The following is a 57,671-nucleotide window of genomic DNA, read 5'->3' on the forward strand; positions in this document are numbered from 1 at the left end:
GCATAGTCGCCATAGGGCATTGGGAGACTTTAAACGGACATGGAGGGACGATAAGACCACTTGTGGCGTGTTCCAGCGAAGTGTCAAGGAATCCTCGCTTCTTTAGGACGAGGAGGTATGTCAATAATCAATTTTCATCCTGAGAAGTTGATCCAGGTCTGAGTCTCTCTCTCCATGAAGGTTGGGGCTTTGCAGAAGGAGAAGTCTGGGGAGTTTTGTTGGTCGGCGGAGGAGTTGATTCTACTCTTCTGCGCTGTCTGCGAGGAGGAGATACATTAGTCCGTCGTTGTGGGGTTTGTGGTTGTGAGGGTCTTCTGGAACGGGAAGAGGAGCGCCTCACGTTGCGTTGTGGGGGAGTTGGCTCATCTGTCTCAGAAGAGAGAGAACGATGCTGTATTGATTTCGGTTTGATAGGTTCGGCCTTAATGCTACCTACACGCCCTTGTAGTTTAGGTCGTTCGGGAAACTTTTCTACAGGCATTCCCTCTACTGCTTTTTGCATAAATGTCTTCCAGGTAACAGCAGCGCTACCACTTGCTCCGTCAGTGGGGTGGTTGTTATCATTACCGAGCCAAACACCTGTAACTATTTGGGGAATGTAACCAATAAACCATAAATCTCGTGATTCATCGGAGGTTCCGGTTTTACCCGCAACAGGTCGATTTTTTAATTGGGCTGGGCTACCTGTACCAGCTTCTACTACCTGACGTAGCATCCAGGTCATAATGCCAGCTGTGGTCGGATCAAGGACTCGCTGATTTGAAAAATTACTTGACCAAACTACTTTTCCTTGACGATTAAGGATACGGCGAATGCCATGAGATTCTATGTATAATCCCTGGGTTGCAAAGCTGCCATAAGCATTAGTTAATTCCAGTAAATTTACTTCATGGGAGCCAAGAGCTAAAGAATATGTAGGCTGGAGTGGTGATTTAATCCCCAAATTATGGGCGGTATTAATAATTGGCTGAAATCCTACATCCAGCAATACTTTGACGGCAATTACATTAATGGAACGGGTGAGAGCATCCCGCATGGTCATGGAGCCGCGAAATCTTCTATTATAGTTTTTTGGTTCGTAGCCATCGACGACAAGGGGTGCATCTAAATACCTTTTGTAGGGACTTTTACCTGTGGCGATCGCGGCGGCGTAAACAAATCCTTTAAATGTCGATCCTGGCTGACGTTTTGCCTGGGTAACTCGATTAAACTGGTTTTTACTAAAGTCTTTTCCTCCCACCATCGCCTTAATTTCACCGTTGCGGGGGTCAATGGCTACTAAAGCTGCTTGACTAAAGTTCTGCCACCGTCCTTGGTTTTTTAAGGTTTTGGCTACTGCTAATTCTGCGGCTTCCTGCCAATTAGGATTAAGGGTAGTTTCTATTACTAGTCCCCCTTGTGCTAGCAAATCAGGGGAGACATATTTTGGTAATTCTTGGAGGATGTAACTGCTAAAGTAGGGAAATTCTACTTCTAGCCGTTTGGGAAAGCTGCTGTTGAGGTTTAGGGATTCTTCCGCAGCTGTTTGTTCGGCGGTGGCTGTAATGAATTGATTTTCATACATCCGTTGCAATACTATATTCCGCCTTTGAATGGCAAGTGTGGGATTTTCTATGGGGGAATATAAACTGGGTGCGGGAGCTAATCCGGCAATCATGGCGGCTTCGCCTAGTGTCAGTTGATCTACTGGTTTGCTGAAGTAAACCCAGGCAGCATCTGCTACACCATAAGCGCCAGATCCTAAATATACTAAATTCAGGTAACGTTCGAGAATTTGATTTTTAGTTAATTCTTGTTCGATTTTTTGAGCTAGACGAACTTCTTTAAGTTTGCGCCAAATTGTTTTCTCTTGGGTGAGGAAAAGAATCCGCACTAGCTGTTGGGTAATGGTGCTACCACCTTCTCTTATAGTTTGCGATCGCACATTATTCACAGCTGCTCTGAGAATTCCTTGCGGATCAATACCATGATGACTTTCAAACCTACTATCTTCTGAAGCGATAAAAGCTTGTTGCAGTTGTTCTGGTATTTCTTCGAGCCTCAACCGTTCTCTGGTGGCTTCCCCTTGTTGTTGTAATATTGTGCCATCAACAGCTTTAATAGTTAAGGTTTCCGCCCGGCTGACTACTTTCAGTTCCGATCTATCGGGCAAACTTTGATCTATTCTGCTAATAAAATAGTGAGAAGCGAATATACTACCACCAATGCTAGTAGTTATACCCAAACTTGCCCAAAACCATATCTGACGATAAAAGGGGCGATCGCGGCTGCTCAGTATACTAGTGATACTAGAAGAAACACTATTGATTTGCCTCCACAATTGCCTTGTACTCATAAATTTTATCGGTGGTAATCTCTTATTCGTGATTTCCTTCCTCTTGTCATCATTACTACGGATAAATGCGGCTTTCTCTCTGATGAAAGAGTTGCTGAAATTGCTTGATATTTCGTGGAACTAGGAGGTGAGCTTTCCTGCATAAATGGCGATCATCAGAGTAGCTGAAACCTAACTAATATATAGAATTTTGCAGTTATCACACCATGCTTGTGTTAGTATATTACCCCATATATAATTAACTGAAATCATTAATACAAAAACTTCATTAAATCAATCTGGTCAAGCTGGCGCAGTTGCAACTTGTGCTATTGCTCTCGGTGGTAATATTGGCGATTCATATCAGATTTTAGAAGCCGCTATAAAAACCTTAGCCCACACACCAGGGATTAAATTGCAAGGTAAATCTAGTTGGTATCGTACTAAACCTGTAGGACCTCCCCAGCCTGATTATTTAAATGGTTGTGCGATTTTGCAGGTAGAAATGTCACCAGATTTATTATTAGAGACCTTATTAGCCACAGAACAAAAATTTGGGCGGGTGCGTCAACAGCGCTGGGGTGAGCGATCGCTTGACTTAGATTTGTTGTTATATGATGACTTAATTATAGATACCCCTCACCTGCAAATTCCTCATCCCCGAATGGTAGAACGAGCCTTTGTTTTAATACCATTGGCAGAAATTGCCCCGGCTTGGGTAGAACCAGTCTCTGGATGTCTGATTCAAGATTTAGTCAAAAATGTGGACTGTTCTGATGTACTCTTATCAAAGAGCAATTAAATTTACCAGAAATAAATTGAAAAAATACTGATTTCACGCACTACCAAGTGTTTGTATCTGTATGTACCTGTAATATAAATTGACCATGCCATTAGGTAGAGAATTACCACAGCTACTCAAACAATGCTTATTTTACAAAGGTCGCAAATTTGATTTTGAAGTCAATCGCCTGCGATTACCCAATAAAGCCGAGGGAGATTGGGAATGTATTCGTCACCCTGGAGGAGCCTTAGCAGTACCCATCACACCAGAAGGTAAACTTGTCCTCGTCCGCCAATATCGTTTTGCGATTCAGGGAAGGATCTTAGAATTTCCCGCCGGGACTCTGGAACTCAACGAAGATCCCCTAGAGACAATACAGCGTGAAATTGCCGAAGAAACGGGTTATACCGCTAATAAATGGGATAAACTAGGTGAGTTTTTCCTCGCTCCAGGCTATTCGGACGAAATTATTTATGCTTTTCTCGCACGAGATTTAGTTAAGTTAGAAACCCCGCCTCAACAAGATGCAGATGAAGACATCGAAACCGTCTTGATGACTCCTGATGAATTGCACACAGCTATTATTCAAGGTGTGGCGGTAGATGCTAAATCCATATCTAGTTTCATGTTAGCCCGTCCATTCTTGCAGTAATTGGCTAAAAATCCCCCCTCTCCACAGTGACGAGAGGGGTTAAATATTTTATAGTAACCGTCAAATAGGTGAGGGAAATTAGCGAGTTTTTATCCCTACTCCCTACTCCCTACTTATATCTGGCGATTAATCCAAATACCTCTCAAACCGGCTGCTCTAGCTCCTTGATAGTCCTCTAAAATGCTGTCGCCAATGTGCCACGCGGCTGACCGTGGACAATCATGTTTCTCTAATGCGATCGCAAAAATTCGAGGATCAGGTTTAGCAACACAAGCTTGAGTAGCAATAGTGACAGAGGTAAAATAATCAGTTAATTCTAAACTTTCTAGCACTGAGAAAATTCGAGAATCAAAATTAGATACTATTCCTAATTCAATATCCTTTTGTCGCCAGTCCTTCAAAGATGACAGAACATCGGGATAAATAAACCAGGGTTGAGCAGTACCAAAGTGAATATAAAGTTCACTAAAAAAACTAGAAAAATCGGAAAATTGCGGTAACACACCCGCGTTTTTAAAAGTATTAAAAGCTATTTTTCGCCACCAATCAAATTCTTTTTGGGGAATATCGTATGAATCCACATCGGGAAATATCGGCGGTGATGCAGCTTTAAAGCTTTCCGAAAATTTTGCATTCAGTATTTCTGGTGCAACTACTACATCAAAGTCTTTGGCTATTTGACTATAAACTTCGCCCACACTACCTTTTACGTTAAAGATTGTGCCGACAGCATCTAAAAAAATAACTTTCGGTCGTTCCATGAAACTTTGTATAATTAATTCTAAATTTGTGATTTGAGTTTCTAGTGAAGATACTTAATTCTACTGTGAAAGTGTATCTATAATCGGACGAACTAACCAATTAAAACCAACTTTGAGTTGATGGTCTAAAGTCGGCATCCGATAGAGGTAAGCTAGACGACGAGCCAGGTGTGCAAAGGAACCATCTAATTTCACCCCTAAACCGGTTAAAGTGGCGTTATCTTTCCCTAATGCCATCATTTCCCCTAATTGCTGGTAACGGAACGGTAATAAAGGGCGATCGCTCAGAGAAGCCCAAACATTCCATGCAGTATAATCAGCTTGTTGAAAAGCTACTTGAGCTGTAGCGGGGACTTGTTGACCCTCAGCATCACAACAGTCTGCTAAATCTCCTAAAGCAAAGATTTCTGGATGTTCTAAAACTTGTAGCGTCGGTGTAGTGGTAATTTGACCACGTTGATTATGCTGGAAATCCAGGGTTTCAACTACAGGTGCAACTTTGGTTCCCACAGTCCAAATTACTAAATCTACAGGAATTTTATCAACCTGATTTTTGTATTCTAAAGAAATTGTATCCGCCTCGATAGATTCAACCTTGGTTTCTAAATCTAGAAATACCCCTTTTGCTGCTAATGCTTTTTGGGCGGCTTCGCGGTTGAAATCTGGAGAGTTGCGTAGGATTTGGTTACCGATTTCAATCAGGCGCAAACGTCCCTGTTCTCCTAATCTGTCTGCTAATTTACAGGCTAATTCCACACCACTGTAACCAGCACCCACAATGGCGACGCGAATTTTCTCCGCTTCTGATTCTTCGAGAACTCGCAGACGTTCTTCTAAACGGTAAGCATCAGTAATGTTACGGAATGGGTAAGCGTGAGATTTCGCACCGGGAACCATATCTAATGGTGTTTCTCCACCCAAAGCCAATACTAGGCGGTCATAGGCGATTTCTGTGCCTTTTTGTAACAATACTCGTTTTTTCTCGGTGTCAATTCCCGAAACAATAGCTTGACAAAAACGTACACCTGTGTTTTGCAGAAGTTCTACAAAAGGTGGCGCAATTTCCCAAGTTTGCAATTCTCCGGTGAGTAACTCGTAGAGTAAGGGAGAAAATATAAAGCGATCGCTCTGATCGACTAAGATAATTTCGGGCTTCTCGTCATTTTTCCAGGGTAACTGGCTTAAGCGCAGGGCTGTGTATAAACCACCAAAGCCTCCACCCAGGATACATATTCTCGCAGTTTGTTCAGTCATCAATTTTATAGGAAAGTCAATTCCAGTATGGGAACTACCTTCAGTGTAATGAATTTCTTTGCTTGTATTGCCATGAGTCGATCATCTCTGGATGTATTTTAGGCGCTTGCGGTGTGATCGCATCTTCTTTGCGTCTTTGCGATTCTCACTTTTCACATCATCTGGAAAAACCAAACCGAAACCAAACCCCCTAGCCCCCTTTCCTACCAGGGAAGGGTGAAAATTCAAAGCCCCCTCCTCGCTTGCGGGGAGGGGGTTGGGGGTGGGGTTCTTTAACTGATAAACGCTATAAATGCTGTATCAAATAGCCTATGATTAAATTATTACCGTCAAACCAAAATTAATTTTTATCCCTTCCATATCAATTAGTTTAATTATGTCCAGACTTTTAGTTAGTCAATACCAAGCGGAAGTCCAGAAAATTATCCAGTTTGGTGGTTCTCGCAAAGAAACTTCTATTCGTGTGGCTTTTCAGAATCTCTTGAATGAATATTGCAAACCTAGAGATTTTTTACTAATTCCTGAGTTGGATTATAAGTTACCCAACGGTAAACTTGTTTATCCTGATGGGACAGTTAAAGACGCTTTGCGTTTAGATTGGGGTTATTGGGAAAGTAAAGATCAATATGATAATTTAGATCAAGAAATTGAAAAGAAATTAAATAAAGGTTATCCCGATAGTAATATTTTATTTGAAGATTCCCAAACCGCCGTTTTAATTCAAGCAGGTACAGAAAATCAGCGCGTCTCTATGGGAGATGCTGACGCTTTAGATGGAATTATTACCAATTTTATTAATTATGTCAGACCGGAAGTTAAAGATTTTCGGTCAGCTATAGAAACTTTTAAAGAAGATTTACCCACCGTCTTAAATTCTCTCAGAGATTTGATAGATAGTCAAGGTGAAAATAACGTTTCTTTTGCAGCAGCTAGAAATAAGTTTTGGGATATTTGCAAAGAATCAATTAACCCAGAAATCAGTTTATTTGATATTCGGGAAATGATGATTCAGCATATTCTCACTGAGGATATTTTTCTGAATATTTTTAACGAGTCGCAGTTTCACAGAGAAAACAATGTCGCGCGGGAGTTACAAGGTGTAATTTCTACCTTTTTTACCGGAAATCTCAAGCGCAACACTTTAGGAACCATTGATAGATATTATGCAGTAATTCGACGCACTGCGGCAAATATTTATAATCACCAAGAAAAGCAGAAATTTCTCAAAGCGTTATATGAGAACTTTTATAAAGCATATAATCCGAAAGCTGCGGATAGGTTGGGAATAGTCTATACTCCTAACGAAATTGTCCGGTTTATGATTGAAAGTGTAGACTTTTTAGTACATCAGCATTTTGGTAAGTTGTTAGCTGATAAAGATGTAGAAATTTTAGACCCAGCGACAGGAACCGGGACTTTTATTACCGAATTGATTGATTATTTACCTCCTCAGAGTTTGGAGTACAAGTATAAACATGAAATTCATTGTAATGAGGTGGCGATTTTACCTTATTATATTGCGAACTTGAATATTGAATACACCTATAAGCAGAAAATGGGGGTGTATGAGGAGTTTGAAAATATTTGTTTTGTGGATACTTTAGATCATACATCTTTTGCAGGTAAGCAAATGGATTTGTTTGCTATGAGTGTGGAGAATACCGCCAGGATAAAACGCCAGAATGATAGAACTATTTCTGTGATTATTGGTAATCCTCCTTATAATGCCAAGCAGGAAAATTTTAATGATAATAACGCTAATCGGGCTTATGGTGCAATAGATAAGTTAATTAAACAAAGTTACGTTAAATATAGCAAGGCTCAGAATAATATTGTACTTTATGATATGTACACTCGGTTTATTCGCTGGGCTTCTGATAGACTCGGAAAAAATGGAATCATTGCATTTGTTTCTAACAGTTCTTTTATTGATTCGATTACTTATGATGGTTTCAGAAAAGTTGTCGCTAAAGAATTTAGTGAAATTTATGTGATTGATACTAAAGGTAATGCGAGAACAAGCGGTGAAAGAAGACGCAAAGAGGGTGGTAATGTCTTTAGTGATGAAATTAGGGTAGGTATAGCTGTTTACTTTTTAGTCAGAAATGAACACGCGGAAGGTTTTAAGGTTTATTATAATTCAATACAAGATTATACCGATGCAGAGGACAAGAAAAAATATTTTAGTTCTCAGAAATTTAGAGATTTAGGTTTTACTCATTTTAAACCAGATAATAACGGTAACTGGATAAATCAAGCTGATAATGATTTTGATAGTCTTTTACCTTTGGTTGATAAGGATGTGAAAGCAGGTAAGGGAGAAGAAGCTGTATTTAAGTTGTTTTCTAGAGGTGTAGCAACTCAAAGAGATGAATGGGTTTATGATTTATCGGAAAATAATCTCATAAATAAGATGAAGTTCTTCGTAGACATTTATCAAAATCAGTTTGATAAAGAACCAGAGGATGAACTTTCTCAGCAAATAAAATGGGATGATGATTTAAAAACTTATTTTAAACGGAAAATACAAAAAACATTTGATAAAAATAGCATAGAAACAAGTTTATATAGACCCTTTTATAAACAAAACTTGTATTTTGACAAACATTTTAACGGTAGAACATATCAATGGTTTAATATCTATAATAATAGTGACTTAGAAAATAAAATCATTGCTTTGTCCGGTATTGGTTCAAGTAAATATTTTCACTGTCTTAGTTCTAATTTATTAATTGGGTTAGATACAATCGAAAAAACTCAATGTCTACCCCTCTACCGCTACGACAAAGAAGGAAAACGCATTGATAACATTACCGACTGGGGACTAAAACAAATTCAAAACCATTACCAAGATAAAACAATTACAAAAATAGATATCTTCCATTACACCTACGCAGTCTTACATAACCCAGAGTACCGCAAAAAATACGAACTCAACCTGAAACGCGAATTTCCCCGCTTACCGTTTTATGAAAACTTCCCCCAATGGGTCAACTGGGGTAAACAACTCATGGAAATTCATATTAATTATGAAACCGTCGCACCTTATAACCTCACCCGTGTTGATATTCCTTTAAAAGATACCCCTTCGACTTCGCTCAGGGAACGCCAAAAAACACCCAAACCTAAATTAAAAGCCGATAAAACCAAAGGAAACATAATCTTAGATGATGTCACCACATTACAAAATATTCCTAGTGAAGCTTGGGAATATATGCTCGGTAATCGCTGCGCCTTAGAATGGATTTTAGATCAATATAAAGAGAAAAAACCCAAAGATCCCACCATTGCAGAAAAATTTAACACATACCGATTTGCAGATTACAAAGAACAGGTAATAGACTTATTAATGAGAGTCTGTACTGTGAGTGTGGAAACCATGAATATTATTCAGGTTATGTCTAGCAGTCAGAATTGACACTCTGCGGTGTAAAACTGTCAGTTCCACAAAATTAGACTGTGAGTAATAATAAGAAAGCGGGCGATGGGACTCGAACCCACGACGTTCACCATGGGAAGATGACATTCTACCACTGAATTACGCCCGCAAGTTACTTTTAGCTTAACTGAGCCATCTACTATAATAGCACTATATTGACAAATAATACCGAGCAATATGTTTTTCCCTCATATCCACTATTGTAGGGTGCGTTAGGATGAAATCCGTAACGCACGATTGATTATTAAGGCTTTGGTGCGTTACGCTATCGCTTACACACCCTACGTCTCTGTCGGGATACGCCAACAAAAATCAAATAATAGTCGTATATATGAAGGAATGTAAAAATACAGTAATTTAGCTCGTATTCAGGGCTTTAGCCTTTAATACAGAACTTTATTCCTGACTACAAACCTTTAATTATGTACACCTGCAACCTACTACTTCTAGATAAATTGAGAAAATATGCCTTATGATTGTGATTAAGGCAGACAATTGGAGATACATCATATTTATACCTAACTTACAACATATAAATCTGCATTATCTGTAATTTTCCTGAGAGTAATGCTGAAAATGCCATTGTAAATTGATTAACATCGAAAATTTTATCCATTAGAGACACCATTATGTTCAACGCTACTGAACTTTTAATTGATGCCTTTGTTAAGGAAATTAGACAAGGCTATCGGCGTACCTACGGCTTTTCAAAAAACGATTATCAAGATATTATCGCTTGGGCTGGTAATATGGCGTTAGAAAATATTGCCAATAGCGATGCTCTTTACCATAATGTAGAACATTCTGTCTTAGTTACTCTTGTGGGACAGGAAATTTTACGGGGTAAACACATCCGAGAAGGTGGTGTTTCTAGTGAAGATTGGTTACATTTTATTATTTCTTTGTTGTGTCATGATATCGGCTATGTTAAGGGAGTTTGCCGAGACGATAAAGAGTCAATAAATTTATACGCCACAGCTCAAGATGGCAAGATGATTACTCTGCATCCTGGGGCTTCTGATGCAGCTCTCACACCTTATCATGTTGATAGAGCTAAACTTTTTATTGATGAGCGTTTTGGCGGTCACGTCTTAATTGATTCTGAGGTGATCAAGAAAAATATTGAGTTAACTCGTTTCCCAGTACCGAAAGCAGAGGATCATCAAGATACCACTAATTTTGCTGGTTTGGTACGTGCGGCTGATTTGATTGGTCAATTAAGTGACCCACGTTACTTAAGAAAAATTACTTCCTTATTCTACGAGTTTCAAGAAACTGGGATAAATGACGTTTTGGGTTATAAAACACCAGCCGATTTACGGAAAAACTATGCCAAGTTTTATTGGAATGGTGTTTATCCCTATATTAAGGATGGACTACATTACTTGTCTTTGACACAGCAGGGTAAACAAATTTTAGCTAATCTCTACTCGAATGTTTTTGTGGTAGAACACGAAAAAACCCAAGAAGAAAATTTATATTTATTGGATCAACAACATAGCTAACATCTAGCTATTCATTGAATAGACCAGGGACAAATAATCATGAATTGGTGGCAAAGACTTCAGAAAAATCCTTTGGCGCGATTTGGGGCAATTGTGCTGTTAATTTTTTATGTGGCGGTAATTGCGGCTGATTTTGTCGCGCCTTATGACCCTCTTGCTTCACAGCCAAATGGTTCACTTTTGCCACCAACTCGGATTTATTGGTTTTCTCAGTCAGAACCAGAAAAGTTTCTGGGACCTCATGTATATCCGACGACTCAAGGTGATACTGATTTAGAAACAGGCGATCGCAAATTAATTGTAGACTTAGAACAGCCTATACCTTTACGTTTATTCGTCTCAGGCCCTGAGTATCGGCTATTACAGTTAAAGTTGCCACTCCCCCCTCAATGGCAAGAAGTGACTATTTCCCCTGGTATTCCCCTAGATTGGCATTTATTTGGAACAACAGGTGCAGCCAAGTTCAATATTTTAGGTACTGACGACCAAGGGCGCGACCAATTCAGCCGTTTGCTGCATGGTGGACGCATTAGTATGTTTATTGGCATTATCGGGGTGTTGATTACCTTTCCCCTGGGGCTAATTATTGGCGGGATTTCTGGCTATTTCGGCGGTTGGACTGATAGCGTGATTATGCGTTTTGCCGAAGTGCTAATGACTTTCCCCGGAATTTATCTATTAGTGACTTTAGGTGCAGTCTTACCCCCAGGTTTAACCAGTACCCAACGCTTTTTAATGATTGTGGTGATTACTTCGGTGATTAGTTGGGCGGGGTTAGCGCGGGTAATTCGCGGACAGGTGCTATCCATAAAGGAGCGAGAATTTGTCCAAGCCGCAAAAGCGATGGGTGGTAAGCCAATTTACATTATCATTCGCCATATTTTGCCCCAAACTGCCACCTATGTAATTATTTCGGCAACATTGGCGGTTCCTGGTTTTATCGGTGCGGAAGCTGTCTTAAGTCTAATTGGTCTGGGTATCCAACAACCTGATCCTTCTTGGGGTAATATGCTATCTTTAGCCACTAATGCTTCTATTGTGGTGTTACAACCTTGGTTAATTTGGCCGCCAGCTGCCTTAATTGTTCTCACAGTGTTGTCTTTTAATTTACTAGGTGACGGGCTGAGAGATGCTCTTGATCCCCGCAGTTTGAGAAGATAGGTTTGATGAGGCTTGCTATAGTCATTGAACCCCACCCCCAACCCCTCCCCGCAAGCGAGGAGGGGAGTTAAGTATAGTTTTTGGAGAAAATGGGGTTGTTTGATTTTTTGGGCATTTAGTGGGCAAAAATAACGGAGGAGATGATGAGCAAATTTTCCAACTTACTCTTCATCTCCTGTATAAAATGTGTGATTTTTGCTGATGCGGTAATTAAGGAGCTAAAGCGTTACCGCGAATTAAACTACCAATGGTTTTGGCAGTAATTTTCAGTTGAGTGATGGGGTTGGCGGGGACTACTGTTTTATACAGATAGCTATCAAAGGTTAACTTCTGTACATCCAGGTCATCGCACATTTCTACAAATGCTTCGCGGGTAGCGTCGGAACGATAGAATACGGTTTGGAGAATGTCCAAGACTTTGTAGGTGAGTCCGTATTTTTTATCCCAGCGTTTTAAGTAAACTTTCAGGTCTTTTTCTGTGGGAATGCTTGCGCCACTGTTGGACATTTCTACAATGGTTTCGGCACACATCCGGCCAGATTTAGCTGCAAAGTAAATACCTTCACCAGAGGACTTGGTAACGTAGCCAGCCGCATCTCCTACTAACGCAATCCGACCGACAACACGACGGGGGCGGGGATGTTCTGGTATGGGGTGGGCTTCTACTTTGATGATTTTACCACCTGCGAGCTTCTCGGAAGCACGGGCGCGGATACCTGCTTGTAACTGTTTGATGCTGGCTTTATTGACTTGCATTGTGCCAGTACCAACGGCTACGTGGTCGTATTTGGGGAATACCCAGGCGTAAAAGTCGGTGGAAACGTCATTACCGACATACATTTCCGCTAAGTCGTTGTAGTAGTCCATTTTATCCTGGGGTAAGCGAATCCGCTCTTGGAAGGCGATCGCATAGTTATAATCCCCAGCATCCATTTCTTTGGCAATGCGTGAGTTAGCCCCATCCGCCCCAATGATTAAATCTACTTTTAGGGTTTTAGTAATCCCTTGTGAACCACCTTCTGTATGGTCAACATAGTGGATTGTATAAGGATTGGTATTATTTGTGGGTATATCAACTTTATGAACAGTGGCGTTAATTAAATTTGCGCCTAGTTTTGCCGCTCTGTCACGCAGGAAACCATCCAGAACTTCCCGGCGGCACATTCCTATATATTCATCTTCTTTTACTATATTGATATTAACCTCACGATTGGAAGGCGAAATCATTTTCATCTTCCGCACTTGGCGGTCAATTATCTCTGGTGGTAATTCAAATTCAGCCACCATACACAGGGGAATCGCACCCCCGCAAGGCTTGGCATTATCTAGTTTACGCTCAAATAAGTAAGTCTCAATCCCAGCTTTTGCCAGCGTTTCGGCGGCGGAGGAACCAGCAGGGCCTGACCCAACAACAGCAACCCGTAGTGTCAAAGGTCTTCTCCCAATAGTTAATAAAAACGTTTAACCCAAGCATCCTATCACGGAGTTTTGGTTGATTTCCCGGACTTGCTTGAGATTTTGCTGTAATTGCAATATTCCTTAATATTTCGATACAAAAACAGGGATTGGGGAATGGGAAATCGGGACTTATCAATGGGAATCATCAGCTATTACCTAGCTTCGACAAGAGGCAAGGGAGAAGGATTTTTAATTCCCCAGCCAACAGGTATACAAGCCTCTGCATTTATGTATACGAAACATAAAAATATTTATGATGTCTCATTCAAATTAACCGAAAGGATCTTATGTGTGATATATGTAAAACACGGTAATCCTAGCAATAAGCCGTAGATTTAGTTGTAGAGGTACAGCAGCAGTGGGCATAGTAGTTGAGAATGTATCTAAAAATTTCGGGAACTTTCAAGCCGTTGATCAGGTAAATCTGGAAATCAACAGTGGTTCACTAGTCGCTTTATTGGGGCCATCTGGATCTGGTAAATCTACTTTACTACGGTTAATTGCGGGCTTGGAAATGCCAGATAGTGGTAAAATCTTGCTAACTGGTAAGGATGCTACATATCAGAGTGTCCAAGAACGAAATATTGGATTTGTATTTCAGCACTATGCTCTGTTTAAACATCTGAATGTGCGACAGAATATTGGCTTTGGTTTAGAAATTCGCAAAACACCCGCTAAAAAGATTAAAGGAAAAGTTGACCAGTTATTAGAGTTAGTGCAATTGAGTGGATTGGGCGATCGCTATCCATCACAACTATCTGGTGGTCAAAGACAACGGGTAGCATTAGCCAGAGCATTGGCTGTAGAGCCTAACGTATTATTACTAGATGAACCATTTGGCGCACTTGATGCCAAAGTTCGGAAAGACTTACGCGCATGGTTACGCCGCCTCCATGATGAGGTCCATGTTACCACTGTTTTCGTCACCCACGACCAAGAAGAAGCGATGGAAGTTTCCGATGAAGTCGTAGTCATGAATAAAGGACGTGTCGAACAGGTCGGAACACCAGCAGAAATTTACGATCATCCAGCCACCGCATTTGTAATGAGCTTCATTGGCCCTGTGAATGTCTTATCCAACACCTCAAAGATTTTCCAGAGTAGTGGCTTCGACTCAACCCATAGTCAAGTATTTTTACGACCCCAAGATGTCGTCATCGAAAAACAGGCTAATGGTACAACTGCACCAGCTACAGTCACGCGGTTGATCCATTTAGGTTGGGAAATTCAGATAGAATTAACTTTGGATGATGGGCAAGTGGTAGCAGCGCATTTAACACGCGATCGCTTCAACGAGTTACAACTAGAGCCACAAGAACGGGTCTACGTCAAGCCCAAAGATGCCAGGTCTTTTCCCCTGCACTATTCAATTTAACTACATTTTCCCTGATTTGGGGCATAAATTACTGAATCATGCCCTAAATTCTGGCTGAAATCACAGTGTTCAATTTAGAAAGTTATACACATCATAATCTTTATTTTTTTACCTGATGGTATTATTACCCCTGTGTAAAGACTAAATATTTACATAAATCTGATAACAAACTGGATTCACAAAATAGATGAGTACACTACCAATCACCAAAAAAGTGGTGATTTATGCAGTATATGCTATGATTCCGCCAAAAAGCCTCAAAAATCATAGCATACAGCCTTTTACAGAATATTGACTTTGTAAATTAAGATATGTAGTCAGAGACATTTTTTAGACACAACAGCAATTATCACAGAGATATGAAGTAGCAAAATAAGGTCAATAAATGCAAAACTGTTGACATTGAAGCAAATCACAAAGGTTTCAGTTAATATTTAGAATCTTGCCTTAAGGGAACATCTATGATGAATCACAAAGTCTAACTAGAAACCAGGAGTATAAACCCTTGTGAAACTGGCATTAGAATTGATGAGATATGAAACCTGAAATTAATACAAAAAAGGATAGAGAAAAACCAGGAATTTACTGAACTCGCTTGGATAGAGCAAAAAGTCATCTAAGCAAAAATTACAGCCAATCTTGGTGATGTCTCAGCGTTTGTTACTTATGTGTTAAAAAGAACAAGTATTAATATAGCTAACTACTTTGTAGCTTTATCAAATCTAGTATTAGCTAGTTATACTTAAATCATTCTCATAATTAAGTCAAACTTAATTTTTTGTATAAAATAAGCCAAGATGAAAACCATTAGAACTGGAAAAAATGTATGTAAGTTTCCACAAAGTGATCTTGCTTTCAGTATTCAAAAAAGATAGTAATATTTAGAACTAAAAACCAAAGGAGAGGTAAAAACAATGAAAATAATTGTTCACTTGGCTAGTGCATTAACTCTGCAAATCTTGTCCTTAGCGGCCATGTCTTCTATGACCATCGCACAGGAGACGATTATTCCTTCTCAAGAGCCAACAACCCAGAGAATTTGCTCTTTAGACCCAGTAGCAAATTTATTACCGCCACTAGCAAGTCAAGAAAATAATACATTTCTACCTTATCTTGCTGAGGAAGGTTTTATACAGGATGAAGCAGGAGCTTGGGTATGCTATGTGAACGACCCTAACAAATCAGACCGATATTACACCCTCTTTAAAGTACAAGTGCAGGATGGAAAAATCATAGGAAGTTCTTTCCTCGAAAACGGTAACTTAATTGAGGGTCAAGAAAGTCGGATGATTGAGTTGTTTATGACTCTGGTGGGAAATCATACAAATGGGAGTCCAAAAAACCGTCAAAGTATAAAGAGATACTTGGAAAGTTTCGTTTCCTTAGTCAAGGAACAGAAGATACAAGCCTCAACCCGTGGGTTTCTTTTTGACCAACCGAACCGTGCATTAGTTTTATATCACAACCTCTCAGGAGGAGAACTCCAAGGTACAGCCATCACAATTAATATTCAATCACCGAGTAATTTGAGTGCTGTATCTGTGACAAGTCAAAGATAATCATTTTTGTCTTTGAAAGAGAGGTTAAAACTGAATTGCTAAATGTTACCCAGTGTTTTAATTCCGATTGGTAAGTGTTATGTGTGGTTTATTAGAGGTGTATCATGTTGAAGTCAAATTTTAAAAGCTTTGCAGTTCTGTTCTCGTCTGTGGCGGTAGTGCTGACCATTTGCGAGTCCGCTACGGCACAATTACGGATCAATCAAAGTAATTCTATTCCACAAGGACAAGAATCAGAGTTTCTCGAGTTTCAGCGTCAGAATGATAATAATCTTCGCCAGATGCGAATAATGCCTAGTTGTACTTTAGGAGAGGGTTTGGGTTGTAATAAAACTGGAACAGTAGTCGAGAAAATCATCAATCAGTCTAACGGGACTAACTACCAAGACATCTTGCTGAAGGCAGTTGGTGGCGAAGATAACTACCGTAAATTTGCGGCATTTTACGGTAACAATCCGCAACTACCGAATATTCCCTATGCTTCATTTTGGAGAAATGAAGATCCCTCCATTGTGGATGGATATCGATACGTTCTGGGGGAAAATGTTAGTCGTAATCCTGTATCAGGGCTAAGAACTGTCACTAATAACTTTGCTTGGTCTCCATCATCCAGACGCAGAGAAATTAGTCCTCGTGATGGATTGCTAGATTTAAAATACGCTTACGGACGTGTTTTGTTTGAAGAAGCTGCTAAAGTTCCCAACCTACAAGAGCAGATTAGGTCTTTGGATTTACCCCCGGATGTTACCAAGTTCTATGTGGATAATATTTCCCAAGGGTTACGTTACTTAAATTCTGGAAATGAAAGCGGACTGAGACAAAGCATTTTAAGAGTACTTTCTTTTCCCTACACTCCAGGGGATCTCAATGATGGTTGGTTTGGCCGTCAATTAGTGAGTATTCCAGAGCCAATTGAAGGAGTACAACCTCTATCAGGGAGTAGCTTTTTGAGCGCACTTCCACCTGTAGGTGGCGGCGACATGATTACTGGGTTTGTTCCCCCGATATTTGGGGAAACTTTTGTCCCAGCAGTAACTAGCCCCTGGTGGCCCTATGCCATGATACCGCTATTACCTCTGTTGTTACTGGCCTTTGGGGGAGATAACAGCTCACAAGCAGTTGAACCTCCGATTATTGTTCCTCCAGATGGCGAGGTCACAACTGAGAAAGTACCAGAACCGTCCTCGCTCACAGCTCTATTGATGTTAACTTTGGGAATGGGCTTATTGAACTATAAACAAAGGTTGTGTCAGACTAAGGGATAAGATAAAAAATCCCTCGACTAGTTGGCGAGGGATTTCAAGTTTTAGTACTTTGCACATGAAATGTATCCCACATGGATATTGTATCCATCGTTTTTAAATTAGGTGTGCCAAAATGCCAATTTAATCTGACTGATTTTATCAATGTCAACTGTTAATCATTTGTGGCTACCTGTACCAGCTAATTTGAGTTTATTAGCAAATGATGTTCACCTATGGCGGATTAACCTTGATATTCCAGAGGTACAGCAACAAAATTTGCTAGCAACTCTCTCTAGTGACGAACTAATTCGTGCTAACCGATTTCATTTTCAGGAGCATCGGCAACGCTTTATCGCTGGTCGTGGCATCCTACGTAGTATATTGGGTTACTACTTGGGTATTGAGGCACGACAAGTACTGTTTGATTATCAAGAGCGTGGCAAACCCATATTAGGGGATAGTTTAGCTTTGAGTGGCTTATCCTTCAACTTGTCTCATTCCCAGGGTTTAGCTTTGTGTGCAGTTAATTATCACAACCCTATTGGTGTAGATTTAGAATATATTCGCCGGATATCTGATGTGGAAGCTCTGGCTAAAAGGTTTTTTTTACCTAGAGAATATGCTCTCATGCGATCGCTACCGGCTGAACAACAGCAACAAATATTTTTCCGTTATTGGACTTGTAAAGAAGCGTATTTAAAAGCGACTGGAGAAGGACTAGCAGAGTTAGAACAAATTGAAATATCCTTAAGTCCCACAGAACCCGCCCAGTTACAGACATCTGAAAGTTGGAATCTCTTCGAACTAACCCCTGCTGAAGATTATGTGGGGGCTGTAGTTGTGGCTGGTTCTGGTCATCATTTGCATTGTTGGCAATACTGATTAGTGTTCTACTACTTATCTTCTTGCATATTTCTCACAATTTTTGTCACTAGTTTCCTGGGTGTAAAACTCACACTTTTTGCCAGTATTTGATTAATCAGACCAGGAATGACAATGGTTTGGCCTTTCATTAAGCCAGCATAACCAATTTGAGCTACCGTTGCTGCATCCATCATTCTTTTACCCTTCAGCAGCTTAGAGTCTGCCATCCCCGTGCGTTGATGAAAAGCCGACTCAGTTGAACCTGGACAAAGCACCGTCACAGTTACACCCGTACCTTCTAATTCATTGGCGATCGCCTCAGAAAAAGATAAAATATAAGCCTTAGTAGCAAAATAAACCGCCATCAACGGACCTGGCTGAAAAGCCGCAGCCGAAGAAACATTTAATATTCTGCCATAGCCTTGCCTTACCATACCCTTCAGAAATAGCTTAGTTAAATGAGTGAGACACACCATATTCACTTGTAGCATTTCCAATTCAACCGTTAGGTCTGTTTCATGAAATAATCCATACATACCAAACCCAGCATTATTCACCAGTACATCAACCTGAATATTTATTGCTTGCAACTCCATAAAAATTTCTTCAGGAGATGTAGAGATAGATAAATCCTTGACAATAGTTGTCACAACATTGCCAAATTCTTCCTGAAATTTAATCGCAACTTCTTTCAGTTTTAGCTCCGTGCGGTCTACTAATACCAAATTGTAATTATGAGCAGCAAAAATATATGCTAGTTCATAGCCAATTCCACCCGCAGCACCAGTAATAAGAGCAGTTTGTTGATGCTGAACTTGATTTTTTGTGTTCATTTCAGAATATTAGTGAATTCAATTTAGTCCGTTAGTCTAGCTGTAACGATAGCTAGGTATGATGTAGAGTTTAATCATCGTGGTGGCAACTACTAAAATTATTGTAGTTCCTTAACTTCCTAAATTCCTGTATATTTAACTTTTTAGGAAAATGAACCTATTAGTAGTGTCAAATACAGTAGATAAATTGATAACCAATCAAATATAGTTATTTTTTTCAATAAAAATTAATAGTAATTTCCTACAATATAGGGTAATAAACAATTATTATTGATATTAACTTTTACTCAGTCCTATCAGTTAGCTACTAAAATAAAGTAGAGACGTTTCATAAAACATCTCTACTGAGGATTTCTATCAATTGTGAATGAATGCTATTTATATCAAATCTCTATACAAATGTATTGCAATAGAGGAAGACTAAACCGCAAAATACACAAAACCATCAGAAAATATATGGTATGAGGTGGATTTAATCCTGATTACCCAGACCAGAAATTAGGCAAGAGTTAAAAAGCCAGTCTGAATCAAGTAAGAAGTGTAAGTCATTAGTAATTGAGCATCAATTGGTGGACAAACAATAGAACTACCTTCCAAGGCTTTCAGTGTTTGTTGACAACTAATAATTGGTCTTCTAGCTTGAAGATACAAATCAGGAATAGTAAGTTGTTCATCCGACCAGCGCTCCAGTAAAAAAGGACGCAAGGTATACAAAGGATTCTCTACAGAAGAGACATTATTGATTAACTCCGATTGCCACTGTTCGTAGGGAATCATCTCCACAGGATAACCAAAAGACCTTACCCATTCAACTAAATCTTTTAAAGAAATTGGTTGAGGATGTTGTAAATGGAACGCCTTACCAATAGATTCTTTCCGTCTTGATAGGTAAACAATAGCCTTACTTACATAATCCACAGGGGACATATCCAACATATAATCTACATCAGGGAAGCTTCCCATTTGTAGACAACCCTTAGTCATCAAATTGATAAAATCATGGGTATTACAAATACCTGTTTTGCTATCTCCAGAAATTAACGGTGGTCTGTGAATAGTCACAGGTAAACCTCTATCACGAGCCACCTTAACTAACTTTTCTGCCACCCATTTAGTTTGAGAATATCCTAAATAAATACCTTCCCAATGATCAAAATTATCCTGTTCTTCTACTAAATGCCCAGCATAAGCATTTGATTCAAAAACAGCCACACTAGAGACATAATGTACAGGCTTAACTTTAGTCTGACAAGCTAATCGTAAAACCTCTTGAGTCCCTAAAACATTAGCTGTTTTCAGTGCCGAATAAGGATAAACATAATTCAGCAAAGCCGCACTGTGATAAATTACATCAATATTGCCAGCTAAAATGTGAAACTGTTCAGCATCAATACCCAAAAGTGGTTGAGCTAAATCACCAACAATAGCAATAATTCGAGAATTAAATTTTTCATCCCAAATTGCATACTGTTCTAAATTTTTTTGTAACTTAGTTTTAGCTTCTGCGGCATTACTAGCCCGAACTAAGCAATATATATCTGCATTAGTTTCTTGAAGTAATTCCCGAATAATAAAAGCACCTAAAAAGCCAGTACCCCCAGTTAAAAATATATGCTGAGGTTCACTCGCAGACACACTGACTGCATTTCCAGGATGGATAGAGGGGTCAAGGACAACTTCATCTGCTAAATTTACAACTGAAGTGTTAACTTGACCATCTTCAACCTCTAACCCTGCTTGTAATTCTTCCGCTAAACGCTGGGAAAGAGCAGCAATATTGGGGTAATGCCATAGCAAAACCGGAGATGGTTGAAAACCCAACATTTTTTCTAATTTGCTGACCAAAGTCATCGCCTGCGCAGAATCTAAACCATAGGTTTCTAAATTTTCATTGATATCTATCTCATCAGTTTCTAACCCGATTAACTCAGCCAGATTATTCACCAACCATAGTTGAATATCTGCGGCACTATAAGATTTTTTTAGAGTCATTTTTACATCTCCAATAATTGAGAATGGCCTGGGCAATACTGACTGTAATCATCGGGAATTTGCATTCCTTGAATTTTCAAGCTTTGAATGCGATATAAAAATGCTGCTCCGGTCATGATGTGATGAGCAACATCAACTACCCGACGATTATCTGGTTCAGCTAAATAAGAACCTCGCACCCAATCATTAAAACTACCCATTGCTGGGCCACACCAAATTTGATAATCAACTTCTCTACCTTTTTCCCCAGAACTAGACCAGCGAGAAGATAATCCTAAATACCAGCGAAAAATTAACGCCATTTTCAGCTTGGGATTATTAACTGCCTTACCCAGTTTTTCGGGGTTTTTCTGGGATAAATAACTGGCTGTTCCTTCCCAAACTTCAGCTAAAGTTTTACGAAAAATCTGTTTTTCTAATTTCTCTCTTTCTGCTAGAGGAATCTCTTCAATTGAATTATAGTTACGGTATAATTCATATAACTTTTGCGCCCGCATAGGAAACATTGTCCCCCGTTTGAGGACTTGTAGTTTCACACCCATTTCAAACATATCTGCGGCTGGAGCCATAATCATATCAGCCATTTCAGCTTGAGCTAATAATTTTTTTGTATGGTTACAAGCTCCAGATTCAACGCAGGACTGATTAATTGAGCCAGTCATAATATAAGCAGCACCCATCATAAAAGCTGCTAAAGCTGATTCGGGTGTGGCAATTCCGCCAGCTACTCCAATTCTAATGGGTTGTTGATATTGAAATTGTTCTTGGATTGCATTCCGCAAACTAATAATAGAAGGCAATAAACAAACTAAAGGACGATTATCTGTATGTCCGCCAGAATCAGCTTCGACGGTGATATCATCAGCCATCGGTACTTTAGCGGCAAGTTTGGCTTGTAAATCAGTAATTAATCCTTGTTCCAGCAATTCTTTAAGTATTCTTGGTGGTGCTGGTTGGAGAAATTTGCTAGCTACTTCTCGCCGAGAAACTTTAGCAATGACTTTGTTTTTGATTTCAATTTGATTGGCATCATTTAAACTTAGTCCAGCAACTCGGTAATAAACTATATTGGAGGTTAAATCTAAAAATGCTGAGGCTTCTACGGTTCTTACCTCATATTTGAGGTATAAGTTCACAGCGCGGCGTTCAATAGCCAAGTCGTTAGGGCTGTGAATTAAATTGAAGGCGTAGGGGCCATGAGGTAAGGCGGCTTGTATGCGTTTAATGGCTGTTTCTAAACGTTCTGGAGGTAAGCCACCTGCACCAAAGGAACTCAATATTTTGGCTTTTCCTAGTGCAATTACCATCTCTTCTGACGCTATTCCGCCAGCCATTGCACCGGTGACGTAGGCATATTTTACGCCATGAAAAGCTAAAAAGTTTGGGTCTCCTAGTTGTTGTAAGTTAATTGGCGGAATTGAGGTGAGGAGTTCTGGTTGTGCTGTGGTGTTGTTTTCAGGAGGACATAGGTAGCCTTCATTGGTGACACCAATTTTTCCAGCGATGTTAAGAATGTAGCAGGGTTTATCTAATTTTAATAGTTTGTTTTTAATGGCTGATGGGTCGCAGGATATGCTATCTAATGCACCTTTCCAGGTGAGGTTTTGACTGTGGGGATTGCTAGGAAATTTCAGGCTATTATTAGGTTTATCTGGTAGTGTGTCTACGGGAATCACGGTGGTTATACCTCAATTTGTTAATGGGGGGTTTTTTAACTAACCGCCAAGTCGCCAAGTACGCCAAGAAGAAAAGGAGAGATTTTTATTTGATGGTTAGCATGGCTGAATTAGAGTCGGGAGTTATGGAATAACGTTCGCGTAGCGTGCGCGCAGCGCATACCGCAGAGGACACAGAGTACACAGAGGAATAAAAGTTTGAATTGTCACTGAGCAGTTCGACAGGCTCACTGTAACACTTGTCGAAGTGAGGTTTTGTGCGTAAGTCCTAACCCGGATTTATCATCTCTTACTCTCTGCGCCTCTGCGTAATACTAATTCATGATTTCAATAAGTTTTCGGCACAGGCTAGCTGTAATTGAATGATTTCGCTAATCTGTGTACTAAAACCTTTTCTGGCTTGGAGAAATGCACTGTGATTTTTAGTGATTTGGTAATTGTTATCGCTCAGTTTTTGGTACTGGATTTTGTTTAATTCCAACATTCTAATTGTGTTATCAAGTTGATGATTTGTAGCTGGAGATGACACAATTGGTTGGAGAGTTTTCTGTCCCAGGTTTATTGACTCAGAAGATTGTAATTCTTCTCGATGCTCAAAACCGTGTCGGATGATATTTTTTGTTGGGTCTTCTAGTGGCTGGGTTGGGGGATTGTTTTTCTCGGAATTGTTGGGTAATAGTATATCCTGATGCAGTTTTTCTACTCGATAACTGTTGAGGTTGCTGGCAATATTTTCGTAGGTTTTGCGATTTTCTGGACTCAATATACTGTTAGTAATTGATTTACCGCCCAAGGTGATTGTTCTGAGGGTTAATTTGTTTTGTTTGATTGTGGTTGTACTGAGATTGTACAGAGGTGATAAATCTAAGTTGACTCGATGACTGACTAGTTTAGCTAAGGCTTTGACCATTGATGTATGGTCATCCATACCTCTACGATTAAGGGATACGGTGATGTGTTCTTTGTTTTCTAAAATTTTGCTAATCCAGCGAGAACAAACTCCACCTGCACCAGCTTCTACAAATATTTTTACGCCATCGTTGTAGACACGGTTGACTAATTGGGGAAAGTCGAGTTGTTGGCAAAGTCCGGTGGCTATGCTGTTAGCTATAACATCTCTATCCAGTGTGATGGGTTGAGATTCAGCCGCAGAGTAAAATGTTATTCCTGGTAGGTTTTGGGTAGGTAAGCTATTAACTTTAGCTATTTCTGCGTGTTCTGAACGCATGGCTTCACAATGAATTACATGGTCGAAGGGTGCGGGGAAGGAGTTACAACCCAAAGTTTTAATGACTCTTTGACAGGCAGTTTTTTCACCAGCAATTAGGACTTCTTCTGGTGTATTGATTTGAGTTAAATACACTCTTGGCTCATGTTTTAAACATTCTTCTACTTGGGAAGGTGTAGCCATGAGGACATAGGTAGCCCAGAAGTTATCTTCTTGTAATTCTGTGCTATTTGTTAAGCCCCAATATTGACGGACGGCATTTTTTGCGCCTGATAATTTATCCCCAAATAATGGTGATGAGTTGAGAGTATTACTACCACCTTCAAAATCACTCCAAACTCCTTGGGCTACCATCATACTGGTTTCACCCAAACTATAGCCAAAGACACATTTTGGTTTAACTTGAAAGTCGTCTCGGAAAATCGCTGTCATGTATCTAGCGAAGGCGATTTCACTTTCAAACATCCCCAGGGAATCATCTAATAGTTCTTTTTCGAGGTTTTCTAGTTGTCTGGTGGAAAGTTTGGGGAAGCTGCGAGGATAAACTAGTTTTTCTACATCCGCAGCACGGTTATAGAGGTTATTACTCTTTAAGTCCTCGAAGACTTTGGGGAATAGGCGGAAGACTGTTCGACCGATACCGATGTAGGAATTAACGGCGGCTGGATAGACATAAGCGACACTTGCGGTTTTACCCAAGGGTTTGGCTGTGAAATAACTACCTAATGGGGTTAGCCAGTCTGTACCTTTTTCAAAGGCTGTATTTACGCCTTTACGTGCAGCATCAATTTGTTTGAGGATTTCTTTTTTGTTCCGTCCGGTAATTGTTAGAGCATACTTAGCTTCAGAATTTTCTTTAAAGGTTGTGAAGGTTTGACTGGCTGTAGTTGATAGACAAGAACTATCTGCAATACTGTTTTCGAGACTATTTAAAACCTCTTGGAGGTTGCTTTGATTCTCAGCTGTTATGGGGAACAGATGAAAAGGCATTTGCTGTAAGAACTTACTATCACGCTCTTCTTGCTCAGGGTCTTCGGATAAGATGACGTGAGCATAGGTCTCGTCTATACCGATGCTATTGATGGCGGCTATACGACGGGTACTACCTTTATCGACAAACCAAGGTCTGGACTCTGTAGCGACATAGAAGGGGCTACCTGACCATTGTTGTGGTGTCTTTGCACCAGACCATTTAGGAGTGGAGGGAATGTATCTGTAATACAGACAGAGGGCGGTTTTGATTAAACTGGCAATTCCTGATGCTGTGTATGTATGACCGATATTAGCCTTGACGCTACCAATGGCACATTGCAAACCATTTCCAGTTTGAGGATAAGCCTGTAATAACCCGGTGATTTCGGCTTCGTCTTGTTGAGGAATACCACTCCCAAACACCTCTACATAGTTAATCTCTTGAGGTTGAATTTTGGCGATGTCAAAAGCTTGTTGACAAGCATCATTTGTGGCTGCTGCAAAACTGACGGCATCTAGTACGGCATATATTTTTTGGTTATCTTGTTGGGCGGTGTCATGACGCTTGAGGACAACTGCACCAGCACCTTCACCAACTGTCCAACCATCGGCGTTTTCGTCAAAACTTAAGGTATTGATGCCTTGATTGACTTTGGCTAATTGACTGCGTAATAAGACATTTTCTACACCGCCGGCTAAATCTATTGCACCTAAAACTACAGCCTCGACTTCTCCAGATGCTAGTAACATTTGTGCTACTTCTAAGGCTTTGAGAGCAGAGTTTTCACCAGCCGTCATTGTGAAAGCGGGTCCAGTAAAATTCCATAAAGCGGAAATTCTACCTGCCATAATATTGGCGATGTGACTCACATACTCGCTGGTTTCAACGGGATGATGAATACTATCTTTAACTACGCCTTCCAACTGTGAAAGTTCTGCATCTGGTAAAGAGATATTATCCTCTAATAAGCCCTCTTTTACCTGCCAAGATAAATCCCATCTTTGTTGTAACTGATGTACAGAAAGCTCGGTTTCAGCAGCGACAATGACGGCTACATTTCCGCCTGCTTGGAGTCCCGCATCTTCAACGGCACGGTTAGCAACTTTTAATAGTAAAAGTTGTTGAGGATTAAGTTTTTCAACTTCGTTGGGAGGAACCTTACAAGCTAAGGTATCAATGTCAAAGTCTTGGATGTATGCTCCAATTGGTGGTTTACCATCCTCTAAACCATACTCTTGTAGTAGGTTTGTTTGCTCGTCTATACCTTGCCATCTGGAGGGGGGTAGAGGAATAAAATGCTGTTTTCCTTCGTAAATACTGCGCTCAAAGGCATCTAATCCGTTACATCCACCAAAAAAGGCATCCATGCCGATAATGGCGATTTTGGCGGGTTCTACAGGTACATCTGAGTTGATAGCTGAGGCTGTATTTACTTGTTCAATAGGACTTACGCAAGAACTCTTTGAAAGCCTCTTAACTTCGTGTCCTTTGTGTCCTTCGTGGTTCGTTTTTTCATGATTTTGCGTAAGTCCTTGTTCAATAATTAAGTGGGAATTGGTTCCACCAAAACCAAAGGCGCTGATGGCGGCTCGTTTAATGGGTGTATTATTTTGAGGCCAAGCTGTGGCTTTTCTGACGATATTTTCGCTAGAAATAACGTTGTTGTCTGAGGCTAAGGGGACATCAACATTAATGGTAGGTGGAATGATGTTCTGAGACATACTCAGAATTACTTTTGTTAAGCCAACCATCCCCGCAGCAGTTAATAAATGCCCGACGTTGGCTTTAGCTGAACCTACTAAGGGTGAGGCTTGATGTTGTCCAAAAAAGGTAGCTATGGAATTGAGTTCGGTTGTATCTCCTAATAATGTGCCGGTAGCATGACATTCTAAATAGTCGATGCTTTGGGGGCTGATTTGGGCTTCGTTATAGGCTCTTTCAAAGGCGAGGACTTGTCCTTTGGTATTGGGGCTGAGTAGGTGTTTACCTTTACCATCGTTGGAGAGTCCGTTACCGCAAATTGTGGCGAGAATATTGTCTCCGTCTCTGACAGCATCGGTATATCTTTTGAGGACTACCATTCCTACACCGTCACCGGGAATTAAACCTCTGGATGTCTTATCTAGGGGGCGACTTGTACCGTCTTCGGAAAAGCCTTGAACACCGGAAAATAGCATCCGCACAAATAGGGAATCTGCACAACTGATGGCTCCGGCTAACATCATGTCGGCTTTATGGGATGATAGATAATGGGAGGCTAGTTTGATGGCATAAAATGAGGATGAACAAGCGGCATCTAGGCAGAAGTTAATTCTAGATAATGATAAGGCTTGAGCAACTATTGATGCTGGTAAGCCGGAAATCATGGCGTTGTAAATAGATGCTTTGGTGGCTGTGGGTAAGGCAGCTAAATCAAATTTTTCATGGTGCAGAAGTTCTTTAATGGCAGGTGCGATCGCTCGCTGATAAATAGGGGAGAATAATTGATGGGAAAGTCTGGTGGGAAATGATAGATTACCTAAAATTACGCCACATTTAGCTAGGAGGTCTTGATTTCCCCCGTAGCCACTATTTGCTAGGGCTTGTTTGGCTGCATATAATGACCATTTGAAGGTGTCGTCTAAACCTGCAATTAGTTCTGATGGGAGGTTATATTCAGATGGGTCAAATTGAAAGTCCCGAATGTATCCACCTTTGAGGGAATAGGTTTTGTCTGCTGTGCCTTTAGTTGGGTTGTAAAAAATAGTGGGATCTACCCCTATTTCGGCGATGGTTGCTGATGATGTGGCATCTTTTTTGTTAATCAGATTTTGCCAAAATTCTTCAGGGTTTTTAGCATCGGGAAATAGGCTGGATAATCCGATGATGGCTATTTTTTCCATTGTTATATCCTCAACAGTTTTGGGGTATTTAAAAGAAGGCAGGATTTACGCTGTTCCCCAAGTTTGAGAATTTTTTTTCACGCAAAGGCGCAAAGGCGCAAAGGAAGAAAGAAATAAGGAGCGTCTCTGCGTGAGAATTAAAGCCAAATAATTAACTTTTGAGTTGTTTCATTGACCAAATAATGGCATGAGCGCCTAACATTTGGGAGTATATTTTCCCCTGATTATCGTGTATGATAAAATCGGCGATCGCACTACTTGCTGTTTTAGTTTTTATTTCACAAGAAACGTAAAATGGTTCGTTGTGTGGGGTGGGGGCAAATTGTTCAAATTTCTCGACTTTTCCCGGTAAGCAACCTTCTTGATGAAAGTGTTGTGTCCAAATCCATAAGGCGTGCATACTCAGGTCTGTTGTATAGGGATTCACCCATTTAACGGGGAATTGTCCCTGTTGTTGGGGGGTGATTTCTGTCCACAAACATTCTGTGGTAATTTTTGCGGGGGTAATATTTAAAACTCTTTGGACTTCTTGAAATGAGGGACCATGAAATAATGTCTCTCCACCATTTTGATAGAAATCTTTGCCTGTGGTGGTAATGATATGATCTGGGTTGAGGTTGATGGCTGCATAAGTAGGTGCTGGGGGAATTTCTTTATGCAGGTTGAGTTGAGCGCTAAAATGATAATGGGTTTTTCCAGCAGCATTTTTACTGGATATTTTAGCTTTGACTATGATTTTTTCGGAGTTGATTTTTTCAATTTCTTCTATTTCTAAAATGTGTTCTTTGGCTAAGGTTTCATTGAAGGTAATTCCCTTTAAAACTTTGAAGTCTGTGTAATTTAATAATCTATAACCGGGATACATTTCCTCACAGCAATTAATGATCCATGTCATGGCACAGGTAGCAGGTAATACGGGAGAACCTGCGATCGCATGATCATATAAAAAGGGATTGGCTTCCAGTTTCATCTGGCGACGGATGCGATGAGTCCGCAGTTGGGAGTCTAATTCTGTTGTAGGGGGAACTAGGGGACTACCAATAACCACTTGTGCGGTATTACTATGGGAAGGGTGCAGTTCGTTCACTAGCATTTGTGTACCCACGTCCACGGGAATAATATCAATACCTCTTTCTGCAAAGGCTTTTTTCAATTCTGGGGAAACCATACCACTATCCCATGCGCCCCAGTTAATGGCGACGACGTGACACTGAGGATAATTTTGTTTGATTAAATGGGCTGATTTGTTGAGAATTTCGTTGGCGATCGCATAATCAGATTGTCCAATATTCCCGTAAAATCCAGTTACAGAGGAGAACAACACTAAATGCTGAAGTTGCTCAGGATTCACACAAGCTAAGATATTTTCTAATCCCTGCACCTTAGCTGTATAAACTTTCTCAAAATCCTGGTCAGTTTTCTTTTCAATCAGCTTATCAGCTAAATTTCCCGCGCCGTGAATAATTCCAGTTATTGCACCCACAGCAGCTAACTTTTGCTGTAAGTCTGCAACATTGGTGACATCAACGCTAATATATTCCGCCTCAGCCCCTGTTGCGGCTATACTTGCTAAGGTTTGTTTAATTTCTCGACTGGAAACAACCTGATTATATATCTTCAATACACTCATGGGGGTGGGCTTCTCTCCTTGAGCTAGAAGATTTTCCATGATGCGTTTTTTTAAAGCTGGTTCCTCGAAACAATCTTGAGCAAATTCTGGTTCGGTTTGTAACAGTTCGGAACGACCAAGGAGAATGAATTTACAAGGCTGGTGCTGTGCCATTTTGATCGCACATTGGGCTGTGATTCCTTTTGCGCCACCACTTACAACAAAAACTGATGAAGGGCGAATCTGTGTCTGTGTAGTCATATTTTTTTTGATTAAAGAGGAACGAACCGCCAAGTCGCCAAGAACGCCAAGAAAGAGTTTTTGCGCTCTTAAACTTTGCGCCTTTGCGCCTAACGCACTTTGTGCTAGAGCTTACAGCACGCTACGCGAACGCTTCGCTGATGCGTGAGACATAAAATAATTCTGAAACGTAGAGGGAGATATAGTACCTCCCTCATTCACGTTACTACTCGACAGAAGCAACTAAGGTCACACGTCCCTGTGAACCGTAAGCAACTTCACTGATATAAAGATTGGGGTCGTGTAATTCAGCGATAATATATGCTGCTGATGTTTGTGCATCTAATGTGGGACTCAAATCAATGGCGCGAGTAAATACTTTTGGCCATTCCCATTTTAAAGACTTGGTTAATCCGAATAATCCGGCTCCAATGGCTCCGAAGTTAGCTCTGAATGAAGTCGAAGAGTCTAACCCGAAAGCACCATCTAAACGGTTGACAGTTAAGAAATAACTGCGTTCATAACGCGCCACTTCATTAAGAGTTTGCTTGAGATGTTTCGCCATGAAGAAGACGTGCTTGACAATTTCTTTTTCTTGTGAAATAAAAGCCGGTCTTTGATGCGCCTCAAATACGGGATGAATATGGATGAAACCGCCGATGGTTCCGAAGTGAGTGGCGATCGCAGATAATTTATGTTGAAGTAATTCTTCTGTCATATCTGCGAGGACTACACGATTCACTCCGGCGGGTAAAAGGGATTGTTGGGGAACCACTGACGGGGGGAAACTTAAAACTACCACTTTCCCACCGCGATCGCTTAAAGTTTGAGCTACTTGTGAGGTGGTGAGGGACCCATCATCAGTGATGACAGTTACGTGTCCCTCTGGTAAAGCGAAATCTAAACTATCGGCGGGGGGGAGAAATTGCAGTTTAGCCGGTCGTCGTCTTACACCGTCAATTACCTGGACTGACTGGTGGCTAAAGTCCTGTTGAGGCTTTTTTTTTTCACCTCCAGCCAGCTTCTGGAGATAATCAACTATTTGACCGATGGTGCGGAGGTCTCCCAGTTCTTCAATATTCGGTTGGGGTAAATTGGGGTATTTATCTTGCATCGCGCCCAATATTTCTACCCGTTTGATGGAGTCAATACCTAAGTCAGCCTCCATGTCCATATCCATTTCTAGCATTTCTACTGGGTAGCCAGTTTTATCACTGGTGATGCTTAACAAGGTTTGACCCAAGTCTGCGTAATCATCCGTAGTTGCTATTTCTGGCTCCAGTTCTGTGGGGAGGGGGGTAGAGACAACCGAATCGGTCATCTCTACGGGACTGGGGATTTTGTTGCCCCCTATGGGGATAAGGGGCAAGGGGGATTGAGTAGATTCTAGCACAACTTCTTGATTAGTTGTGGAGGTTTCTGTTTCTACAGAACTACTACCCGATACATGGGATTGTAAATATTCTACGACTTCGCCAATGGAGCGTTTTTCGGATAATTCTTCTAAATTTGGCTGAGGTAAATCAGGGTATATATCCTGTAACGCGCCCAAGATTTCCACTCGTTTGATGGAGTCAATACCTAAGTCAGCCTCCATGTCCATATCCATTTCTAACATCTCGACTGGGTAGCCAGTTTTATCGCTGGTGATGGCTAATAAGTTGTTACCCAATTCGCTTAGATCGAGATTAGAAGTAGATACAGGCGCTGGTTCTTTTGCAACTACAGGTGTTGGTGCTGGTTCTTTTGCAACTACAGGTGCTGGTGCTGGTTCTGGTACAACTACAGGCGCTGGTTCTTTTGCAACTACAGGTGCTGGTGCTGGTTCTGGTACAACTACAGGTGTTGGTGCTGGTTCTGGTGCAACTACAGGCGCTGGTACTGGTTCTTTTGCAACTACAGGCGCTGCTGCTACTGTTGTTACCTGAGTGGAGATAACTTGAGAATATTCTTGTTTTATGAGTTGGAAAAACTTTTTGGCGTATTCCAACTGTTCCAGAAGATATTGTTCATGAATGCGTAGGGTTTCACCTTGTTGGCTGTGAAACTGCATCATCCCCCGTTCTATGCTTTCTTTGACAACTAGCTGTAGTTGTGCTGCTTCCGCCTGAGTTTTGCTGTTAGCAAATATTGTGTTCTGTTCCTGCATCAATTGGAAAAACGCTTTGGTATATTCCATCTGATGTTGCAGATAAGTCCCGTGGACTTGTAAATTGTCGGTTTGATTTTGCTGGAACTGTGTTAACAGATTTTCTAAACTTTCTAACGCCCGTTGGTAAGTTACAGGTTTTTCTGGTGTTGGTTGCATCTTTTTCTCCTGGACTGTTTCAGGCTGGGGTGCAGAATTAGTAGAGTTATGTGAAAATTCGGGCAGACTATCTATAGGATGGGGGACACGTCCATTAGTGGTGTGTTCTTTCGCTGGTGCGGTGGGGGTGACAATTTCGGAAAATTCCGGGGTGGATGTGACTACGGGTGCAGCAGGAAGAGTTACTTGATGTCCATTCTGCAAGGCTTCTGTAAAGGCGTTTTTGGTTTTTTCGGAGACATAGTTAATGCCTTTTAAACGCACATTTAAGGCCTTTTTCTGCTTAACTGGGGGTAATGCAGGTTCAAATTGGTAGGGGTCGAGGTTTTGTAAGGGTACGCCGACTACACGCAACTGCACTGCTGCTTCTTTGAGGGTGCGATCGCTATTCTTTTGAGTGCTGGGGTTCAAAGAGATAGTAAGATGGGGGCGATCGCCTAAAATATCCTTAACTAAGTTAGTCAAAATCCGCCGGGGGCCAAATTCTACAAAGCAGTAACCACCCGCAGCATAGATATTTTCGATTTCCTGCTTAAACATCACCGAACTAGCCAGGTGAGTTTCGAGGATTTTTTGAATCCCTTGGGGTTCTTGGGGATAGGTTTTACCTGTGACATTGGTGAATACAGGAATCTGAGGCTGATTGAATTTAACAGACTTAGTGGCGATCGCAAAAGACTTTTGAGCAAAAGCAATCAGAGGAGTGTGGAAAGCTGCGGACACAGGTAACACCACCGCAGTACAACCTTGCTCCTGCAAAGCCTGTCTCACCTTCATGATTTCCGCAGTCGGACCCGCCAAAACAATCTGTGTCGGAGAATTAAAATTAGCAACAGTCACCTGGGGAAAATTCCGCAGCACCACCGTCACCTTACTCATTTCCTCCTTCACCGCCAACATACTTCCAGCATCATGGTCAGGGTCTTCAGGCGCAGCCATAGCTTGACCTCTAGACTTAACGAGGAATAAATAATCCTCCTCACTCAACACCCCCGCAGCCCACAAAGCCGTTAATTCACCAAAACTGTGTCCCGCCACAAAATCGGATTTAAAACCAGCCTGTTGAAAAATAGAATACAACCCTGCACTAAACACCCCAATAGCAGGTTGAGCATATTCCGTCCGTTGTAGCGCCGCAACTTGGGCATTTTTCTCACCCTCATCAAACACCGGACGCGGAAACACAATTTCCGAAACTGGCTGCAAATTATCCTTCAGTAACAAACTATCCATACAGCCATGTAAACGGCGCATAATCGGAAAGTTCATCACCACATCCCGACCCATTTCCAGGTATTGGGAACCTTGTCCAGAGAACAGAGAAACAATCTTTCCGCCCAACTCCATTCCAGAGGAACGGTAATAAATACCTTGAGGATGTTCCCAAGCAGGTACTGAAGCTTTGTGTTTCAGCCAGTCAATACAAACTTGCATCAACTTACAAGCTTCTGGCAGATTCTCAGCCACAAACCCCACCCTAGCAGCAACCTGGGGAATTTCCACAGATTGGCATTCTTTAAGCAAAGCTGCAAAATGTCTTTCACCGCCATCTGCTTGCAACTTATTGAGAGTTTCCTCACACTTACTCAGCAACTCTGCCGGATTATTCGCAAACAACAGCACCTCACGAGCAGTACCATGTAAACGGTAAGGAAGATTTTCTGCGGTTTCGTATTCTTCCAAAACCACATGGTAATTTGTCCCCCCAAAACCGAAAGAACTCACACCAGCCCGTCTTGGCGCTTCACCTTCCGCCTTAATCCAAGGTCGAGTTTGGGTATTCAAATAAAATGAGGAATTTTTAATATCCAGTTTAGGGTTTGGCTCAGTAATATTGATAGTTGGTGGTAAAACCTTGTGATGCAGAGCCAAAGCTGTTTTAATTAAACTTGCTGCACCAGCCGCCGCCTTAGTATGACCAATTTGAGATTTCACACTACCCAAAGCAATATGTTGTTTTTGGGAATCATGTTGACTAAAGTAGTCCTTTATAGAACCAAACTCGATGGGGTCGCCAGCCATTGTCCCAGTTCCGTGGGCTTCTATTAAACCCACAGTCGCCGGAGAAAACCCAGCATCATCATAAGCACGTTCTAAAGCTTTAACTTGGCCTTCCTTCCGGGGAGCATAAATACTCTTGTAGCGACCATCACTGGAAGTACCAATCCCTTTAATCACCGCATAAATTTTATCGTTGTCCCGTTCCGCATCTTCCAAGCGTTTGAGGACATACATACAAACCCCTTCACCCAGCAACATCCCATCAGATGTAGCATCGAAAGGTTTAGTGTTTCCACTGGGAGAAACCGCCGGAGTTTTGCTGAAAGAAATGTAAGCCATAATGGTGTTGTCAGTGTCCACACCACCAGTCAGCATCATATCAGCCCGATATTCCACCAGTTCGCTGATAGCCATTTTCAAAGCGCCAAAGGAACTAGCGCAAGCCGCATCAACAACACAATTAGTTCCGCCGAAGTTCAAGCGGTTAGCAATTCTTCCCGCTACCACATTCGCCAACATCCCAGGGAAAGCATTTTCATCCCATTTGATGTAAGCACTTTTGATTTTCTCGATAATTTTTTGAGTATCTTCATCAGAAAGACCACTGCTTTTCAGCGCCTTTTCCCAAACAGGATACTCTAATCTGGCTGACAGTGGCATTCCCAATTGCTTGGCCATCGCCACCCCTAAAATTACCCCCACATTTTCACGACTAAACTCGGAAGATTCACCATAACCAGCATCTTCCATTGCTTCTTTAGCTATGACCAAACTTAGTAGCTGGGAAATATCTGTAACTTCTAGAATGCTGGGAGGAATACCAAATTCCATTGGGTTAAAATCAATCTCTGGAATAAACCCACCCCGTTTACAATAGGTTTTATCTTCAGAGGTTCTGGGGTTAGGGTCATAATAATCCTTGACGCTCCAGTGTGAATCAGGAACATCAGTAATACAATCAATTTTGTTAACGATATTTTGCCAGTATTGCTGCAAATTTCGCGCTTGAGGTAATAGAGAAGCCATCCCGACGATAGCTATAGGATTTTGTTGTAATTTTCTATTAATCTTGTTAATTGACATTGGTGTTTCCTTATGCAACTTCTTTTCCTCTATGGAACCAATCAAAGTTTTCTCAACACTTTTGATCAGGCTCTCTAACTCTGCCAAAGCCGTATCAATTGAATAAGCAGACATAGGGCATATACTGTTCTTAAGTACTGTGGATGATGATGTGTTGCTTACCATAGCGATCGCTACAGCAATTTCTGTCTCCACTGACAACTAGTTATTTTTGTTAGCAACAGTTAGTTGATACCGATTGGCAATTTGTAATTAACAAGTCAGATGACATTTGTTTGTAGAGAATTGGTATATTTATCTGCTTGTTTTTCAGAAATACCACAGAATATTTACTGTTTTTCCACCCTAATTAATTTCGGAATGTAGCCTTCATGCAATAATTTTATACAACACTGGATTCTTGATATTGAGGTAATAGGTCAATCACGTTATTGAAACTAGAGAAATAGTCTCGGAGTACGTTAGCCGCTTGACCTGTAAATTCCAGCCATTCGTAATTATGGAGATTTTGAGCAATTGTATCCCACTGGATTAAGGGAAACTGAGGAGTAGCTATTAGGACAGAAACGCTTTTTTCTCCCAAATTAGTTTGAGTATCTAGCCTAACCGCAGCAACGTAGCTGGTGTTAATGACAACGTTCTGTATCTTGATAAATGCCATAGCCGGTTTCAGCGTCCAGGATAATTTAGTTTAAGCAATTTGACCCAGAAAAGTTGACAACTTCGTTACAAAAAAATATTCCCTTTAATAGCGAATTTATCCACTTTTCTTAAGAAATCCTCACACACTCATAGGGTGATGACAAGACGGTTAGGTTTAGTTTTGCTGTTTCCAAGTTATACAAAATTACTAATTTCCTTGACCGCTTTCAAAGGTTTGAATTAATAAAAAGAATAGCATGATTCACAGAAACTAAATCATTTATTTAAAGTCTTTTTATAAATTGTCTAAATTATTCCCGGTAGCAATTGGGGAAATAATGCGGAATGCAAGTATAGGTAGTTACTCAATTAATGAACTAATATGGGGCTAAATGGCTTGTGTAGAGTAACTTGCTATCTCAGCACTTATATCTTCAACATTTAATCAATACATGACTCAAATTCATCACCATTTAAATTAATTTTCAGCAGAACATCATAATTAAAAGCCAAAAATACCTAGTGAAATAAATGGTAATTCATGAAGCAAATATTAATTCATCGGATAGTGCATAATAAACAAAATATATTTGTGATGAATAGCTTAAACTTGGAGATCATTTATTAATATCTGACAAAGCAGTTACAGATTTAGAAATCTGTTTGTGGGTTAAGTCAACATCAACTATTTTTTATTCTCTGGGGTGAGGAAATATCAAAATACTAAGATACTAAACCGATGTTCTGGGGTAATTTACCAGTCCATTGCTGCCAACGCATGATTCCGCGATTAACAAATTGGGGGTTTTCATCACCAATAAAACATATCCGCCCCATGCGTTCACAAGCAATGAGAATTTCACCATTACCCATAAAGGGAGCAATCACAAAATTATTGGGATGGGTATATAAATTAATTAAGTAGTTGACAATACCTTCTACACCATCAATATTAATTGGTGTCTGTGGTTGAGATATGGATTGGTGAGAAAAAATTCCTACGTAAAGATTACCCAGAATTAGTTCATATTGAAAGGGCATTTGGCTATGGCGATAAAAATCATAAATATGCCCCTGGGAACGTATTACCGCGACTACTCGCGCCTCATCTATTAAGTAATTATGCTCCCACTTTTCCGATAGGGTAGCGATCGCCAAGGCTGCATCTGATGGTAACAGGTTTCTAAACTCGGAACTAGCAGTATGATCACAATACACTAAATGCCGTCCTAACATCCATTCTTCACCAACTCTCACCCCCAATTCATCACTAGCAACAGATACTTCTGGCTGGCGTTGACCTTTTTTCAGCGCTAACTTAGCCTCCCTTTGCGCCATCACACTGTTGTAAGCCAAAATCTGTAACTCTTTTTGCTTCTTCCTAGCTGACAGCCCCAACTCCGCTAACCTGGGTAATTCTGCCTCATCACCCCTCGCCTGGGCTAACTCCCAATTCCTTTCCGACTCCTCCGCCAACAGACGTTCTTTACTCCCAGCCCTCGCTATTTTGAGTAATGCTGTGGGACTTTCAGCAATTGGCGAACCCTTAATGATTTCTTTGACTTCTGCGTGAATACTTTTAGCAATTTGTTTACCGTGCTGAAAGGTGCGTTCAGAGTAACCAACTTCTTTCGCTAATTCCAAAGTTCGTTTCAGAGGTGGTGAAACCGTTTCACCACCTTTACCTGTATATTGATTATCACCAACTTTCGCCCGAACCCCCATCCGCTCTAAAATCTGGTCACGTTCCCACCACAATTCCGAACGCTCTAAAGGTTCTAACTCATTGCGAATCAAATTTTCGTCAATTTCCGCCAACCGCGACTGGTCAGAGTTTTCATAGTTAACAATATGACACTCAATAGCCTCTAACCCCAAAAGTTTGCAAGCCGTCAACCGATGTAGACCAGCAATCAAATTCAGCTTTTTATCTACCGTAATCGGGTTTAATAAACCATTAGTGCGAATCGACTCCTGTAACTCCTTCACCTTTTCGCCTTTCACCGGACGACGGTTAAGACCAATGCGAATTTGATCTATGGAAACTATAGCCATAATTACTAAACTGTCGTGCAATCAGTCAAAAATATAGCAGGGAACAGGGAACGGGGAACAGCACTTCGGCTTACTTCGACTCCGCTCAGTACAAGTCGCTCAGTGTCCGGGAACAGGCTCGAAACTCGCTAATTGTGAGGATTTCATTATCTGTTTCTGTCCTTACCTCCTTGTCGGTTGCTATACATATAAATATATTGCATTAGTATACTCAATTAGTGGCGTTACTGAAAAAGCCAAAAATACCTTTCTTTCTCTTCCTACCTTTGCGCCTCTGCGTACGCCACTTGCTACAAGTCGGGAGACCCGCCCAACGCAGTGGCTTCTCTGCGTGAGCTAAATTCAGATTTACACGCCACAAGCCCAATTGACAAGGATATAGTTTTTTGCAATACTCAGACAACAGCTGATGCAACTTTTGCGAGTTAATTTTTCTCGGCGCTATGACCATCTTTAAGATTTAGCTTTCCTGGCTAGGCATATCGTATTTTACGCTACTAGATGAGGTGTCGAATTAGGATAAAAGTAAGGAAGGTTTGCAGTTCATCTAGTAAATTAAGGCGGCTGCACAGGCATACAACAATTTATATAGAACTAATTAGACCTCTTAAGGTACTGAAGGTAAAACCAGAGAGCAGAAGTACTCTTGGTTAATTTGCAGATGAGTCTATTGTATTCACATGATATAGCCATTTTAGGCTCTCCCCTGGCATAGCACACTTGGAATAAAAATATGGCAGCACACAAAAAACGCCTGTTACTCACAAAACCCCTCAGTCGGTGGCGGATGATTTTGGCAGCTTCAATCACTTTAGCCACTGGATTAGGATTTATTTACAGCTTTTCGCAAAATCGCTCCAGCCAGGAAGTTACAATAACCACAGAGAATTTATCCCAGACTCAGGCGACCCCTACCCCTGCAAAAGTAGCGGTGACGGCTTTGGGACGTTTGCAACCTGACGGTGAGGTAACTAATTTATCTGCGCCTAATTCAGTGAACGGTGTGCGGGTAGAAAAAACCTTGGTCAAGGAAGGAGAAGAGGTAAAAACTGGGCAAGTATTGGCATACTTAGAGAATTATGCCCGTGCCACCTCTGCCCTAGAACAAGCTTTAAATCAACTAGAAATTGCCAAAGTTAAACTAGCACAAGTCAAGTCTGGGGCGAAATCTGGAGATATTGCTGCTCAAAAAGCTGCGATCGCCCGTTTAGAGTCACAATTAAAAGGGGACATTGCCGCCCAACAAGCCACAATCAATCGTATCCAAGCCGAAGTAGAAAACGCCCAAACCGAAAACGACAGATATCAGCAGTTATACAAACAAGGTGCAGTTTCCGCCTCCATAGCAGACACTAAAGCCTTACAACTCAAGACCATACAACAGCAACTAACAGAAGCCCAAGCCAGCCTCAACCGTACTCAGAACACCCTCAAAAACCAACTCACAGAAGCCCAAGCCAGACTCAACAGTATTACCGAAGTCCGGACTGTAGACGTAGAACTAGCACAAACCGAAGTAAATAGTGCAGTAACTGCCATCAAACAAGCAAAAGCCGACCAAGAATTAACTTACCTCAAATCTCCCATAGATGGGCAAATCTTAAAAATTCACGCCAAAACCGGAGAAGTAATTAGCAACAACGGATTTGCCGAAATCGGTAAAATAGCTCAAATGTACGTAGTTGCAGAAGTCTATCAAACAGATATTCAAAAAGTCAAATTAGGACAAACAGCCACCATTAACAGCAACGCCTTTCCCGGAACAATCTCCGGAACAGTCAGCGAAATTGGTTGGCAAGTTGACAGACAAAGAATATTTAGCTTAAATCCCGCAGCAGATACAGACCGCAGAATAGTAGAAGTAAAAATCAGCATCAACGACCCCGCAGACATTGAACGCATATCCCGTTTAACCAACCTCCAAGTAGACGTAGCCATTCAAATCTCACAAAACTCACCCTCATAACTCTGTGTCCTCTGTGCCTCTGCGGTTAGTTCTTCCTCATCCACAAAGCACAAATTTTAACAACATCCCCAATGGTACTAAACCATGAAGTTTAAAATTCCTCTAGCCTGGCTACAGCTAGCCCAGCAAAAAGTCCGATTTGTCGTAGCTGTAGCTGGAATTGCCTTTATTGTCCTCCTGACATTTATCCAACTCGGCTTTCAAGATGCCCTCTACTCCAGCGCTACAGCACTGCATCAAAATATACGGGGTGATTTATTTGTAGTCAGTTCGCAATATAAATCATTAACCGCAACTCAAAGCTTCTCCCGGAGTCGTTTATACCAAACCTTGGGTTTTGAAGGAGTAGAATCAGTTAACCCCATATATTTGCAATTTGCGAAATTAAAAAATCCCGCCACTGGAGAGAAATATTCCATCTATGTCATTGGCTTTGACCCAGGTACATCTGTATTTAATATCCCCGAAGTTACCGAAAATTTAGACAAACTCAAAATTCCTGATATTGTATTATTTGACCGCATTTCCCGCCCCGAATTTGGTCCAATTGCCAGTAACTTCACCGCAGGAAATACTGAGCAGACCATTGAAATCTTCCCATTTGATGCGCCCATTGGTTACAGAGTTAGAGTTGGTGGTTTATTCAGCTTAGGCCCTTCCTTTGGAGTTGATGGTAACTTAATTGTCAGTGATTCAACTTTTCTGAGGATAAACCCCAATACTCGTCCCGCAGAAATGATTGATATTGGTGTAATCACTCTCAAGCCTGGCGCAAATAAAGACGCAGTTTTGCAGAAATTAGTCGCCAATTTACCTAATGATATCCAAATTTTTACTCGTCAAGGGTTTATTGATTTCGAGAAAGAGTATTGGGCTGTGAGAACACCCATCGGTTTTATTCTTAACCTGATGCTAACTATGGCTTCTGTAGTGGGTGTGGTAATTGTTTATCAAATTCTTTACAGCAATATTGCCACTCAATTGATTGCCTACGCCACCTTAAAAGCTATTGGATATGCTAACGGATATCTCTTAAATGTGGTATTTCAACAAGCATTAATTCTGGCTTTATTAGGTTATATCCCTGGTTTTCTATTTTCTGTAGGTTTATATAGTTTTGCGATGGATGTAACTAAGTTACCCATCATGATGACTGCGAATAATGCCATCATTGTCTTAGTTTCCGCAGTGCTGATGTGTATAACTTCTGGGTCTTTAGCTATCAACAAATTGCGTTCCGCAGACCCGGCTGATATTTTCTAATGATATCAAAAAAATGATTAGGAACCACAAAGGACACAAAGGTAAGAGGGTTTTCTAATTCTATTTTTATATAAGTATTTTCGGTTAATCAGGTTGCAACTACAAAAATGTAATTTATCCACGAGTTATATCGCTATGAATCTGCAAAATAAGACTGTCTTGATTACTGGAATTGATGATTTTATCGGTTTGCGTGCAGCCGAATTAGCTATAGCCCAGGGAATGAAAGTTCGCGGGATACAAGGTGCGCCTGATGTGAATAAAAATGCTCAAAATTTGGGGATTGAAATAGTTATTGGTAGCATTACTGATGGTAACTTTGCCCAAAAAGTTTGCCAGGGTGTAGATGTTGTTTTACATAATGCTCAAATTGCTCAAGAAGCTGGCGCAATTAAGGAATTTCGGGCGGTGAATGTGGGCGGTACGGTAAATATGGCTAAAGCGGCTAAAAATGCTGGAGTCAAAACCTTTGTCCATCTTTCTAGTGTGATGGTTTATGGCTTTAATTATCCAGATGGTGTTACAGAATCGGGGACTCTCTCTGGTGAAAAGAATCCCTATTGTCAGACTAAAATCGAAGCCGAAACCGAACTTTTACCTCTCAATTCTCCCCCTGATTTTGGTGTAATTATTATTCGGGCTGGGGATGTTTATGGTCCTGGGAGTCTTTCTTGGGTAGTGCGACCAATTACAATGATGCGTCAAAAGTTATTTGCTTATGCTAATGATGGTCAGGGAGTGATGAATCATGTATATATAGATAACTTGATTGATGCGGTTTTTCTAGCAATGGAAAAAGAAACCTATGGAGAAGTTTTTAATATTACCGACGGTCAAGGAACTTCCTGGAAAGAGTATTTTCTCCGTTTAGCAGCTATGGAAGGTTTGGCTGCACCTATGTCTTTACCTAAAGAGGAAATGAAGTTATTTCTGAAACTTCGCGCCCAAGGACAAAAACTTTTTCGTAAAAAAGCTGATATCCTCCCAGAGTCTGTTGATTTTATGAGTCGTCCTCATGCTTATTCCATTGCTAAAGCACAAACTTTATTAGATTATAAACCCAAAATTGACTTGGAAGATGGTTTGCGACTCACACAAGAATGGTTGCAAAAAACTGATATTTAGAAGCTGGGTACATAGTTTTTAGATTGTAATGAAATTTTTTTTATATGACTAAGAATCCGCCAAAATTAAGTGTTGGTTTGCCTGTATATAATGGCGAGAAATATATCAAGGCTGCCCTTGATTCACTGTTGGCTCAGAGTTTTACGGATTTTGAATTAATTATCTCAGATAATGCTTCCACGGATAATACTGAAGCAATTTGTCGAGCTTATGCGGCTGAGGATAAACGGATTCGTTATTACCGTAATCAGAATAATCTCGGTTGTTCCCATAACTTTAATCGAGTGTTTGATTTATCTGTAGGTGAATACTTTAAATGGGCTGCTTATGATGATTTACACGCTCCAGATTTTCTGATCAAATGTGTGGAGGTACTTGACGATAATCCCTCAGTTATTTTGTGCCATTCTCACGTATATTTTATTGATGAAAACGGCGATTTTCTGCAAAACTACAATATCAAGCTCAAGACTGATTCGCCAAAACATCATGAGCGTTTTCATGAGTTACTTACGAAGCATTTCTGTTATCAGATGTATGGCGTAATTCGTGCCAGCGCTCTCAGAAAAGTACCGCCGATGGGTAGTTATGGGACTGCGGATGGAATTTTGTTATTAAGATTGGGTTTACTGGGTGAGTTTTATGAAATTCCAGAATACCTATTCTTTGCTCGACTCCATTCGCAGCAATCTTTGAGTATGTTCTTTCCTGATTATCATTTGTTGATAAAAGAGAAGGGTCAATATACTGCTAGTATTTTCCCTAATTTTTATGCTTATACGGTTTGGTTTGACTCAGCAAAGAAAGGCAGGATTTTGTTTCCCCATTGGCGAATACTTTGGGAATATATACTTTCTGTCTGGCTGTTTAAGCTGACTTTTTATCAACGTATCCGTTGTCATTTCAGTATTTATCAACAGTTACAAGGAGCCGAATATCTTTTGCTTAAAGATTTATTTAAGGCAACTCAAGCAATATTTGGGCGGTGGTTTCTACCCAAAGTTAAACCCACAGCTTATTTCCCTTAAAAGTAATGACTGTGAAGGTTGATGACCAAGTAAAATTAGTAGTTGAAGTTAGCCAAATATGTGGAATTTAACTGTCTTCAAACCTATAATCCTGGGTACTCTATTGAGCATAGGATTAGGGAACACTGTCAATGCTGAAGCTATGACCAAACTCACAGTTGTAGTGGATGGCATCAAGCACAAAACTGGTGAAATTTGTCTGGGAGTTTACCCTAGTGCTAAAGGTTTCCCTATGAGTACAAATGATGTGATTAAAAGTGCTTGTTTGAAGCCAAAAGGAGATACCTTAACTCACGTTTTCTCTGGCTTAAAACCGGGCAATTATGCCGTAGCCATCGTGGACGATCAAAATGGCGATCGCCAACTAAATAAAGACTTTCTCGGCATCCCCAAAGAAGGTTTTGGTATTTCCCAAAATCCCACAGTTTCCGTATTCACTGGAACACCAAAATTTAATGATGCTAGTTTCCTTCTAATCCGAAATCAAAATACCACCATCAACATTTTGATGAAATATTCCCTTGATTCCTAAAAAGAAAATCGGAATTAATCGTAACTAAGAGCATCCCAACTTTGCAAAAACACGGAATAAGTATCAGAAAATCCTCTTCTTACTTCTTTCTTCTTACTTCGTGTTCTTTGCGTCCTTAGTGGTTCGTTAATTTCATATCTTTCTGAAGTTAGAAGCTCAGAAAAAATAAACTTACACATTTGGGATGCTCCCTCGCAACTCGCCATTACACAAGGCAAATTTGCCGGACATTATATATGAAAGAGTTGACGATCTTCATTACTCAGTCTCTGCTGAGTTGGCTGGCTATCCAAATGATATTAGCACTGGTTTTTCTGTTCTATGTGCGATCGCCTCAAGCACAAAATTCATTAACCGATGAACAGTTACCAAAAACCGCCGTAATTCTCTGCCTAAGAGGAGCAGATCCCTACTTACCTCATTGTATCGAAGCACTGTTAAATCAGAATTACCCAGACTACGACTTAAAGGTAATTGTTGATAGTCCAGCAGATCCGGCTTGGGAAGTTGTGAATGAAATCATCAACGCAGAGGGAAGCAGCAACGCCCAAGTCAGCCCTCTGAGGATTATTCGACATAACTGTAGTCTCAAATGCAGTTCCCTATTGCAAGCAGTTTCCGACCTAGATGAATCTTATCAGGCGATCGCCCTAGTTGATGCAGATACCATCGTCCATTCTAACTGGCTACGGGAGTTAGTTATCCCCTTAAATCATCCCAAAATTGGAGCTACAACCGGAAACCGATGGTTTGTCCCCACAGATAAATATTGGGGTTCCTTAGTACGCTACATCGGTAACGTCTCCACAGTTGTGCAAATGTACCTATTTCAAGTTCCTTGGGGTGGGAGTTTAGCCATCAAAACAGACGTAGTGCGCCAAACAGGTCTATTAGAAAAGTGGGGACAAGCCTTTGGCGAAGATTATATGATTCACAGCATCCTTAAACAGCATGGGATGCGCGTCAAACTTGTACCCTCTCTAATTATCCTCAATCGGGAAGAGTGCGATTTACTCGGCTTCCTCGAATCTCTCAAACGAGTAATCTTATATTCTCGGCTTTACCATCCCCGTTGGTTAGCAATAGTTGGTGATGCAATTTCTAGCATTCTCTTTCCTTGTGTAGCAATAGTTTTATTTCTATTCGCCCTCTTAGATACACAATGGAACTTAGCATTTATTGTATTATCAACTTATTGCATATATACCGTAGGACTACTTTTATTAACTCTGATTTTAGAGTTAGGAATCAGCCCAATTATCCGTTCCCAAGGTCAGTCCACCACTAAATTATCAATGGAAATAGTGGGAAAAATATTAATTGCTATACCCCTCACACAGTGGGTATATGGGTTAGCCCTACTATCTTCTCTGTGGATGTCCACCGTTAAATGGCGCGGTATTGTTTATCGGGTGCAGAATCCTTGGAATATCCGACTAGTTGAATATCATCCTTATGATTTGTTGGATCAACCTATTGATGGAAAAATTTCTCTTTGAGGGGGATCAAAACTATTTACAGCCAAAGAAATAGTTTTCAGTAAATCTGATTTCTTTGTGTACCGATGCGTACTTTGCAGTGAATTTTTTCATGATTTTGCGTAAGTCCTGGGATTAATTTTTCCGAAATTAGCGTTACACCAATTTTCCTCTGAATCCAAATACACAAAATCACTGAAATTATGAACAAGCAACCGCTTCGCATTGCACTATTTACCGGATTGTATGCACCTTTTTTAACCGGGGTTTCCGTAGCAGTCCACCAAAGGGTACGCTGGTTACTAGAACAAGGACATGAAGTGTTTCTGGTTCACCCAGCAATTAACAATAAGTATCCCAAAAACGTCGGTAAGCGTCCGATGGCAGGACTAGAAGAATTACAGCCTTTTCCTAAATTTTCCTCTTATGCTTTCCCCACACAGCCACTAATTTTCTACAAGTCTTTACCTCAACCTCTACACCATCGAAATTGGAGTGATACTAAGTTATTAGAAAAATTTCAACCTGATATTATTGTAGTCGAAGAAGCGCCACAAATGCGGGGCTTTTACTCAGTTTTCTTGCAGGGTTATGGTCGCCCCATTGGAGTTGAATATGCTAAAAAAACCGGGACTCCAATTATTTCGATTTTCCACACTGATATTGTTGCCTATATCCAATACTACTTGGGTAATCAGGTTTTCAATTTGATGCGTCCGATTATTCCTATGTTAGTTAAGCAATCTACAGAAGTTTATGACCGGAATTTATTTTCTTCTCAAGAACAACTCTTCAAATATCAGAAGCTAAATTGTCAACGGGGGGAATATGTTCCTTATCAGGGAATTGATTGTGAAAAATTTCACCCGCGTAATATTATCCACAACCCCATCCCTGATGACAACAGACCAACTATCATATTTGTGGGACGGATTACAGCAGAAAAAAATGTTCTGCAATTGATAGAGATGTTTCCTCTGATTGCTGAGAAAATCCCTGATGTCCATTTGGTAATTATTGGTAGTGGTCCACTAGATGAAGAACTGCGTCGCCAGTCTCAAAAGTTTGCATCTGGAATTACTATCTGGGGAGAGTCTCACGGGAAAGAGCTTTTGGGTTGGTTTGCGCGTGCAGATGTGTTTGTTAACCCTTCGGCGACTGAAAATTTCTGTACTACTAATAACGAAGCCTTGGCTTCTGGTACGCCTGTGGTGGCGGTGGTTGCGCCTTCAACCTCTGAGCAAATTTTTCCTGGTCTGAATGGCTTTTTAGCTAAAGCGAATAATCCCCAGGATTTTGCCGAGAAGGTGGTGGCTATTCTGGAAAATTCCCAACTAAAAGCGACAATGACTGCACAGGCTCGTCCTTCGATCCTCAAATATGATTGGTCAGCCTGTACAGAAAAGTTTGAGGAAAAACTTTATGAAATCATTGCGGCTAATGAAAAGGTAGAAGCTAAGAAGGTTTGTTAATTCGGGATTGGGGACTAGGAAGTTTTCCCCCCCGCTCCCCTTCGACTGCGCTCAGGGCAAGCCTGCTCCCCTGCCTCTTCTTTCCCCTTACTGTGAGGCTTTTTCAATTTGTTGGGTGAAGTACGTTTCTTGATGTTGCAGTTGTTGGGCTAGTTCTAATCCTCTTTGAAAGGCTGTGAGTGCTTGGGGATATTCTTGACGTTCTAGATACAATTGCCCAATTTGATCATAGGCTTGCATCATTCCGTAATAATTGACGGCTTTTTCTTGGGTTTCAATAAGAATTTGGCTAGTTTGCAAGGCTGATTCTATTTGTCCTTGGGATTGATATAAAGGAATTAACTTTTGCAAGGCTTCCGCCCCTCTTGCATACTGGCGCGATCGCATGGCGGTTTCATAGGCTTGTTGATAATTGTTAAATGTTTCTCTGAGTAAACTCGGATTTTCCTGGGCGAGTATTTGATAATTGGCAGCAATGGCTAGTTGCAATTGAGGAATTTTACTGAGGTTATTTTCCTCTTGGTATATTTCCACTAGTCTGTTGAGAACATCCACTGCTGATTGAGCTTGTTTCTCTTGTTGGTAGATATAAGCTAGCTCTTGCAGATATGCTAACTCGGAGGAGCGATCGCTCTGGGTCGCTGTTAAATTCAATAATTTTTCATAGGTGGCGGCTGCTTGAGGATAATCAAACCAACTCAAATGCAGTTCGCCCATTGTTTTTAGGGTTTGTAAAACTGCGGCTGCATCTTGTTTGGCTTCCACGGCGGTTAAAATTTGCTGATAAACTCGTAAAGCCATTTTGGGCGATCGCACCTTCTCATAAGCTACACCCAGCGATCGCATTAATTCTAAATCTATAATCTTGGGCTTTTGGATTTCCTTTTCAATATTTTGCAAACGCTGTGTAATATATCTTACCTGCTCGCTAGCATTACGACTCCAGGCGATCGCCCCAAACCGCGACAAAGCTTGTAATTCTGCCAAGGGACTCAAATAACGCCGCAAGCGTACCTCCCGGTTCCAGATCCCAAATGCACCTTCCTGATCACCTGCTTGCAATTTCGCCGTCGCTTCCTGATTCAACTCATCCAACGCCCCCTGTAACCTTTGCATTTCGGGGAGAGTTAACTGTTGTTTATCCGCCGAAGCCGGTAGCAATGGATCTGGGGTGGTCACTTCTAGGGGATTGGGGGGAAATTTATCCGCCTGTCTCGCCTCCACAGGGGTCAAGGAACTGTTCAACTGACAAAGGATAGCAACACTAACAGTAATACATAAGCGCCTGAGCATGGGTAATTTACCTAAAATGGGAATAGGGCATAGGGTATGATCACCATACCCACAAATTTTAACTGCCAACTTATGGGACGCAGCAATAATCCATAATTCTCCCCATTCCCCATAAGAGGCGGGGGAGCAGGGAGCAGGGAGCAGGGGGGAAGAAGCAAGGGAGCAGGGAGCAGGGAGCAGGGGGGAAGAAGCAAGGGAGCAGGGAGCAGGGAGCAGGGGGGGAAACTTCCTAGTCCTCAATTCCCTATTCCCCAATTCCCTATACAATAAGTCCAGAGAATTTTAAACATCTGTAATCAATAATTCTATGGATATTGTCACCTTGGCTCGCTTGATGGCGGCTGATTTTAGTAATCAAGCACAGGCTTTTGAAAACCCACCTTTTTTTGCTCACATTCGCGTGTGTATGCGCCCCCTACCTGTAGAGGTATTATCAGGAGTCAGTTTGTTTGTGGAACAGGCTTATGATTATATGCTCAATGACCCTTATCGTGTGCGGGTATTAAAATTACTGGATACAGGGAACGGCATCGAAATTGAAAACTATACTGTCAAAGAAGAAGAAGACTTTTATGGTGCATCCCGTGACCTTACACGGCTGAAAACTTTAACAGGCGATCGCTTAGAAAAGCTACCAGGATGTAACATGACTGTAGAGTGGTCTGGTAACAGTTTCAAAGGCAAAGTCCAACCCGGTAAAGGTTGTATCGTCTTTCGGAAAGGGCAAAAAACCTATTTAGATAGTGAATTTGAAATTGACGAAGAGAAATTTATCAGTCTAGATAGAGGTAGAGACTTAGATAGCAATGAACATATTTGGGGTTCTGTCGCTGGACCATTTTACTTTGTGCGTCGCCACAGCTTTGCTGATGAAGTGATATCCCTCACACAAGTATAGTTCCATTAGGATACCTTCGCCGCTAACTCCAATGGCTGGAAATAAGGAACTCGTTCCACCGCAGTTTCCCACATTCCATTGGGGTATAGTTTCAACAACCGAAAACCAGGGTATTTAGAATCAATCATCAAAGTTGGGGTTTTCGCGCGAAATTGCAACCCAGTGGAAGGCGAACCCAGATAATGGACTTGGTGACGCTGGCGTTGAAATTCCTGGTGGATATGACCAAATAAAACTAGCTTAACTTGGGGATGGCGATCGAGAACAGCAAAAAACTCTTCGGGATTTTTTAAAGTGCTGCTATCTAACCAAGCAGAATTTACAGAAAACGGCGGATGATGTAAAGCCACTAAAGTCGGAGCATCACCCAATAATTTTAACTCAGAGTCCAGCCAATCCAGGGTTTTACCTGTCAGATAACCATGTACACAACCGGGTAAAGCCGAATCTAATAAAATAAAATTCCAACCACCACGGTTAAAAGACTTGCGCCGAGAAACCATACCCATATTTAAGATATCCGACATGGCGATCGCACAGTCATGATTTCCCGGCAACCAATAAGTAGGTATTTGTAAAGGATTTAGTAAAGTTTGCAGATTATCATAGGATTGAGGATTACCATCACCAGCTAAATCCCCCGTCAGCAGCAGCAAATCAAGTTCATTCCTGAGATCCTTTAATCTATCTACCACAGCCTCTAAAGATTGTATAGTCGGCATTCCCTGCATTTTGTGACTTTCCGAAGCAAACAGATGTGTATCTGTAATCTGAGCAACTAATATGGGAGAGACTTTATTCATGTTCACGGATGGCGATATGTGCAGATTCATCTTTGATACTCTTTTAGGACTAGCTGACCCCAGCTAACGTTGATTTGTATGTGATCATAAAGCTAAAAACCATAAATAAATATCCAATTTCTTAAAAACCGACAATTTCCATCCATCTTAAGAGTGAAATTCTATTTTTTTTTGTATTTTACGTCACCCATCTTCGCCAAAAATTCATCAACTTCTCACAATAGCCCCCTCAGTCTTCATGTAATGTTGCCATTTATGGGAATTTGAAAATGCGATCGACCACCAAATTTCCCAGAGAAGTAGGGTGCAAATTTCAATAAGATATGTTATAGTGAGTAATCGTGAGACAAAGCACGGCGACATAGCCAAGTGGTAAGGCAGAGGTCTGCAAAACCTCCATTCGGCGGTTCAAATCCGCCTGTCGCCTTTAAGGTTCCAGTAATTTTAGTTCCCTAGATTCTCTATAAATCAACAATCTAAGACTCAAAAAAATAGCCCAAGCTGTTACTTGCTGTATGGATATTTTTTGCTCAGTCCATTTAATTTGACTACTTAAATAATCAAGATTCCCGACTGTCTTCAGTTGGTAGCTGTATCTATTCCATCCACACTGTTATCTGCTGTATGTGTATTGTTGGTAATCAGCAGGGGTTGTGTGTTGATCAGAAGACAGGATGACCGCAACCTAACCGCCTATGTACATAGGTGTAATATTACTACTTAGCTTTAAGATAGTTGGTAAGATATGAAGTCTCTTAATAACCGCCTAGCACTGGTTTTAGCTTACGTATCCTCTGATTTAGTCTAGTTCGGTTTTCAGCCTTGGCAGGATAATATACTTAGGGCATATTATATTTATGCGGTCAACGGGTGGAACCAATAAAAAAACTTCAAAGGATATTCTATGGCTGTATTTGAAAAAGCTTTTATACCAGCCGTCAACGAAGAGGATTTATCCCATTTAACATTTCTGGGAATTAATAGAAAAGTTGAAATGACTCAAGACAAACATTTGCATACAACAAACTTTGTTTTTGAAGTAATGGGAGAAGTCAAAGGAACTTCTGAAAAAGTTTTAATATCGGTCGGTACAATATATACATATAATAACTTTGTAGGTAAAATATTAAAAGCTATGGGTTTTGTAGAACCTGACAAACAATGTTTTATAAATGAGGACGGGTTTTATCAGTTTGAAGATGACAATATTGAGACTAGGATTGATACGTTTTTAATATTAAATCAAGGAAATGTATTTTTAGCTAAAATATATAATGAAACTCAGGAGATGCTTAAGCATTCTTGGCAGATAGATATTTCAACATTGAAACCTTTTTAAAGCAATAGCGGTCTCAGGTGTATTATTACGCCATAGGTTCAAGATAGTTGATAAAATCTGAAGTATCTTAATAACCGTCTAGCACTCGTTTTAGCTCACGTATCCTCTGATTTACTCTAGTTCGGTTTTCAGCCTTGGCACGAAAATTTACTTAGGGCTTATCATACAAGTGGGGCAAATGAAACCAATAACACCCCAAAATTAGAAATGATGAGACAAATATTTACACCTAAATCGGGGTTTTCACCTGGTAAACATTTAACTGATTTAAATAAACTAACCTTCTTAAGGTATCAACTAGTTCCAGTCCGAGAGATCAGCCTAATATTTGAGGTACAGGGAGAAAATAAAAACACTAAAACATTTCTGGAAATCATTGTTGATAATATCTATAAGAAGGATAACGACCGAGCTACAATATTAAAAAATATGGGTTTTACAGAACCTGAAATGACATATTTTATTGAAGAAGATATGCTTCAGTTAGATAATACAGGTATTTGGCAGAAAATCATGAAGTTTCTAGAAACTCAACAGGGTGTTCCATTTTTAGCAAAACTTGTTTATCAAAATGTTGATGAAAATAATGATGGGTCTTGGTGGCTACAAGTAGAAACTTTGAGACCTTTAGATCCAAATAGATAAAGTTAAAAAACTAGCTTTTAAACCCGCAGATTCCTCTATCGTTCTGCGGGTTTTCTGTTACTTGTAGGCTGTCTCAGGTGTAATATTACGCCATAGCTTCAAAATAGTTGATAAAATCTGAAATCTCTTAATAACCGCCTATCACTGGTTTTAGCTTACGTATCCTCTGATTTGCTTTAGTTCGGTTTTCAACATTGGTGTGAGAATCTACATAGGCTATACTATGTATATGGGTTGCATTTGCTTCCCATATATGATAACCAATTAGTATAATAAAATGACTACATTAAACGATCATCTTGCACTTCCAAAACCTCCCGAACGCTTGATGCGACTGACTTTCTTAAGTTGTGATATTATCTCCTTAACCTACATTAAGTTCTTATTTAAGGTAATTGATCTAGTTGATGAAAAAAAGGAAGCAGTGGTACTCGTAGATTTTGTATATGAACCTAATAATCAACTAGGTAAAACTTTAACCGCAATGGGTTTTAAACCTCTACAGTTAGACGGTGTTGAAGAGGAAACATTAAGCGATCCGTTAATCGATCAGTTTATTCAAGACCACAAGGGACGTGAGTATGTAGCAAACTTATATTGGGGGACAGAGGGTATGAGTAAGCAAGAATGGTTGGTTAATATAGAAACCATAAAGGAGTTCAACCCTGAAGTTAATCAGTAAACTGTATTCCAATATGTATAACTTTTTAAACTAAATAACCATATTTACCACCCCCTGAGAGAGTTACAGCTTTCCCAGGGGATTATTTTTCAAAACCCTTATTTTCCAACACCTTCACCCAGTCAGGCGAAAGATTCATATCAAGTAAAATTTTCATGCGGAAGCAAGGGGTACTTCAATTTCTTCTACCCGCCATGCAGCATAGGCTAGGGCTTCATAAATATCTTCAGATTCTAAGTATGGGTAGGCTTTGAGAATATCTTCTGGCGTATGTCCTGCTGCCATTAAGCCAACAACAGTACCTACAGTAACACGCCTACCTCGAATGCAGGGTTTGCCACCCATAATTTCTGGGTTGAATGTGATTCGGGTTAGTGGTTTCATAGCGTGATGACTTGAATTTTGCTCAAAAGCAATTATTTCCAATTCCATCATATCCCTGCGGATAGTATCAAAGTTAAAACTCAGTGCGTTAAGCAGTTCAGCCGCAACCAGCGAGATGATAATATTTTGGGGTGCAAAAAAGCTTTGTACTCATCGGGTGCGATCGCCTGATTTTAATTTCAGGGATAATATCTTGTGTGTACACCGCAGCTTCTCAAGGAGAGGATTGAAGTCCTGACTACAGGCGTGTATTTTTGTGTATTAAAATTAAGTGGTTCTACTCCAATTATTGATTCAATATCATAATTAGCAATAAATATTTCTTTTCCTTTATATCTGCCATTTTGATAACCATGTTCAAGTTTGCGCCCATTTTTTTGATCATCAGTCCTACTAATAGTATAATTCCATTCTTTATCCTGTTTTGATACACACCAATTGTACATTTCTCTAATTTCATGGCTATTATCATAAGTAATCAAAAACTGAAACCTATGTTGATGTTTTTTCAACAATTGGCAAAGTCTTTCATGATCTTCTTTTGTAAATGAACAAGTATAAAATTTATTTTGATCTGCATTAAAGTATGGAGGATCTATAAATAAAAAGTAACCATTCGGCAGTTGATTGATTAAAATTTCAAAATCCAAGTTCCATATTTCTGTATTTTGCAACCTTTCCGATGTAGTTCTGAGATGAAATGGCCAGTTTTCCGGCCGCATAGAATACTTCTCACCATATCCCCAATAACAATTTTGATGTTTCATGATCCCAGAATAAGAAGTTCTATTTAAATAAAACCATCGCATTGCTCGTTCTAAATCATTAGAAGGCTTAAATTCGTTTTTATAGTAGGAATGCAACTCCTTTGTAGCAGGAATATTATCTAACAATAATATAAGCTCATTTACATGATCCCGAATCTGAATATAACAATTCACTAATTCCTCATCTTTATCATTTAAAATATTATCTCTTACATTGTTCTTTGCAAAAAATATAGATGAACCCCCAGCAAAAGGTTCGCAATATTTATTATGTTCAGGGATACATTGTAGAATAAGTTTACGAGCATAAAATTTACCCCCTGGATAACGAAAAGGGGAATTTGTTATTCTTTTATTTTGCTTTGACATTTTTTACTATAAAACTATTATTGCTGGACTTTAATTTGATATTATTTTACACAAGAATACGAAATAGTATATTTATTCTGTTACTGAGTTTTTATCTACCCTTGTTGTAACAACACTGCCACATTCCCTGTAATTCTCTCCTCTAATTCCCTAGCTTCTCCATTCAAGCCAATGCCTCATAAGATACTTTGTATTTGTTACAACTCAGTGCAATACGAACTTTAGCCGCAAGCCGCTAGATGTGTAGGTTCGCTTCAATTCAGGGAGAATATTTTGTGTGCATTGTGTTCCTTCTCAAACAGACGAATGAAGTTCTGACTACAGGCGTGAAATTTTATGTTGCTCTGTAACCTCACGTTAATCTATTCTTGTCACAATATGAAGAAAGATTAAGATAAGTGGCGTGTAGGAAAATATGACAATGTTCAGTCAGATTAATTGGGTATTGGTAAATACCTGTGTGCAGTTTGCCGGTTGGGGAATCTTTTCGCTGTTGCTAGCTGAAGTGCTGAGAGACGTTTATCATGTCTTGTGTCATGAAGTCAAATGGCTCGCCAAATGGCACAATAAACACCATCAGGTATACCGACGGGATTTATCCATCGTCTCCGTCCAAGCTTACCAAGATTCCCAGCTTTATCATGATGTTTTTGAGTCAGCTTTATTAGTCGGGGCTTTAAGCATCATCACCCTAGTTGTTCACCAAATGGGCTTATGGCTGGGAGTTTTCTATAGCTGTACCTTCTTATATGGTGCTTCTGTGCGATATTTCACTGGTAAAATTGAAACAGACTACAATCACTTACCCGGCCCTTTACAAATCACTCCCTCGGTTTGGTGGGTAAATCGCACTTACCATTGGCGACATCATTTTGATGACGTGAATGCTTATTACAGTGGTGTCTTTCCTCTTGTGGATAAAATACTCGGTACAAGTCTATCTCTCAAAGGTAAAACCGTAGCTCTAACTGGAGCATCCGGTTCTCTGGGTCAAGCATTAACGGCGGAACTGCTCAAGCATAAAGCGAAAGTGGTGGCTTTAACCACTAACCCGGAAAAGTTAGCACCGCAGACTAATTTAAAAGTGCTTTCCTGGGAGTTAGGTAATGAAGCGCAACTCCAAGAAAGTTTAGAAAAAGTCGATATTTTGATTATCAATCACGGTGTCAATGTCTATGCTAACCGCACACCAGAGGCGATCGCATCTTCCTATCAGGTGAATACTTTCTCTGTCTTGCGGTTAATGGATATATTTTTAACAACTGTCACCGGACCACAAGCTAAAGCGACTAAGGAAATCTGGGTAAACACTTCTGAGGCTGAGGTTTCCCCGGCTTTAAGTCCCCTCTATGAATTAAGTAAACGCACATTAGGAAATCTTGTCACTCTCAAGCGGTTGGATGGTAATTGTGTGATTCGCAAATTAATTCTAGGGCCGTTTAAAAGTAAACTCAATCCTTATGGGTTGATGTCAGCGACCCAAGTAGCTCGTGGTATCTTGTTTTTTGCACGGCGAGATTTCCGTAATATTATTGTCACTATTAATCCTCTGACTTATCTGCTGTTTCCAATCAAGGAAGCTAGCACATGGCTCTATTACCGGATTTTTAGCAAAACAGCTAATTTTTAAAGAGCTAAAGACTGTTTTCAAACCCAAGATTAGACGAAAATGTAGGTTGGGTTGAGGATACAAAACCCAACTTTAACCAATATTTGGTTTAGGAACCCCCTCCCCGCAAGGAATGAGGGGGCTATGATCTACTTTTTATGATTAGGAAACGCTATATTTACCAGAAAAATCAGAAATGAGAATAATTTGATTTTTTTTTCTTTAAATATCTCCCAATAAATAAGTTTTAGTGAGGTGTAAATGGCTAAAAATGTGTGGGTTAAAATCCCCCATAAAAAGTTAATAATATTAGTATTAGCTGCTACGGTGATTACAGGGGGAATTGCTGTTTATGGGCTTTCTCAGTTTGGTTTAATTGGTGAAACTAACTCATCTGAAGTTCCAGAAACCGCGCCAATTGTACCTAGAGTCAGTGCTTTAGGAAGATTAGAACCTGAAACAGAGGTAATTAGGTTATCTGCACCTTTGCAATTAGATGGCGATCGCATCGCGGAAATTTTAGTTCAAGAAGGTGATACAGTCAAAACTGGGCAAATACTGGCAATTTTAGACTCACGTACTCTTTTACAGAGTAATGTACTGCAAGCACAGCAGCAGGTGAAAGTTGCAGAAGCTAAACTAGCCCAAGTCCAAGCTGGTGCAAAAGCTGGAGAAATTGCAGCCCAGAAAGCCACCATTGAACGGTTACAAGCAGAGTTAGCCGCAGATAGAATTAATCAACAAGAGGCGATCGCCCGCATAGAGGCGCAATCATTAGGTGATAGAATTGCACAAGAAGCGACAATTAACAAATTTCAATCAGAACTAAATAACGCCAAATCAGAATATAACCGTTATCAGCAACTATCATCAGAAGGAGTAATTTCTCAATCCTTATTTGATAGTAAAGGTTTAATTCTGGAAACAGCACAACAGCAACTCAAAGAAGCCGAAGCAGTTTTAAATCGCATTAACTCCACTGCTAGCAGAGAACTAACTCAAGCCCAAGTTGCACTCACTCGAATTATCGACACTGGGAATAAACAAATCACTGAAGCCCAAGCTACCCTCAACAGTATTCAAGAAATTCGCCCAGTAGATATACAAGCTGCAAAAAGTGAAGTTGAGAATGCAATGGCGACACTCAAAGAAATGCAAATTAAATTAGAATCTACCTATATTAAAGCACCAATCGCCGGACAAATTCTCAAAATTCATGCAAAAGTCGGAGAAAAAATTCGGGATGCTGGAATTGCAGAATTAGCAGAAAATCAGCAAATGATCGCAGTGGCGGAAGTATATCAAACTGATATTAGTAAAATTCAAGTAGGACAGTCAGCAGTAGTTACCAGTCAAGCATTTTCTGGGGAATTACGCGGAACAGTTTCTCAAATTGGTTTACAGGTAAATAGACAAAACGTTTTTAGTAATCAACCAGGAGAAAACCTAGATAGCCGGGTAATTGATGTCAAAATTCGCTTGCATCCTGAAGATAGTAAAAAAGTGGCAGGGTTAACTAATTTGCAAGTACAAACAGCAATTAATTTTTAGAAAAATATGATAACACTTACAGATATACCGCCAGATAAATATATTAAAGTCGGTGAAATTAACACCCGCTATTGGACTTTAGGAAACAATGAAAAAACTATTATCTTATTACACTGTGCTGGAGGTTCTGTAGAATTTTGGTTTTATAATATTCAGGTTTTAGCGCAATATTACCGGGTATACGCTATTGATATGGTGGGTTCTGGTCTTTCTGATAAACCATCAGCTACTTATTCTTTAAGTTACCAAGCTGAATTTATCAAAAACTTCATGGATACGCTAAATATTAAAATTGCTACCTTAGTGGGTAATTCTATGGGAGGTGCTGCTGCTATTCAGTTGAGTTTAATGTTTCCCAACCAAGTAGAAAAGTTAATCTTAATTGGTAGTTTTGGGCTAGGGAAAGAAATTAACCTGAGACTGCGTTTAGCAACTTTACCATTAGGTTTACGTTTCTTTCCTCCTAATGGAGAAAAAATTGATTTACTGCTAAAAAGAGAGGTTTATAACTGGAAAATAATTCCCCCAGAGTGGAAGAAAATTCGTTATCCTATTTATTCCCTTCCTCACAGAGA

Annotated in this window: 40 protein-coding genes and 2 tRNA genes (1 of these 42 running past the window's edge); 25 read left to right on the top strand and 17 right to left on the bottom strand. The window is 40.3% G+C overall.

Features of this window, described 5'->3' with window-relative positions:
- Positions 1–127 precede the first annotated feature (127 nt).
- Entirely contained in the window at positions 128–2,335 is a 2,208-nt protein-coding gene (locus tag VB620_RS04790) for a transglycosylase domain-containing protein (protein ID WP_323195004.1), read from the bottom strand.
- A 250-nt stretch (positions 2,336–2,585) separates the two neighbouring features.
- On the opposite strand from VB620_RS04790, the gene folK reads away from it, so the two are divergent.
- Complete coding sequence (folK, locus tag VB620_RS04795) at positions 2,586–3,116, top strand: 2-amino-4-hydroxy-6-hydroxymethyldihydropteridine diphosphokinase (protein WP_323195174.1); 531 nt, start codon at positions 2,586–2,588, stop codon at positions 3,114–3,116.
- Positions 3,117–3,201: 85 nt separating this feature from the next.
- Complete coding sequence (locus VB620_RS04800) at positions 3,202–3,750, top strand: NUDIX hydrolase (protein WP_323195005.1); 549 nt, start codon at positions 3,202–3,204, stop codon at positions 3,748–3,750.
- A 113-nt stretch (positions 3,751–3,863) separates the two neighbouring features.
- Here the strand turns inward: VB620_RS04800 and VB620_RS04805 are convergent, their stop codons facing one another.
- Together VB620_RS04805 and VB620_RS04810 are read right to left on the bottom strand one after the other, a co-directional pair.
- Positions 3,864–4,511, bottom strand: coding sequence for an HAD-IA family hydrolase (locus VB620_RS04805; protein WP_323195006.1), 648 nt, complete (start codon positions 4,509–4,511; stop codon positions 3,864–3,866).
- A gap of 60 nt (positions 4,512–4,571) precedes the next feature.
- A complete protein-coding gene (locus VB620_RS04810) occupies positions 4,572–5,765 on the bottom strand; it encodes an NAD(P)/FAD-dependent oxidoreductase (protein WP_323195007.1) in 1,194 nt (397 codons plus the stop codon).
- A 376-nt stretch (positions 5,766–6,141) separates the two neighbouring features.
- Between VB620_RS04810 and VB620_RS04815 the strand changes: the two genes are divergently transcribed.
- Complete coding sequence (locus tag VB620_RS04815) at positions 6,142–9,183, top strand: type ISP restriction/modification enzyme (protein WP_323195008.1); 3,042 nt, start codon at positions 6,142–6,144, stop codon at positions 9,181–9,183.
- Positions 9,184–9,241: 58 nt separating this feature from the next.
- Here VB620_RS04815 and VB620_RS04820 read toward each other — a convergent pair.
- Positions 9,242–9,313 (bottom strand) — tRNA-Gly (locus VB620_RS04820).
- Positions 9,314–9,833: 520 nt separating this feature from the next.
- Here VB620_RS04820 and VB620_RS04825 point away from each other — a divergent pair.
- Positions 9,834–10,709, top strand: coding sequence for an Npun_R2479 family HD domain-containing metalloprotein (locus VB620_RS04825; RefSeq protein WP_323195009.1), 876 nt, complete (start codon positions 9,834–9,836; stop codon positions 10,707–10,709).
- Positions 10,710–10,748: 39 nt separating this feature from the next.
- The gene (locus VB620_RS04830) at positions 10,749–11,870 is read left to right on the top strand and encodes an ABC transporter permease (protein ID WP_323195010.1); all 1,122 of its coding nucleotides are present in this window, start codon (positions 10,749–10,751) and stop codon (positions 11,868–11,870) included.
- A 210-nt stretch (positions 11,871–12,080) separates the two neighbouring features.
- Here VB620_RS04830 and chlP read toward each other — a convergent pair whose 3' ends face one another.
- Positions 12,081–13,301: a geranylgeranyl reductase gene (gene chlP / locus VB620_RS04835; RefSeq protein WP_323195011.1), complete on the bottom strand. Its 1,221-nt coding sequence runs from the start codon at positions 13,299–13,301 to the stop codon at positions 12,081–12,083.
- Positions 13,302–13,686: 385 nt separating this feature from the next.
- Here chlP and VB620_RS04840 point away from each other — a divergent pair, with 385 nt between their 5' ends.
- The 4 genes from VB620_RS04840 to hetI all read left to right on the top strand — a co-directional run bounded on the left by VB620_RS04840 (position 13,687) and on the right by hetI (position 18,388).
- Positions 13,687–14,703, top strand: coding sequence for a sulfate/molybdate ABC transporter ATP-binding protein (locus VB620_RS04840; RefSeq protein ID WP_323195012.1), 1,017 nt, complete (start codon positions 13,687–13,689; stop codon positions 14,701–14,703).
- Positions 14,704–15,617: 914 nt separating this feature from the next.
- Positions 15,618–16,262, top strand: a complete 645-nt coding sequence (locus VB620_RS04845; protein WP_323195013.1) for a hypothetical protein — start codon at positions 15,618–15,620, stop codon at positions 16,260–16,262.
- 104 nt (positions 16,263–16,366) lie between these two features.
- Positions 16,367–17,527: a hypothetical protein gene (locus tag VB620_RS04850; protein ID WP_323195014.1), complete on the top strand. Its 1,161-nt coding sequence runs from the start codon at positions 16,367–16,369 to the stop codon at positions 17,525–17,527.
- A 141-nt stretch (positions 17,528–17,668) separates the two neighbouring features.
- The gene (gene hetI, locus VB620_RS04855; RefSeq protein ID WP_323195015.1) at positions 17,669–18,388 is read left to right on the top strand and encodes a 4'-phosphopantetheinyl transferase HetI; all 720 of its coding nucleotides are present in this window, start codon (positions 17,669–17,671) and stop codon (positions 18,386–18,388) included.
- A gap of 11 nt (positions 18,389–18,399) precedes the next feature.
- On the opposite strand, the gene VB620_RS04860 is transcribed toward hetI, so the two are convergent.
- The 8 genes from VB620_RS04860 to VB620_RS04895 form a co-directional block, all read right to left on the bottom strand.
- Positions 18,400–19,203 carry an SDR family NAD(P)-dependent oxidoreductase gene (locus VB620_RS04860; protein ID WP_323195016.1) on the bottom strand — a complete coding sequence of 268 codons (804 nt, stop codon included), beginning with the start codon at positions 19,201–19,203 and terminating at the stop codon, positions 18,400–18,402.
- 498 nt (positions 19,204–19,701) lie between these two features.
- Positions 19,702–21,195, bottom strand: a complete 1,494-nt coding sequence (locus VB620_RS04865) for a thioester reductase domain-containing protein (RefSeq protein WP_323195017.1) — start codon at positions 21,193–21,195, stop codon at positions 19,702–19,704.
- Between the two features lie 2 nt (positions 21,196–21,197).
- Positions 21,198–22,871, bottom strand: coding sequence for a PfaD family polyunsaturated fatty acid/polyketide biosynthesis protein (locus tag VB620_RS04870; RefSeq protein WP_323195018.1), 1,674 nt, complete (start codon positions 22,869–22,871; stop codon positions 21,198–21,200).
- Positions 22,872–23,190: 319 nt separating this feature from the next.
- Positions 23,191–27,954, bottom strand: a complete 4,764-nt coding sequence (locus tag VB620_RS04875) for a PfaB family protein (RefSeq protein ID WP_323195019.1) — start codon at positions 27,952–27,954, stop codon at positions 23,191–23,193.
- Between the two features lie 151 nt (positions 27,955–28,105).
- Positions 28,106–29,824, bottom strand: coding sequence for an SDR family NAD(P)-dependent oxidoreductase (locus VB620_RS04880; protein ID WP_323195020.1), 1,719 nt, complete (start codon positions 29,822–29,824; stop codon positions 28,106–28,108).
- 205 nt (positions 29,825–30,029) lie between these two features.
- Entirely contained in the window at positions 30,030–35,309 is a 5,280-nt protein-coding gene (locus VB620_RS04885; RefSeq protein WP_323195021.1) for a polyketide synthase, read from the bottom strand.
- A gap of 268 nt (positions 35,310–35,577) precedes the next feature.
- Positions 35,578–35,856 carry a hypothetical protein gene (locus VB620_RS04890; RefSeq protein WP_323195022.1) on the bottom strand — a complete coding sequence of 93 codons (279 nt, stop codon included), beginning with the start codon at positions 35,854–35,856 and terminating at the stop codon, positions 35,578–35,580.
- A gap of 704 nt (positions 35,857–36,560) precedes the next feature.
- Positions 36,561–37,892, bottom strand: a complete 1,332-nt coding sequence (locus VB620_RS04895) for a ParB N-terminal domain-containing protein (RefSeq protein ID WP_323195023.1) — start codon at positions 37,890–37,892, stop codon at positions 36,561–36,563.
- 733 nt (positions 37,893–38,625) lie between these two features.
- Between VB620_RS04895 and VB620_RS04900 the strand changes: the two genes are divergently transcribed.
- From VB620_RS04900 to VB620_RS04930, 7 genes are all read left to right on the top strand, one after another.
- Positions 38,626–39,858: an ABC exporter membrane fusion protein gene (locus VB620_RS04900; RefSeq protein ID WP_323195024.1), complete on the top strand. Its 1,233-nt coding sequence runs from the start codon at positions 38,626–38,628 to the stop codon at positions 39,856–39,858.
- An 84-nt stretch (positions 39,859–39,942) separates the two neighbouring features.
- The gene (gene devC / locus VB620_RS04905) at positions 39,943–41,121 is read left to right on the top strand and encodes an ABC transporter permease DevC (RefSeq protein WP_323195025.1); all 1,179 of its coding nucleotides are present in this window, start codon (positions 39,943–39,945) and stop codon (positions 41,119–41,121) included.
- A 135-nt stretch (positions 41,122–41,256) separates the two neighbouring features.
- Complete coding sequence (locus tag VB620_RS04910; RefSeq protein ID WP_323195026.1) at positions 41,257–42,246, top strand: NAD-dependent epimerase/dehydratase family protein; 990 nt, start codon at positions 41,257–41,259, stop codon at positions 42,244–42,246.
- A gap of 44 nt (positions 42,247–42,290) precedes the next feature.
- Positions 42,291–43,274, top strand: a complete 984-nt coding sequence (locus VB620_RS04915; protein WP_323195027.1) for a glycosyltransferase family 2 protein — start codon at positions 42,291–42,293, stop codon at positions 43,272–43,274.
- Positions 43,275–43,332: 58 nt separating this feature from the next.
- Positions 43,333–43,806 carry a DUF2141 domain-containing protein gene (locus VB620_RS04920; RefSeq protein WP_323195028.1) on the top strand — a complete coding sequence of 158 codons (474 nt, stop codon included), beginning with the start codon at positions 43,333–43,335 and terminating at the stop codon, positions 43,804–43,806.
- A 236-nt stretch (positions 43,807–44,042) separates the two neighbouring features.
- Positions 44,043–45,305, top strand: coding sequence for a glycosyltransferase (locus VB620_RS04925; RefSeq protein ID WP_323195029.1), 1,263 nt, complete (start codon positions 44,043–44,045; stop codon positions 45,303–45,305).
- A gap of 182 nt (positions 45,306–45,487) precedes the next feature.
- Positions 45,488–46,756, top strand: a complete 1,269-nt coding sequence (locus VB620_RS04930) for a glycosyltransferase (RefSeq protein WP_323195030.1) — start codon at positions 45,488–45,490, stop codon at positions 46,754–46,756.
- Between the two features lie 87 nt (positions 46,757–46,843).
- Here the strand turns inward: VB620_RS04930 and VB620_RS04935 are convergent, their stop codons facing one another.
- Complete coding sequence (locus VB620_RS04935; protein WP_323195031.1) at positions 46,844–48,049, bottom strand: tetratricopeptide repeat protein; 1,206 nt, start codon at positions 48,047–48,049, stop codon at positions 46,844–46,846.
- Between the two features lie 295 nt (positions 48,050–48,344).
- On the opposite strand from VB620_RS04935, the gene VB620_RS04940 reads away from it, so the two are divergent.
- Positions 48,345–48,947 carry a chromophore lyase CpcT/CpeT gene (locus tag VB620_RS04940; RefSeq protein ID WP_323195175.1) on the top strand — a complete coding sequence of 201 codons (603 nt, stop codon included), beginning with the start codon at positions 48,345–48,347 and terminating at the stop codon, positions 48,945–48,947.
- Between the two features lie 5 nt (positions 48,948–48,952).
- Here VB620_RS04940 and cpdA read toward each other — a convergent pair whose 3' ends face one another.
- Positions 48,953–49,750 carry a 3',5'-cyclic-AMP phosphodiesterase gene (gene cpdA, locus VB620_RS04945; RefSeq protein WP_323195032.1) on the bottom strand — a complete coding sequence of 266 codons (798 nt, stop codon included), beginning with the start codon at positions 49,748–49,750 and terminating at the stop codon, positions 48,953–48,955.
- 355 nt (positions 49,751–50,105) lie between these two features.
- Here cpdA and VB620_RS04950 point away from each other — a divergent pair.
- The 4 genes from VB620_RS04950 to VB620_RS04965 all read left to right on the top strand — a co-directional run bounded on the left by VB620_RS04950 (position 50,106) and on the right by VB620_RS04965 (position 52,416).
- A tRNA-Cys gene (locus VB620_RS04950) sits at positions 50,106–50,177 on the top strand.
- A 477-nt stretch (positions 50,178–50,654) separates the two neighbouring features.
- Positions 50,655–51,089: a hypothetical protein gene (locus tag VB620_RS04955; RefSeq protein ID WP_323195033.1), complete on the top strand. Its 435-nt coding sequence runs from the start codon at positions 50,655–50,657 to the stop codon at positions 51,087–51,089.
- 207 nt (positions 51,090–51,296) lie between these two features.
- The gene (locus VB620_RS04960) at positions 51,297–51,734 is read left to right on the top strand and encodes a hypothetical protein (RefSeq protein ID WP_323195034.1); all 438 of its coding nucleotides are present in this window, start codon (positions 51,297–51,299) and stop codon (positions 51,732–51,734) included.
- Positions 51,735–52,011: 277 nt separating this feature from the next.
- Positions 52,012–52,416, top strand: coding sequence for a hypothetical protein (locus tag VB620_RS04965; RefSeq protein ID WP_323195035.1), 405 nt, complete (start codon positions 52,012–52,014; stop codon positions 52,414–52,416).
- Positions 52,417–52,569: 153 nt separating this feature from the next.
- On the opposite strand, the gene VB620_RS04970 is transcribed toward VB620_RS04965, so the two are convergent.
- Positions 52,570–52,800, bottom strand: coding sequence for a DUF433 domain-containing protein (locus VB620_RS04970; RefSeq protein WP_323195036.1), 231 nt, complete (start codon positions 52,798–52,800; stop codon positions 52,570–52,572).
- Positions 52,801–52,818: 18 nt separating this feature from the next.
- Between VB620_RS04970 and VB620_RS04975 the strand changes: the two genes are divergently transcribed.
- On the top strand, positions 52,819–52,971 hold the full coding sequence (locus tag VB620_RS04975; protein WP_323195037.1) for a hypothetical protein: 153 nt from the start codon (positions 52,819–52,821) through the stop codon (positions 52,969–52,971).
- An 8-nt stretch (positions 52,972–52,979) separates the two neighbouring features.
- Here VB620_RS04975 and VB620_RS04980 read toward each other — a convergent pair whose 3' ends face one another.
- Positions 52,980–53,936 carry a DNA adenine methylase gene (locus VB620_RS04980; RefSeq protein WP_323195038.1) on the bottom strand — a complete coding sequence of 319 codons (957 nt, stop codon included), beginning with the start codon at positions 53,934–53,936 and terminating at the stop codon, positions 52,980–52,982.
- 421 nt (positions 53,937–54,357) lie between these two features.
- On the opposite strand from VB620_RS04980, the gene VB620_RS04985 reads away from it, so the two are divergent.
- The 3 genes from VB620_RS04985 to VB620_RS04995 all read left to right on the top strand — a co-directional run.
- Entirely contained in the window at positions 54,358–55,566 is a 1,209-nt protein-coding gene (locus VB620_RS04985) for a bifunctional sterol desaturase/short chain dehydrogenase (RefSeq protein WP_323195039.1), read from the top strand.
- A gap of 240 nt (positions 55,567–55,806) precedes the next feature.
- Positions 55,807–57,096, top strand: a complete 1,290-nt coding sequence (locus VB620_RS04990; RefSeq protein WP_323195040.1) for an ABC exporter membrane fusion protein — start codon at positions 55,807–55,809, stop codon at positions 57,094–57,096.
- A 6-nt stretch (positions 57,097–57,102) separates the two neighbouring features.
- A protein-coding gene (locus VB620_RS04995; protein ID WP_323195041.1) for an alpha/beta fold hydrolase crosses the window boundary here: on the top strand, positions 57,103–57,671 show its 5' portion. It continues 277 nt past the right edge of the window; the window shows 569 of its 846 coding nt (coding positions 1–569); it begins with the start codon at positions 57,103–57,105; its stop codon lies off the right edge, out of view.

Source organism: Nodularia harveyana UHCC-0300 (assembly GCF_034931085.1).
Taxonomy (GTDB): Bacteria; Cyanobacteriota; Cyanobacteriia; order Cyanobacteriales; family Nostocaceae; genus Nodularia; species Nodularia harveyana.

Coding starts and splice junctions, on each gene's coding strand:
- VB620_RS04790 (WP_323195004.1), bottom strand. CDS start 2,335: ATGAGTACAAGGCAATTGTGGAGGCAAATCAATAGTGTTTCTTCTAGT.
- VB620_RS04800 (WP_323195005.1), top strand. CDS start 3,202: ATGCCATTAGGTAGAGAATTACCACAGCTACTCAAACAATGCTTATTT.
- VB620_RS04805 (WP_323195006.1), bottom strand. CDS start 4,511: ATGGAACGACCGAAAGTTATTTTTTTAGATGCTGTCGGCACAATCTTT.
- VB620_RS04810 (WP_323195007.1), bottom strand. CDS start 5,765: ATGACTGAACAAACTGCGAGAATATGTATCCTGGGTGGAGGCTTTGGT.
- VB620_RS04815 (WP_323195008.1), top strand. CDS start 6,142: ATGTCCAGACTTTTAGTTAGTCAATACCAAGCGGAAGTCCAGAAAATT.
- VB620_RS04825 (WP_323195009.1), top strand. CDS start 9,834: ATGTTCAACGCTACTGAACTTTTAATTGATGCCTTTGTTAAGGAAATT.
- VB620_RS04830 (WP_323195010.1), top strand. CDS start 10,749: ATGAATTGGTGGCAAAGACTTCAGAAAAATCCTTTGGCGCGATTTGGG.
- VB620_RS04845 (WP_323195013.1), top strand. CDS start 15,618: ATGAAAATAATTGTTCACTTGGCTAGTGCATTAACTCTGCAAATCTTG.
- VB620_RS04850 (WP_323195014.1), top strand. CDS start 16,367: ATGTTGAAGTCAAATTTTAAAAGCTTTGCAGTTCTGTTCTCGTCTGTG.
- hetI (WP_323195015.1), top strand. CDS start 17,669: ATGTCAACTGTTAATCATTTGTGGCTACCTGTACCAGCTAATTTGAGT.
- VB620_RS04860 (WP_323195016.1), bottom strand. CDS start 19,203: ATGAACACAAAAAATCAAGTTCAGCATCAACAAACTGCTCTTATTACT.
- VB620_RS04865 (WP_323195017.1), bottom strand. CDS start 21,195: ATGACTCTAAAAAAATCTTATAGTGCCGCAGATATTCAACTATGGTTG.
- VB620_RS04875 (WP_323195019.1), bottom strand. CDS start 27,954: ATGGAAAAAATAGCCATCATCGGATTATCCAGCCTATTTCCCGATGCT.
- VB620_RS04880 (WP_323195020.1), bottom strand. CDS start 29,824: ATGACTACACAGACACAGATTCGCCCTTCATCAGTTTTTGTTGTAAGT.
- VB620_RS04885 (WP_323195021.1), bottom strand. CDS start 35,309: ATGTCTGCTTATTCAATTGATACGGCTTTGGCAGAGTTAGAGAGCCTG.
- VB620_RS04890 (WP_323195022.1), bottom strand. CDS start 35,856: ATGGCATTTATCAAGATACAGAACGTTGTCATTAACACCAGCTACGTT.
- VB620_RS04895 (WP_323195023.1), bottom strand. CDS start 37,892: ATGGCTATAGTTTCCATAGATCAAATTCGCATTGGTCTTAACCGTCGT.
- VB620_RS04900 (WP_323195024.1), top strand. CDS start 38,626: ATGGCAGCACACAAAAAACGCCTGTTACTCACAAAACCCCTCAGTCGG.
- devC (WP_323195025.1), top strand. CDS start 39,943: ATGAAGTTTAAAATTCCTCTAGCCTGGCTACAGCTAGCCCAGCAAAAA.
- VB620_RS04910 (WP_323195026.1), top strand. CDS start 41,257: ATGAATCTGCAAAATAAGACTGTCTTGATTACTGGAATTGATGATTTT.
- VB620_RS04915 (WP_323195027.1), top strand. CDS start 42,291: ATGACTAAGAATCCGCCAAAATTAAGTGTTGGTTTGCCTGTATATAAT.
- VB620_RS04920 (WP_323195028.1), top strand. CDS start 43,333: ATGTGGAATTTAACTGTCTTCAAACCTATAATCCTGGGTACTCTATTG.
- VB620_RS04925 (WP_323195029.1), top strand. CDS start 44,043: ATGAAAGAGTTGACGATCTTCATTACTCAGTCTCTGCTGAGTTGGCTG.
- VB620_RS04930 (WP_323195030.1), top strand. CDS start 45,488: ATGAACAAGCAACCGCTTCGCATTGCACTATTTACCGGATTGTATGCA.
- VB620_RS04935 (WP_323195031.1), bottom strand. CDS start 48,049: ATGCTCAGGCGCTTATGTATTACTGTTAGTGTTGCTATCCTTTGTCAG.
- cpdA (WP_323195032.1), bottom strand. CDS start 49,750: ATGAATAAAGTCTCTCCCATATTAGTTGCTCAGATTACAGATACACAT.
- VB620_RS04955 (WP_323195033.1), top strand. CDS start 50,655: ATGGCTGTATTTGAAAAAGCTTTTATACCAGCCGTCAACGAAGAGGAT.
- VB620_RS04960 (WP_323195034.1), top strand. CDS start 51,297: ATGATGAGACAAATATTTACACCTAAATCGGGGTTTTCACCTGGTAAA.
- VB620_RS04965 (WP_323195035.1), top strand. CDS start 52,012: ATGACTACATTAAACGATCATCTTGCACTTCCAAAACCTCCCGAACGC.
- VB620_RS04970 (WP_323195036.1), bottom strand. CDS start 52,800: ATGAAACCACTAACCCGAATCACATTCAACCCAGAAATTATGGGTGGC.
- VB620_RS04980 (WP_323195038.1), bottom strand. CDS start 53,936: ATGTCAAAGCAAAATAAAAGAATAACAAATTCCCCTTTTCGTTATCCA.
- VB620_RS04985 (WP_323195039.1), top strand. CDS start 54,358: ATGTTCAGTCAGATTAATTGGGTATTGGTAAATACCTGTGTGCAGTTT.
- VB620_RS04990 (WP_323195040.1), top strand. CDS start 55,807: ATGGCTAAAAATGTGTGGGTTAAAATCCCCCATAAAAAGTTAATAATA.